Raw genomic sequence first — 57,671 nt, 5'->3', positions numbered from 1 at the left:
AACAGTTGTGAAAAAACTTTGATTCGGTATATAGAGGAAAAAAAGATGACGACAGACAAACCAATGTCGATTAACAAACTTAACAGACAATTGCAACAAAATCCTATAGCTATTGTGGGCATGGCTTCGCTATTTGCGAAAGCCAGAAATTTGCGGGAATATTGGCAAAATATCATTAACAAAATCGATTGTATTACTGATGTTCCTTCTTCCCACTGGAGCGTAGAAGATTATTACGACCCCAACCCCAGAACCCCAGAAGATAAAACTTATTGTAAGCGCGGTGGTTTTATTCCAGAGGTTGATTTTAACCCAATGGAATTTGGGATTCCGCCCAGCATTTTAGAAGTAACTGATGTTTCGCAATTACTCAGTTTGGTAGTTGCAAAAGAAGCAATGGAAGATTCTGGCTATGGTGAATCTCGTGAGTTTAGCCGCGAAACAACTGGGGTAGTTCTTGGTGTGGCGATGGCTAAACAATTGGGAATGCCACTGGCTGCACGCTTAGAATATCCTATCTGGGAAAAGGTTCTTAAAAGCAGTGGTTTGTCTGACGAAGATACCAAAAAGATTGTTGACAAAATCAAAGCGGCTTATGTTAAGTGGGATGAAAACGCTTTCCCTGGAATGCTGGCTAACGTCGTGGCTGGACGCATCGCCAACCGCTTGAACTTCGGCGGAATTAACTGTGTAGTTGACGCAGCTTGTGCTAGTTCCTTTGGTGCTTTGAAATTAGCTATCAGTGAACTAATCGAACATCGCGCCGACATGATGCTGACTGGTGGTGTGGATACAGATAACACCATCATGGCTTATATCTCCTTCAGCAAAACCCCGGCGGTTTCTCCCAGTGAAAGTGTTAAACCCTTCGATGCTAAGTCTGATGGGATGATGCTGGGTGAAGGTATCGGGATGATTGTTCTCAAGCGTCTAGAAGATGCAGAAAGAGACAACGATAAAATCTACGCCGTAATTAAAGGCATCGGTACTTCTAGCGATGGCCGCTACAAGAGTATTTATGCACCTCGTAAAGAAGGGCAAGTAACAGCCTTGCGCCGCGCTTACGAAGATGCTGGGTTCTCTCCTGCTACCGTCGGTCTGATGGAAGCCCACGGTACTGGTACAATGGCAGGCGACCCGACTGAATTCGGTTCTTTAAGAGACTTCTTTAGCCAATACGACAACAAAAAGCAGCATATCGCTTTGGGTAGTGTGAAATCCCAAATCGGACACACCAAAGCGGCTGCGGGTGCGGCAAGTTTAATTAAAACTGCTTTGGCACTGCATCACAAAATTTTACCGCCAACTATTAACATTACCGAGCCGAACCCCAAACTCGACATTAACAACTCGGCATTTTATCTCAATACCGAAACCAGACCTTGGATACGTGCGGAAGGCGACGCGCCAAGACGTGCGGGTGTAAGTTCCTTCGGGTTTGGTGGGACAAACTACCACGTCGTTTTAGAAGAATACGAAGCGGGACAAAATCAGCCTTACCGCATACACAGCACACCCCAAGAAATTCTGCTGTTTGCGGCTAACCCAGCGCAACTACTCAGCAAGTGTGAAGCAGATTTATGGAAGTTGCAATCAGAAGGCGGCGACAGACACTTTTCTCAGTTGGTGCAAGATAGTCAATCTCTTGAAATTCCTCAAACTGCGGCGAGAGTTGGCTTTGTCGCTGAGAACCTACAAGAAGCTTGCAAGTTGCTGCAAATCAGCATTGACTGGTTGAAACTCAAAGGTGCAGCCGCATCTTGGGAACATCCCCAAGGTATTTACTACCGCGCCTCTGGAATGGAATTAGGCGGTAAAGTTGTCGCCCTGTTCTCTGGCCAAGGTTCCCAATACCTAGAAATGGGTCGGGAATTGGTGATGAACTTCCCCCAAATGCAACGGTTACATGGTTACATGGATAGCTTGTTGCTCAAAGATAACTTGCAGCCTCTCTCAGAAATTGTCTTCCCTCGCCCAACCTTTGAAGAAGCAGAGAAAAACGCTCAAGTTGCAGCACTACAACGTACAGAATACGCTCAACCTGCAATTGGTGTATTCAGTGCTGGGTTGTATTCCATCCTGCAAAAAGCTGGTTTCAAATCTGATTTTGTCGCCGGACATAGCTTTGGGGAACTAACAGCATTGTGGGCTGCGGGTGTATTGAGTGAGCAAGATTACTTGTTCTTGGTGAAATCTCGTGGTCAAGCGATGGCTGCACCAGAAGACCCAGACCATGACGCTGGTACAATGTTGGCTGTCAAAGAAGACATCAACAAAATCGAGCCAATACTGAAGCACTATCCGCAAGTATCCATTGCTAACTTTAATTCTCCGACTCAGGTAGTGTTGGCAGGGCCAACTGCAGAAATCGCTAAAGTGCGTCAGACTTTGCAAGAACAGGGATATGCGGCTGTACCGTTGCCTGTTTCCGCCGCCTTCCACACTTCACTGATTGCTTTTGCTCAGAAGTCCTTTGCGATCGCTACTAAATCAGTCAAATTTAATACTGCTACAATTCCAGTTTTCAGCAATGTTACTGGCAAGCCTTATCCCCAAGACCCCGCAGGAATGCAGCGCATCCTGGAAACTCACCTCGCAAGTTCGGTGTTGTTTAAACAGGAAATTGAAAATATCTACGCGGCTGGTGGTTCTTGCTTTGTGGAATTCGGGCCGAAGAGAATTCTGACTAACTTAGTTAAGGATATTTTAGGCGATCGCCCTCATCTTACCATCGCTTTGAATCCTAGCACTCAGAAGAATAGCGATCGTTCTCTGCGGGAAGCAGCAGTACAAATGCGCGTCATTGGGATGCAGTTGAAGAATCTTGACCCTTATCAAGTTCAACCTGTACTACCTGCTGAGAAGAAGAAAACTTTGAGTGTGCGTCTCAACGGGATTAACTACGTTTCGGAAAAAACTAGAAATGGTTTTAAAGAAGCGTTGGAGAGTGGACATAAGGTTTCTTTACAAAGTGCTGAGTTGAAAGTGCTGAGTGCTGAGTTGAAAGACCAGTTACAAGAGATTCCGCCCACAAGTGAAGAAAAGACTGAGAATTCTTCACCAGAATCAACACTCAGCACTCACACTTCGACTTCGCTCAGTGTACAGCACTCAGCACTCAATACTCACACTTCGACTTCGCTCAGTGTACAGCACTCAGCACTCAGCACTCAGCACTCAGCACTCAATATGAAACTAGCCCAGGAAACTGATATGCCAACACCTGAAAACTTGGTAAATTACCAGCGAATGCTAGAAAGCTTAGAGTACCTGCTGACCCAATTCCAGAAGAATCAATCTGATAATTTACAAACTCACGGTCAGTACCTCAACCATCAGATGGAATATACCAAAGCGTTCTTCCAACTGATGCAGCAGCAAAACGCTTTGTTCGCTAACGCCAAGTCTTCCCAAGAGGTAGCGCAACTGAAGCTAGTGGTGATGGAAGGTGTAGAACGCAGTATGATGCAGTTTCACAACCAACAAGGTGAAACCCTCCGCATCCATGAACAATATCTTCTGGAACAGGTAGAATACGCTAAAAACTTCTTCAATCTCATTCAGCAACAATATTCACAGTTGATTGCTGGTGGTGTTGCAGTTGAACCAACCTCTGTCAGCGATGCACCTGTACCTGTAACCACCAAAATTGTTGCACCCACTCCAATAGTTGAGCCTGTAGCGAAAAATGGCAATGGTAACGGTAATGGTCACAAACCTGTTGAAACACCAGTCGCACCAGTACCCCAGCCTGTAGCAGTTGCGCCTGCACCCGTAATTGAAACACCAGCACCCCAGCCTGTAGCAGTTGCACCTGCGCCTCAGCCTGTTGCTTTCACTCCCGCACCAGTTGTTCCAATTCCTGCACCTCAGCCTGTAGCTGTAGTTAGCGCACCTGTTGTAGCTGCGCCTGCGGTTGATGTCTCTGACTTAGACAAAAATTTGCTGGCTATTATCAGCGATAAAACTGGCTACCCAGTCGAAATGCTCGAATTAGAGATGGACATGGAAGCCGACTTGGGTATTGACTCCATCAAACGAGTTGAAATCTTGGGTGGCTTACAAGAAATGTATCCTAACTTACCCAAGCCCAACTTAGAAGAACTAGCAGAAAAACGTAGCATCGGCGACATCATTACATATCTGCAATCTAATGCTTCTGGAAGTGCTAATGTCGGAGTTGCAGTGTTACCCGCACCAGTCGCACCAGAAATGCCAGTTGTGCCTGTAATACCTGCACCTGAACCAGTAGTAATTGCTGAGACTCCACTTGTAGAAACTGTAGAAGATACCACCGATTACGCAGATATCGCCCAAACACTTCTAGCCATCACCAGCGATAAAACTGGCTACCCAGTCGAGATGCTGGAACTGGAAATGGACATGGAAGCGGACTTAGGTATCGACTCCATCAAACGGGTAGAAATTCTGGGAGCAATGCAAGAAACGTACCCCAACCTACCCAAACCCAACGTCGAAGACTTAGGTGATTTGCGAACCATCGGTCAAATAGTTGAGTATCTGCAACGCCTAGTTGCGGGTGAAAAAAAAAAGCCTGATTCTAACTGGAACTTCCAGCCAGTCCAAGTAATCGAAAACGTTGCGCGTCGTCCCGCGCAACTAAAAATCCTCCCCCTACCCGACAGCTTAGAGTTCAGTTTACCAGAGGGACACATCTGCTTAATCACAGATGATGGCTCCCTCACCACCTCCCACCTAGTCCAAACACTGTGCGATCGCGGTTGGAAAGTAGTAGTATTAAGCTTCCCCCAAGCCATCATCGCTCAACAAGCACCCTTACCTGCTGGTGTAGAACGTATCACCCTCGCAGATATGAGTGAAGAATTACTCCAACATAAATTATCCGCGATCGCAACTAATATTGGCACAATTGGCAGCTTCATTCACATCCATCCCCAGGCTGTAGAACAGGACAAAGCGATAGTTAAGCACATCTTCTTTGTAGCTAAACACCTGAAGAAAGCTCTTACCGAAACCGCCAATTATACTCGCAGTTCCTTCCTAACAGTCGTGCGCTTAGATGGAGCATTTGGGTTAGAGCATAATACCAATTATGGAGCGATCGCAGGTGGTTTATTCGGACTTACCAAAACCCTGAGATGGGAATGGCCAAAAGTATTCGCTCGCTCGATTGATTTGAGTCCGGCGATAGATGCACAAAAGTCGGCTGAACATATTATTGCCGAACTGTGTGACTCGAATCTTTATATCAATGAAGTGGGTTACGGTTCTCAAGGGCGAGTTACGTTGAAGGCTTCTATTAAGTAAAGTTTCGCGCAAAGGCGCAAAGGCGCAAAGAAAGAAGGGCGCAAAAGGTTTAGGGGAGTGTAAATGCTCCCCAATTCATCAACAAATCATCTGCGTCCATCTGCGTTCATCTGCGGTTTAAATTCTAAATCTTCAATAAACAAATATGACAACAGCAACTCAGGTTCGTTCCTCATCAGTATTTCTCGTCAGTGGTGGTGCGAAAGGAATCACCTCCCTCTGCGTTAAAAAACTTGCACAACAACAACCTTGCACATTTATCCTTCTCGGTCGTTCCGAAATTTTAGAAAACGAACCAGAATTCGCCAAAGATTGTTTTGAAGATGCTGCATTAAAAAAACGCATCATGGAAAATCTGCTCGCGCAAGGTGAGAAGCCTACACCCATGAGTGTGCAGAAAATATATAACAAAATTGCTTCTAGCCGCGAAATTAAACAGACAATAGCAGAAATTCAAGCAGCAGGCGCAAAAGTTGAATATCTGAGTGCTGATGTGACAAATGTTGCCGAACTACAACAAAAACTAGCAGCCACAGTTGCACGCACTGGCGCAATTACTGGCATTATTCACGGTGCTGGTAACTTAGCCGATAAATTAATTGAAAAGAAAACCGACCAAGACTTTGAAAAAGTTTATACCGCCAAAGTTCAAGGGCTAGAAAATTTACTGAATTGCGTTAACCCCAATCAACTAGAACAATTAGTATTGTTCTCCTCCGTAACTGGATTTTACGGGAATATTGGGCAATCGGATTATGCGATCGCTAACGAAATTCTCAACAAATCAGCCCATCTATTCAAACAAAAGCATCCCAATTGTCACGTAGTTGCAATCAACTGGGGCGGTTGGGATAGCGGGATGGTAACACCAGAACTCAAAAAAGCCTTCGCCGAACGGGGAATTGATATTATACCCATTGATATCGGCGCACAAATGTTGGTCAACGAACTGCATCCCGCCCACCATGACTCTACTCAAGTAGTTATCGGTAGCCCCACAATTCGCCCACCCGCACCCTTAGATGCAGAACTTAAAAGCTACCGCATTCGTCGCCGCATTGTATTAGAAGCAAATCCCTTCTTATATGATCATGTCATCGCTGGTTCCCCCGTATTACCAGCAACCTGCGCCATGTCTTGGATGATTAATGCTTGTGAAGAATTGCATCCAGGTTATCGCTATTTAAGTTGTAAAGAATTTAAAGTTCTCAAAGGAATTACCTTTGCTAATTCCAACGTCAGCGAACACATTCTCGAAGTTCAAGAACTTGCCAAAAGCGAATCGGAATTTGTCGAATTACAAACCACAATCTTAAGTAAAACACCCGAAGGCAAAACCCATTATCACTTCCGCGCCCAAATCAAAATCGTGCGGAAAATGCCAGAAGCCCCAGTTTACGAATCAGTAAACCTCACCGAAGATAACATCATCACCACCACTGGCACAGACTTTTATCAAAAAGATAGCTCCTCATTATTCCACGGCCCAGCATTCCAAAAAATCACCAGAGTAATCAACATTACCCCAGAAAAAATCACCGCCGAATGCTATTGGGCATCAATTTCTGCTCAAAAACAAGGGCAATTTCCTATCAATTGGCACAACCCTTATTGTAATGATTTAAGCACACAACCCTTATGGGTTTGGCTAAACCATTTCCATCAAGAAATTTGCTTACCAGGACAACTAACTCACTCCGAACAATTCCGCGCCTTACCTTGCGATGAAATCTTCTACGTTTCTTGCGAGGTTAAAGCAAAAACAGCCACAGGTGTAACCTCCGACTATTATATACACGACCGTGAAGGTAAAATTTACTCCCGTATCCTCGGAGCCAAAGCAGTAATTTGGCCTATGAGAATGATGAATAAATAATTAACATATAAACGCAGAGGCTCGCGGAGGTAAACGCAAAGTTACGCGGAGAATTATCTGCGTTTAAAATAGCAATAGTAAACTCATAACTCTCCTCTTCTCTGATATCTCTGCGCCTCTGTGGTTCGTTAAAAAATACTCTGAGAAAACAGACATCCCCACTCTCCGCGCCTTTGCGCCTTTGCGCGAAACAAATCCTTTCCACTCCGGGGAACACCGTAAATCTGAAAACCCAACCCAACGAGGACAACAACAGTGGAAAAAATAGCCATTATTGGTATATCCTGCCTATTTCCCGACGCAAACAATCCCGAACAATTTTGGCAGAATATTACCGACAAAAAAAACTCAACCTCAGAAGTTACACTCGCCGAAATTGGTGTTGATCCCACAATATTTTACGACTCTGCTAAAGGCAAACCGGAAAAAATTTACTTCCTCAAAGGTGGATTTATTCGCAACTTTCAATTCGACCCAAGCGAATATAATTTACCACCAACCTTAGTAAATAGCTTAGATAATACCTTTAAATGGTCACTCTACGCAGCTAAACAAGCAGTCCAACATAGCGGCTATTTAGGTAATCAACAAGCCCTCGCCAAATGCGGCGTAATTTTAGGAACCCTCTCCCTACCGACAAAACTTTCCAATCAATTATTATCCCCCATTTATCGCCGCACAATTGATGGTGCGATCGCTCAACTTATCCAAGACCAAGATTTCCATTTAGCCGCCATACCCCCAACCATCAAGCCATCGCCCTACAACGCGATGATATCCGGTTTACCCGCCGCCCTCATCGCTCAATCTCTCTCATTATCAGGCACTCACTTTTGTATAGATGCAGCTTGTTCCTCAGCCTTCTACTCCATCAAACTAGCATCGCACTACTTACAAACACGCAAAACCGACTTAATGCTGGCTGGTGCTATTAGTTGTTCCGATCCTCTATTCTTACGAATGCTCTTTTCCGGTATTCAAGGATATCCAGAAAACGGTATTAGCCGTCCTCTAGATAAAGCATCACGCGGCTTAATTACCTCCGAAGGCATCGGTATGGTAGTTCTCAAACGCTACAGTGATGCTGTCAGAGATGGCGATAATATTCTTGCTACTGTTTGCGGTAACGGACTTTCTAACGATGGTAGAGGCAAACACCTACTCAGTCCCAACGCCAAAGGACAAACATTAGCTTACGAACGAGCTTATCAAGAAGCCCAACTCAGCCCGAAAGACATTGATTATCTAGAGTGTCACGCTACAGGCACACTCTTAGGCGACACCACCGAATGTAATTCTGTAGAAAGCTTTTTTGGGGAACATCAAGCATCACCATTAGTAGGTTCTGCTAAATCAAATGTTGGTCATTTGTTAGTAGGTGCGGGAATGGTGGGTTTAACCAAAGCAATTTACAGCATGAATCATGGTGTGATTCCACCCACAATTAATGTGGATGAACCCATCGGTGCAGCAAATACAGTTATTTCTCCTAAAAACATTGTTAAAACAACAACATCTTGGCCTAACAATAATTCAACCAAACGTGTAGCTTTAAGTGCCTTTGGGTTTGGTGGAACTAACTCACACATTATTTTGGAAAAAACCGCAAAGGACACAAAGGACACAAAGTAAAGAGATTTTTGCATAAGTCTACAAAGTTATTTCTCTTCTCTTTGCGCCTTTGCGCCTTTGCGCGAGACAAAAAAATATCTGTTTAGGTACTCAATAATGACCCAAGATAATAAAAACAAAATTGCCATTATTGGCATGGATGCCTTCTTCGGCGAATGCAATAACTTAGATGCTTTTGAACGTAGTATTTATGACGGTAAACAACACTTCATACCTCTACCTGAAAAAAGATGGTATGGCATTAACGAACAAAAAGACTTACTCCAAGACTACGGTTTAGCTGAAGGTAAACCCCCTGTCGGAGCATATATCAAAGACTTTGAAATTGACACATTAGCTTATAAAATTCCTCCTAACGAAGTCGAAAAACTCAACCCCCAACAACTATTACTGTTGAAGGTTGCAGAACGCGCCATCAAAGATGCAAACCTACCTGAAGGTGGTAATGTCGCAGTAATTATTGCGGCTGAAACAGAGTTATCTGTCCACCAGTTACAGCAAAGATGGGATTTGTCTTGGCAAGTCAAAGATGGTTTGAACGCGGCGGAAATTACCTTACCACCAGAAAAGATTGCTCAATTAGAAACCATCGTTAAAGATAGCGTTCACCAACAAGTAGAAATTGGTGAGTATTTAAGCTACATCGCCAACATCATGGCGAGTCGCATTTCTTCGCTGTGGAACTTTACCGGGCCTGCTTTCACCCTCACGGCTGTAGAGACTTCGGCTTTTAAAGCTTTGGAAGTCGCCCAAATGCTATTGATGACTGGTGAAGCAGACGCAGCCATTGTTGGTGCTGTTGATTTGGCTGGTGGTGTAGAGAATGTATTGTTACGCAATCAAACAGCCAAGATTAACACGGGTGTCAATACGTTGAGTTATGACCAAAAAGCCAACGGTTGGAATGTGGGTGAAGGTGCGGGTGTAGTCGTTCTCAAACGCTACGATGTGGCACAGAAAAATGGCGATCGCATTTATGCCACCATTGATGCTATCAGTATCGGACAATCTCTCGTCAATTCAGCTAACGAAGCCTTTCATAGTGCGGGTGTACAACCTTCTCAGGTGAAATATGTAGAGGTTTGCGCCAGTGGTATTCCCCAAGAAGACGAAACCGAAATCACAGGTTTATTGCAAGCATATCCATCAGTAGGTCATGGTTTGCACAGTGCTATTGGTAGCGTCAAAGCAAATATCGGACACACTCAAGTAGCTTCGGGAATTGCCAGCTTAATCAAAACAGCGTTGTGTCTTTACTATCGCTATATTCCTGCTACTCCTAACTGGTCTGGTGTGAAAACACCACAACAATGGGAAGGAAGTCCTTTTTATGTAGCTACAGAGTCTCGTCCTTGGTTCTTGGGTAAAGACTCTGACCGTCGGATAGCTGCAATTAACGGTCTGGGTTGTGATGGTACTTTTGCTCATGTGATTATCTCGGAAGACCCCACACAAGAAGAACGCCCTAGCAGATATCTGGAGCAAATGCCATATCATCTGTTCCCGATAACAGCTAACGACAGGGAGAGTATTTTTGCGGCTCTAGATAGTTTGCAAAAGAGCATTGAAGCTAGTTCTTCTTTATCAGACTGTGCGAGTCAAGCCTTTGCTGCATACAAAGCTAACCCCCAAGCGCAATACGCCATAGCCATTAACGGACGGAATAAAAAAGAACTCCTCAAAGAAATTGAGTCGGCGCGTAAAGGTGTCAAAACGGCGTTTGAAAAAGGCACAGACTGGCAAACACCTATAGGTAGTTATTTCACTCCCAAGCCTCTAGGAAAGCATGGCGAAATTGCTTATGTGTATCCGGCGGCGGTGAACTCTTATGTCGGTATGGGTCGAAATCTCTTCCGCTTGTTTCCCAGAATCTTCAACGACTACATGGTGAAGAGTCTAAACAAGCGGGTAGCGGATGTAGAACTACGAGTTTTTCCCAGAAGTTTGAGTAAGTTATCCCTCAGACAGCTAGAGACGCTAGAAAAGCAATTGCTAGATGATTCCCTAGCGATGTTTGAAGCGGAAATGTTCTTTACCAGACTGCTCACCACAGTTATTTGTGATGACTTTCAACTCAAGCCGAAGTATGTATTTGGTTACAGCTTGGGTGAAACCAGCATGATGGTAGCCCAAGGAGTTTGGAATGATTTCTTCCAAGGTAGTAACTCTTTCAATTCCTCGGCGTTGTTTGGCAATAGGTTATCTGGCCCGAAAAATGCGGTGCGCGAATTTTGGGGCTTACCAAACACAGATAATTCAGACAAGAATTTTTGGGGTAACTTCGTTTTGATGGCGAGTCCTGAACAAGTGCAGGAAGCTATCAAAAACGAGCCGCAAGTCTATTTGACACAAATTAATACACCGGAAGAAGTCTTAATTGCTGGTGAACCAGCCGCCTGTAAGCGAGTCATTGCAGCCTTAGGTTGTAATTCTTTCGTGGCTCCCTTCGATCACGTTATCCACTGTGAAACGATGCGATCGGAGTACGGGGAGTTAGTTAAATTAAATACTTTGCCATCCCAGAATCTAGCAGGTGTCACCTTTTATTCTGCGGCTGAATATCAGCCTATTGTACTGGAGAGTGGTGCGATCGCTCGGAGCATCGCCACCGGACTTTGCCAACAATTAGACTTTCCTCGCCTAGTTAACCGCCTTCACGACGACGGCGCGAGAATCTTCATCGAAGCTGGTGCGGGTGGTGTCTGTTCACGCTGGATTGATAAAATTCTCGAAGACAAAGACCATATCACCGTATCCCTCAATCGTCGGGGTATGGATGACCACACTACCATTGTCAAAGCACTAGCAAAACTTCTCAGCCATCGCGTAGCTGTCGATTTATCTCCACTCTACAATCTCACACCTGCGCCTAAACAGAATAAAGCTACACTACGCACTGTTACCGTCGGTGGTGAATCAATAACTGCCAGTATTTTGACTGAAGAAAACCGCAAACTTTTCCAAGATTTACCAGGGAAAGCAAAAGGTATTCAAGCTGAAAATCTGCATTCAAATATACCATTGCCTGATGAAATTGATATCATCAAATCGCTGCAAGATACTCATAAAATCTTAGGCGGTGAAATTCTGACGCAAAATGCAGAAGTTTCCATGAAAAATATCATTGAACACGGTTTTACAGCAGCAGAAAAAGTAGAATCTTCTGAGTTAATCGCCACACCGACACAAGCATATGCTACCAATCAAGATTTAGATACCCTAATCAGAATGCTGGAGTTAAATACCTCTCACTGTCAAAAGCTGAATGCTAATAATGCTCGGATAACTCAAGCACATACAGCTTTTTTACAAGCACGGCAAGATTTTAGTCAGCAGATGCGTGAAATTATTCAATTGCAATTAGTTTGCGCGGAAGATTTGCTCAAAGAATAAGCTTGAATGCACGTTACCTCATGGTTTAAGGATAAAGATTTAACACTTTATTCTTAGACCTTTCCTAAATTTAAATGTTCGCGCAAAGGCGCAAAGGCGCAAAGAATAAGAAGCAATAACAACCACATATTTAACACTCAATTATCTCCGTGTCTCTGCGTCTCTGCGTGAAATAACAAAAACAGATTAACAATCCGAGGGATAACTACTGTGACGACCTTCGATATGCCACTCAGCACCCAAGATAATGGCTTAAGATTCTCCGCCTATACCTACAATCATAATCTTGTTTGGAAAGGCAATTTAGAAACAATATCCTTTGAACAGCAAGCCATTAAAAATAAATTACTTCTATTAGATAAACCTTGCTATCTTATCAAAATTGCAGGTAAAATCGGCATTACAAATGAAGGATATTTATATCCTGTTGAAAATAATACAACTTCCCAATTAGAATTAATCGCTTCCCTTGCACCAATTTCTCTACAACAGTTAGGCGACCCTAGTTTTCTCGCTTGTTATGGAGTGAAATATGCCTATATGACTGGTGCAATGGCTGGTGGTATTGCTTCTGAAGAAATGGTGATTGCTTTAGGAAAAGAGAAAATTTTAGGTTCTTTTGGTGCAGGTGGTTTACCTCCCGAAAGAATAGAAGCAGCAATTCAACAAATTCAACAAGCTTTACCCAATGGCCCTTACGGTTTTAATTTAATTCATAGCCCTAATGATATGGCGATTGAACGTCGGGCTGTGGATTTATATTTAAAATATGGGGTGAAGGTGGTAGAGGCTTCGGCATTTTTAGATTTAACACCCAATATTGTTTATTATCGGCTGGCTGGGTTAAGTTTAAATGATGCCAATCAAATCATCATTAAAAATAAGGTCATCGCTAAAATTTCTCGCCGCGAAGTTGCGAGTAAATTTATGCAGCCAGCCCCAACTAAAATTGTCAAAGAATTAGTTGAACAAGGATTAATTACTGGGTTACAAGCAAAATTAGCAGAACAAGTGCCGATAGCTGATGATATTACTGTAGAAGCTGATTCTGGTGGTCATACTGATAACCGTCCGTTGATTTGTTTGCTTCCTTCATTGATTGCTTTAAGGGATGAAATTCAAACTAAATATCATTATTCCCAACCAATTAGAGTTGGTGCAGCCGGGGGAATTGCGACCCCAGAATCAACCTTAGCAGCTTTTATGATGGGTGCTGCTTATGTAGTTACTGGTTCCATCAATCAAGCTTGTGTTGAATCTGGTGCTTGTGAGCATACTAAAAAACTATTAGCACAAGCAGAAATGGCTGATGTAACTATGGCTCCCGCAGGCGATATGTTTGAAATGGGTGTGAAAGTACAAGTGCTAAAACGGGGTACGATGTTCCCGATGCGAGCGCAAAAATTGTACGAATTGTACCGCACTTATAACTCAATTGAAGAAATCCCTGCGGCAGAAAAAGAGAAGTTAGAAAAACAAGTTTTTCGGAAAACTATTGCTGAGGCTTGGGAAGGAACGGCTGCTTATTTATCACAGAAAAATCCTGAAAAATTGGGTAAAGCTGTGAATAATCCTAAGTTGAAGATGGCTTTGATTTTCCGTTGGTATTTAGGCTTATCTTCTCGTTGGTCTACTGCTGGTGAAAAAGGTCGAGAAGTTGATTATCAAATTTGGTGCGGCCCGGCGATGGGTGGTTTTAATGACTGGGTGCGCGGTTCTTATTTAGCTGAACCTCAAAATCGCTCAGTTGTGGATGTTGCTGACCAGATTATGCAGGGTGCAGCATTTTTATATCGCATCCAAAATTTAAAAATTCAAGGTTTGCAAATACCTGATTACTACACTCAGTATCGTCCCGAAGTTTGTCAATAATTGGAAGAGGTAACAATGTCTTATAGTGCAGCAAATATTCAAGCGTGGATGGTGTCTAACCTCGCTGAGTTAGTAGGTGTAGAAACTGACGAAATTGATATCCACGAAAATCTAGAAAACTATGGTTTAGACTCAGCACAAGCGATGACTCTGGTAAGTAAATTAGAAGAATTGCTGGGTTTTCAACCATCTCCTTTATTGTTGTGGCATTATCCTAATATTGCAGCTTTATCAGAGCGTTTAGCTGAGGAATTAGTAGAACAGTCTGATGGGCAAGATACAGGAATTGTAAAACAAACGAGTGGGAATGCGATCGCTGATATCCCTACTCTCGATTTACAAGCTGAAGTAGTTCTTGACCCCACAATTCATCCTGGCGGTGCTGTTTATACACCTATCGACAAACCCAAGAAAATCTTCTTGACAGGTTCAACAGGCTTTTTAGGCGCGTTCATCATCCGGGAACTGTTAGAACAAACCGACGCAGAATTGTATTGCTTGGTACGCGCCAGCAGCCTCCAAGACGGTAAAAACAAGCTGCAAAAGAACTTAGAACAGTATGGAATTGGTCAGGATGAGTTAGATCCTCGCATTATTCCCGTCATTGGTGATTTGTCGCAACCAATGTTAGGCCTTGGCGCAGAACTATTCCAAGCGTTAGCAACCAACATTGACACCATCTATCACAGTGCTGCTTTGTTGAACTATGTTTATCCCTACTCAGCACTGAAAACTGCTAACGTTTTAGGTACACAAGAAATATTGCGCTTGGCTTGTCAAATTAAGGTCAAGCCGGTACATTACGTTTCTAGCGTGGCTGTATTTGAATCACCTTATTACGCGGGTAAGGTGGTGAAAGAAGATGATGACTTTAGTCATTGGGAAGGTATTTTCCTCGGTTACTCCCAAACTAAATGGGTAGCTGAGAAGTTGGTGAAAATTGCGAGCGATCGCGGTTTACCTGTTACAATCCACAGACCACCATTAATCGCCGGAGATAGTCAAACAGGTATCGGTAACACCCACGACTTTATCAATTTGATGGTTAAGGGTTGTCTACAAATGGGTAGCTTCCCCGACGTAGAATATATGTTGGATATGTCTCCTGTAGACTATGTAAGTAAAGCGATCGTCTATCTGTCAATGCAACCAGAATCGATAGGGAAAGCTTTCCACTTACAACATCCCAACCCAGTTTCTTTAAAATTCTTAGTTGAGTGGGTGAGTTCTTTTGGTTATCCAGTGCAGATTCTCCCCTACGATGAATGGCAAGCAGAGTTAATTAAAAATGCTGCCTCACCTGATAATCCTTTATATACTCTGCGCCCATTCTTGTTAGAACGCTGGTCAGAAGAACAAGTCACAATTCCCGATTTGTATCTGCAAGCCAGAAGACCCACAATTAGCTGTGAAGCAACCGTCAAAGCGTTAGCAGGTAGTGGAATTTCCTGTCCGCCAATCGATTCTAAGTTGTTTATGACCTACACAGCTTATTTAATTGAAAGTGGTTTCTTGAGTATTGCATTGTAAATTTATGCGGTTCTAGATTTTCATATCCCCGATTTCTTTAATAAGTCGGGGATCTCGTTTTTCGTCTCTAAAATTATTGTTTATTTAACCTCAGTTCGGGTTAAGAAGTTTTTATCGAACCACAGAGGCACAGAGATCACAGAGTTATAAGAGTTTAAGAGATATTTTGCGTAGGTTTTAAGAGTTTGGGCCAACGATAGAATCTTGGTTTGGGCTTATCCCGAACTCGGGTTATTTAATATTTTTATCCTGGTAGATAGAAAGTTTCTCCTAATATTACATCGTAATAAGTGCTGCGTGCTTCTGGGTTATACTTCAGACGAATAGATTTTTCTTTTTCATAATCTTTCTCTATATATTGTCCATGTTCGCCTTTCCTCAATTGATAAGCACCTGTTTGATAACACTCAGCAATTGTTTTAAACATATTAGCCAAATTAGTATATTTATACTTAGGTCTCATATCATCCCAATCTTTATAATCATATAAAAATACTGAAGAAGATTGTTTGTGTTCTTGACTGCATCTGATAAAGTAACATCCTTCTTCAATATTAAATATAGGAAACCAAAACTTATTCCACCAAGTGTCAGAATTATCTCTACCTGATGTGATTGCTTGCTTTTTCGCCGCTTCTATAGTTTTACAATAGCTTTCAACAGCTTCTTCTAAAGATAGAAAATACAATCCGCCAAATACTTTATAGCCAGCAAAATAATCTCCATTACTCCAAGAGTAAAGTTCATACATTTCTTGAGGTAGATGAAATGGTAAGCCGTTAGTGATTTCTGCTATTTGGGTTTTGGTTATACCTGGATTTAAAATAATATCACCTTGTTCAAAATCACTATTAAATAAACTAGTAATTTCTGCTAAAGCATCAGTTAAATCTGACATTCAATTTATACTTTAATTAAATCATCGTTTTATTTCTTGAGGAAAATCAGGAACTAACAAAGATTTTGCTAACTCTCCTTTGGCATTATAAAATTTCATTTTACCCTGCTCATTACATAACCAGACTTCAATAGCTTGGGCTTCTAAATATAATTGTCTTTTAAATTCCATCTCCTCTGAAGTATTACTACTGGATCTAACTTCTACACAAATCTCAGGTGCAATTGAAGCAGCTATTTCGTCTTCAATTTGAGTAAATCGCTCATCTGAGCACCAGACAACATCAGCAACTTTTACCCCATCTGATGTATTAATCGCACATTCTGGCATTACTTCACCTGTATTTAAAAGCGATTCTAATAAACGTTGAATTCTCCCTTGATAAAAAGAATGTTTAATTTTAACGGGACTCATGACAATTTGACCCCATTTATTCAATTCAATTTTGAAGGGTAAATCTTGTAGCTGTTTAAGCTCACAAACTTCTTCCCATTTCATAGTTAATATTTTTATATAGGATTGATTTAATTGTAACTAAAAGCTATTGCACCAATTATCATCAAAATTGCCAACATTTTAAATTCCAGCCAGAACCAGCCACCGCCACAGCTGCACGATAATTCTCCGCAGGTGTAAACTCTACTAAACTCCAGTCTTCAGATGTGAGTAGTTTAGCACTTTGTGTTAATGTGAGGGCTATTTCTGCTTGCTCTAACTGCGATATTCCGTCACCTGTGGCTTTTAAATAAGCTTCCTTGCAAGTCCAATAACGGAAAAATACTTCTTGTTGTTGATGAGAAGAAAGCGATCGCACTACATCATATTCTCGCGGTAAAAAGAACCTTTGAGCAAGAGCCTCCAAATCAGATACGGAACGCACATACTCTAAATCAATCCCAATTTTGCGCCCATAGTTCACCGCACACAAAGCCAAACTTTGCGAATGTGACAAATTAAACAACAAACCACTCTCAGCTAAACTATCAGCTAACAACGGTTTACCACGAGATTCATACTCAAATCGGACTTGTTGCGGCGCAATACCCAAGTACCAGCCTAGTATACTTCTTAAACTACCGCGACCAGCTATAAAACGTTGGCGATGTTCCTGAAAATGAAATCGGTTAGCACGAGCGAGTTCATCACTAGAGAGAGTGGCGGCTAAATTTTCTAGCTGTAACTTTGGTATATCAAGGTTAATTCGCCAGACATGAACCTCATCAGCTAATAAAGTTAAATCTGTGGGTGCAGATAACCATAAATGATTAAGACCTGTCATTTGAGTTGTTATACCACCGACAATGCACGACTACTCTTCATCTTCAGCAATTTCCTCCTTAAGTCCCAACCAAAAAAGTAATACTTCTTCTACTTCTATTAGCTGTTCTGTGGTTAATTCTCCTAATTTTCGCAATAGCTTTGCATAAGGAATTGTAATGATGTTTTGTACATCAAATACCCCGGCTCTAAGAAAGTTGACTTTAATATCTACCTCAAATCTTGAACCACGCAGACCAGTGGTGTGAGGAATTATAGTTAGTAACGCACGATCTTGATTTAGAGGAGGAATACTAATGACTAGACATGGTCTGACTTTTGCTACTTAGCCTAAATCAACTAGCCAAACTTCACCACGTTCAGGACTACTCATACATGGTTTCTTGTTCGTCTAATTCTAGAAAAAGTCCTTCAGCATTCAGAACCAAATCTTCGTCCGATAATGGCGGAAAGTCTAAATCAACTGTCCGCTTTAAAATTTCTAATACTAACTCCAAGCGTTCTGAATCTGTCAAACGGTCAAAAGTATTGAGAAGTTCTTGTACTAAAGCTGTCATAGTCTTGTTTCTAGACCTAATTAAAGCATAACATGAGCCTTATGAGTGAATTTTAGTCATTACTCAACAAGAGAATAGAAACTGTACTGAGTTTTTTTCCCAAATCAAATACGAGTCCTATATTTGAGTTAACAAGTGATTCAGTACAGCCATAATGTTGTTTAATTCAACTTGCGATTATGACTTAAATTGCTCATCTACTGGAATTTTATAACCATTAGCCAAGCGATTAGTCATATTTGCCGTACCAATAATAGCCATCAGTTCGCCAAACATTGCATCATTCATACCCTTACTACGAGCAGCTGCAGAGTGAGAAGATATGCAGTAATCACAGTTATTGGTCACACTGACAGCGATATAAATCAACTCACGTACCAAAGGATCAAGTTCGCCAGGTCCAGCCATCACCTCTTTAATAGTTTGCCAAGTTCTTTGTAGAGTAGGAGGATGGTTAGCTAAAGCTTTCCAAAAATTGTTAATGTAGTCAGTCTGGCGTGTAGCGCGGATATCATCATAAACTGCGCGGACTTCATCGGTTGCTTCTTCGTATTCGATCAGCTTGGTCATCTTAATCTAAATATTGAACTAACAAAAATATATATAGCAGTCTGTACAGAAATTACAAACAAAGATTGTTTGTTGAGACTGGGTTTAGTTTTGGATACATCCTTCAACCCCTTTACCCAGACTTGGCATTTTGGCAGAACCGAGCGATCGCAATTATGTATTCTATGTAAGTGGGATATTTTTAGGTGAAAAGTACTAATACATTTAATCCCTCGGTAGTGAGCCGAGGGATTTTTTATAATCTAGATTTCCTGTATTTAGCTTAATTCTTGGTCTGGATAGCGCGTTGCTTCCAGCTGAGTATACACATCACAAGAGTTAGCAACAATACAGCTTTAATCACCGATGGCTCATCTACTGGTTTTACTGGTGGTGGCGGTGGATTATCGCAAGGTGGTACACTTATCACCCCACCCCCCCCTGGACATTGTGGTGTGGGTGTAGGTGTTATCGGTGTAGGCCCAGGATTATTTGGTACATCAGATGACGCTCTGCTAGAGGAATTATCTCCACCACCAGCGAATAGCAGTGCTATTAGGGGAACTAGTGGCAATAGCCAAGAGGGATTAAAACCGCTTGCTCCTGCTAACTCACCTACATCTAAAGCAACAGTAGTATCTGGCACAGCAATAAGCTCTGCTCCACTACCAAGAGCAATATCGGGAGTTACGATATCACCTGCAGCAGTTGGTATACCCTCTAAATTGTTGAATTCTGTTGGTAGACCAATCGGTACACGTCCATAGTCACCAGAGGTTGTAGCATTTGGTGAATAGGGAAAAGATACGATTCTTAATATGCTGTCTTGTAAAACTGCTTCGTTGCCTGTATTTAGAGCATTTAAACCCCTAGAGAGGTTGTTCAAGTAGAACTGGGTCATCTCTGGCGGCAAATCTAAAGACCTAATCTGTTGTTCTAGGTTAGGTACTTTTGAGGTTTCAACTAACAGTTCTCGTCCAAAAGCATACTTAAAATCCAGTAATCCTTGACGAGGACTTAGAGCGTTATCACCTCTAGAAATTGGCGACCAAGTAAATCTTTTAGTTACTGCGCCTAAACCCAACACAGGCTGATTACTTACACTCTGCCCCAGAACATATTGATAGCCATCCATCACCTGGGGAGATTGGTTTTTCCAAAATGAGGCAAAAGGAACTTCTAAAATTCTAGGGTTGTTACCGTAGTAAGCAGAGAAAGCATCAAAATTAGATTTTCCCCCGGCGGCTCGAATTGCTAGGTCGTAGTAGCTAGGGCCACCATTCATTGCCAGTATTTGTTGCAGGACGCTTCCTGTTTTATTGCAACCAGTACCACTGCCCACGCTACATCCGGGAATCACCAGCATATCGCTAAGATTACGCTGCCCCAGTTGATACTGAAGATACTCCCGCTCTAGGCCTCGCTGTACTTTGCGTTGTCCTACATTTAGTTGTGCGTTAGCAGACTGACAAACAGATACTACTACTGCCAAAGACGTTAACAAAACAGCAATGCTTTTGACAGTTGATTTTAGCAAGATACATCTCCCGATAAATCTAAAAAACACTACTCACACGCAATTACACAACGGGTATCATTTTTGGCTCGGTCTTAACTTCTCCCTAACGGAAGTACGTATTAAACTCTTAGGCTTGGAATCAGTGCTATTAGCTAGTTGAAGATTCAAGGTAATTGCCGTGCCTTTGAGTTCTCCTGCACTGAGTTCGTGGTATAGAACTAAAGCACGGTTAGGTTGGTCAAAGAGAAATCCGCGTCGAGAAGCTTTAATTTTTCCCTCTTTCACCAGAGAAATAAAGGATTCTAAATATTTACGGATACTTTCACGATTTTCTGAAGTGCCATCTGTATGATGCTCTACGAGCTTCATAAAAAAGTCTACAGTGCGAGTATCTTGGCCTGCGATTAAATTACCGTTGTCTAAAAAAGAACTACCTACTAGCTTGCCGTTCTGCTCTTGAACTTTAAACAGAGTGTAATAACGTCCTTCTTTGTTGGGATCGTTGACGTAACATACCCAAGAACCATCTTTGTTTTGGGTGAATCCTTCTTGCGCTAGATACGAAAATAAAGAGTTACTCGTTTTTGATTGAGTTGAGGGTAGCAAACTCTCAACAGGATCTAAAGAGCAAATTTTTTGTGGGGTGCTTTCTGGAGGTGCTGTAGGTGTTTGTTGCGCAAGTGTCAGATTAGACAACGCAGCCACAGTCAGCACTTGTATAAATAATGTCTTAGACAAATATGTAATTATTTTCATCTTTTGACCTTTTGTCTTAGTTTTTTGTCAAAAATAGGGACTTTATTAATAACTATGGGTTTAGATCCTACATCATAAGGCCAAGTAACTTTTTTTTCCTTTAATTTTCATCGGTTTTTACTAGGTTTGCCTGTAGCAATTGATAAGATTTTATGAAGCCAACCACAGTCATCATATGTTCTTTGTTAGCTAAGGAGTTTATAGAAGTTAATACTTTCAGCAATCTAGTCCACATCAGTTTTTATTTGTGTTTTGTTGTATCATTCTTTGCTGTTTAATACTTGGCTGATTAACTGCTACAGGTGAATTTAATTACACAACAATCAAGCTATAAGGAGTATATTTGATGTTTTATGCTCTCTTATATTTTTGCCATTAATAAGTGTTGATTCATGATGCTTATCTGTTGAACTGTTAACAAACTAATAGTTTTATAGTTATTATCTTAAATTCTGGTTCCCCCAGGAAAGTTATAGTATGAATGAGTTTTTAGCCTAGAAACACTGGGGTTTTGTTGATTTATCTCCATATAATGGCAGAGAGTTGTCTGTGGAAAAATTGATATTCATGACGCATTTTTAGGAATTAGTGTATTAAAGTTGTCAAAACTTATACCCTATTTTGATAAGAAATTCTACCATTCGGCAGACGACATGAAAAATTTGTATAGACAACTTTAAAAATCGAACACTCCCACTTGAATTCTTGACGCTTTCTGCACCAGCATATTGGGTAATGAATATGCACAGTAAGTATATACATATATAAATGTGAAGAATTATAAATCTTTATAGATATTTACGGTTGTGTTGTTACAGCTTGACTACGCAGGCTTGTTTGTAGTTAGTCTCAGACTTACGTACAAAGATTGTCTATTGAGACTGGGTGTAGGGGTGTAGGGGTTTAGGGTGAACATACACCCCCACACCCTTCCTTGTAAGTGCTATTGGTACTAGACAAATAAGCGTTGCATAAATGCGGGATGCTCCCAGCATTTTTAGCAAGGTTAACTATCGATGTTTCGCGCAAAGGCGCAAAGGCGCGAAACAAAAAACATCCCTCTAATCAGCAACGCCGACAAATAAAAAGAGGGATGAAGAAAAATTTCCTCATCCCTGAGCTTGGTTAAATATTTCTAATTTTAGATTGAGTAATATAAAGGAAAAGATTTGGCATCTTTTGGTTTGACGTAAACTCTTTGGTCTGGTTCTAGCTCTAACTCGTTGAAGCGATCGCGTGTTAGATGTGCTGTCACTACTTGACCATCATCCAAAGTTAATTCTACTTGAATTTCCCAACCTAAATGAATTAAGCGGCTAACTTTGGCTGGTGTTGTTGTGCCGTTAGCTTGTTTTTCAATGATCACATCTTGGGGACGCAAAAAGACTTCTGGGTGTGGCGAATCAAACTCCGTGCTATGAAAAATTCTCGAGGTGCTAGGTAAGACATTTACCGGGCCAATAAAACTCATCACAAATGCTGAAGCTGGGTTGTCGTAAATGTTAGCAGGTGTACCTACCTGTTCTACTCGCCCTTTATTCATCACCACGACTTCATCCGATACTTCCATCGCTTCTTCTTGGTCGTGGGTGACAAAAACAGTGGTAACATGAACCTCATCATGGAGGCGGCGTAACCATGCCCGTAAGTCTTTACGAACTTTGGCATCTAGCGCACCAAAGGGTTCATCTAGTAGTAGTACGTCCGGTTCTACAGCCAAGGCTCTCGCTAGTGCTACCCGTTGTCTTTGACCACCTGATAATTGTGAAGGATAGCGATCGCCTAATCCACTCAATTGTACTAGTTCTAGTAACTGTTCTACCCGACCCTTAATCTTCTTGGGTGGAGCTTTGCGAATTTCTAAGCCAAAAGCAATATTCTGCCGCACAGTCATATGCTTAAACAAAGCATAGTGCTGAAACACAAACCCAATATTGCGTTCTTGCACACTTTGATGAGTAGCATCTTTACCTGTAAGCAATATTTTGCCACTATCGGGCATTTCTAACCCAGCAATTAACCTGAGTAAAGTAGATTTACCAGATCCAGACGGCCCAAGTAATGCCACTAATGACCCACTCTTAACTGTTAAATCAACTTGATCAACTGCTTTAAAACTTCCGAAATGCTTGGATACATTCTCGACTACTATACCCACCGCCGCTATACCTCTGCTACTTAAATACGGCACTTTGCTAGGCTTACCGTGTTATATTTATACCATACAGAAATTTTTAACTCAAACTATTTCTGCTTTCAATTTCAGCTTTTTTCAACACTTTGTGTGAGTTTTCATCTGTAATTATTTCCGTTACGCTCCCCCACAACTTCCACAATCAAGAAAGCTACAATCAGCACCACCACAATCAAGAAAATTGCCATCGATTGCCTGACAATGTGAGATATCACAATCAGATAATGTGTTGCCAATATCAGCACAATTGCAACTTAAATCTGCACAATCTGTACAACCATTTAGGTCTGAACTACGGCAACTTGAGTTTGGCCACAAACCATTGTCTTTTTCTTTTTTTTGGTGCTGTATATCTGCTGTATCTTCGGAATCTGTAGATTCCGAATTATGAGATTGACTGTGCAGAATTAAGTTAGCTTGTTTGCACGCTTGAAATCTGGCGCGTGACTTAATCAACGCTACCCTTAAACCTTCTTGTGCAACCACCTTTTTGACATACGCAGAACATGAAGCACCCCCATACAAAATTCTGTGAGCGCAAACAAAACCTTTGTGTGGTGAAATATGTCTTTGATAGCTAGTAATAGCCATGATACTGGCTCGTCTGGAAAGAGAGTCTAATAAAGAAATCTGCATGATTGGGGGATAGTGAGTAGGAAACAGTATGCCCAATTCTCCACAGCTAATCACCATTCCTAAATCCCAGACAATCGTTACCATAGACTATCTACTCACCAGTTTTGTATCGGAATATTAAGGAATATTGCATTTCTGTCAAAACTGAGAGGTAGAGCGCAAAATCAGCCAAAAGACCGTGGTACGATGCTTTCGGTAAATGTCAAGATTGGGAGAAGACCTTTGACACTACGGGTTGCTGTTGTGGGGTCAGGCCCCGCTGGTTCATCTGCCGCCGAAACACTGGCTGCATCCGGGATTGAAACCTACCTGTTTGAGCGTAAGCTGGACAATGCCAAGCCCTGTGGGGGTGCTATTCCCCTGTGTATGGTGGGTGAATTTGACCTACCACCAGAAATTATCGATCGCCGGGTGCGGAAGATGAAAATGATTTCGCCTTCCAATCGTGAGGTTGATATCAATCTGGAAAAAGAAGAAGAATATATAGGAATGTGCCGCCGCGAAGTTTTAGATAGCTTTTTGCGAAATCGCGCGGCTAAGTTAGGTGCAAATTTAATTAACGCTACCGTTCATAAAGTCGATATACCCACAAACAACACCGACCCTTATACAATTCATTACGTTGATCATGCAGATGGCAGCGTACAGGGTGTGGCTAAAACCCTGAAAGTAGATTTAATTATTGGGGCGGATGGGGCAAATTCCCGCATTGCCAAAGAAATGGACGCAGGGGATTATAATTATGCGATCGCTTTTCAAGAGCGCATTCGCTTACCCCAAGAAAAAATGGTGTACTACAACGACCTCGCCGAAATGTATGTCGGTGATGACGTTTCCACCGATTTCTACGCTTGGGTATTCCCCAAATACGACCACGTAGCCGTCGGTACTGGCACAATGCACGTCAATAAAGCCAGTATCAAACAGTTACAAGCAGGTATTCGCGCCCGGGCTGCCAGAAAACTCGAAGGCGGTAAAATTATCAAAGTCGAAGCGCACCCAATTCCCGAACATCCCCGTCCCCGCCGCGTTGTTGGTCGCATTGCCCTAGTCGGAGATGCTGCTGGCTACGTTACCAAATCTTCTGGGGAAGGAATTTACTTTGCTGCTAAATCTGGCCGGATGTGTGCTGAAACCATCGTCGAAACCTCGAACAACGGTAGCCGCATACCCACAGAAAACGACCTGAAGCAGTACATCAAGCGTTGGGATAAAAAATACGGACTCACCTACAAAGTGCTAGACATTTTGCAGAGCGTGTTCTATCGTTCTGACGCTACCCGTGAAGCATTCGTCGAAATGTGTGCTGACATGGATGTGCAAAGGCTAACATTCGATAGCTATTTGTACAAAACCGTTGTGCCTGCCAACCCCATTACCCAGCTGAAAATTACTGCTAAAACCATTGGTAGTTTGATTCGCGGTAATGCTCTTGCTCCCTAAAAGCAGCAATCATCTCATCAATACCGCAGAGGAGAAGGGACGTAGATAATTCTCATGGTGTTAGTACCTAGTGAATTAATTATGTCTCTACTCCTCTGTAGTTTTGTATCTAAACACTCAATACTTCACCAATTGAATACAAAGGTTGTCTAGTGAAGCATGGGTGTAATTTTACCAAGTATGGCGTTAGTAAGAATCGTAGCGACAGGAACGCCGATACTTTTCATAGATTTGAACTTCGTCTACCAAGCATTGCCCTCCGCAAAATCGTGTCTACTGGAGGGTAGCTTTTTGTAGAGTCAGGTAGGCGAGAGTAGAGTTTCCCTTGGTACAATCACTAAACTGCATTCCCCTCAGAAGGACACATCCATTGAGTTAACTGAGAACAAGGAATGAAGCGAGTAACTCAACTGCTTATGCAGAAGCCTCTTCAACTGATGGAGGGACACTAGGTAATTCTAGACAATATCCTGCACCGTATACCGTCTTGATGTAGCGAGGATGGCGGGGGTCGGGTTCGAGTTTCGTTCTTAAATGGCGAATATGGACTCGAATCGTCTCAATATCATCATCAGGATCGTAACCCCAAACTTCCCTAAGAATTTCGCTAGGAGAAACCGTTTGTCCGTGACGTTGCAGCAAACAGTGTAGTAACTCAAATTCTAAATGAGTTAGTTTGACTGTCTCACTAAACCATATCGCCTCAAACCTTTCGGGAACCAAAGTTAACGGCCCATAGTTGAGAATCTCGCTGTGCTTGGCGGCTTGGGGAATACGGTCTGTGCGCCGTAATAAAGCACGTACCCGCGCCAGCATCTCTTCTACTTCAAAAGGTTTGGTGAGATAGTCATCTGCACCTGCATTGAAGCCTTCTACTTTATCTTGAGTTTGGCTTAAAGCAGTCAACATCAACACGGGAATTTCCGCTGTCCGTTCATCCCGACGTAAGCGTTGACAAACTGTAAAACCATCTACTCGCGGCAACATCAGGTCTAGCATAATCAGGTCTGGTTGTAGCTGGAGAGCTAACGCCTGACCTTTGATGCCATCTTCAGCTTGACTGACATCGTAGCCAGCCATTTCTAGGTTGACGGCAACTAGCTCTGAAATTGCTGGGTCATCGTCTATTACAAGAATCCTCGGCATTCTTAAAAAATTATTGCTACTTATTAAGGAAAAATAAGAATCTTTGGTCGATACAAAGATTTCTGTCTTGATTATAAAAAAGATTTTAAATCTAACATAAATATTAAAACTAATTAATCAAAAATCAGAACTAAGGTACACGAAATTTTAAAAATCATGTGTTACTCACCCTACAATCCGGTTAAGTTTTTGCAAAATGGTCTGGCGATGACAGTTTACACCGCTTTTTGGGGTAAACGTTATTGGCAAAGCACAACTCAACATCCAGAGCCGCCCTATCATAAAACAATATTCCTAGGTGGGCAAGGTGTACCGATTTTTTGTTGGGTGGCAATACCAAACAATGCTCGCGGTACGATTATTGCGACCTACGGAATTACAGGCGAGTTAGAGCAAGAGTGGTCTTTGCGATTATTAGGACGTAAAGCCTATGCTCAAGGTTATGCCGTCTTGTTATTTGACTGGCGCGCCCACGGTAAAACAGCAGAGTTATCGCCTACTTTAACCTCTGATGGGTTGTATGAGGGTGAGGATTTTGTGCGTCTAGCCGCCGCAGCTGCGGCGATGGGGTGTCCCAGTAAGTTTTGGTTTATGGGGTTTTCTTTGGGTGGACAATTAGCTTTGTGGGGGCTAAAAGCAGCAGCAGAGTTAACTCAAGGGTCTGAAGATTTAGGCATTACATATAGCGATATTGGTGGTAGTGCCGTAATTTGCCCAAGTTTGGATTCATTGCGATCGCTCACCTACCTCACGAAAGACCGTTTTGGTAGATTATTAGAAGCCAGTATTGTGCGCGAATTAAAAAAACTGGCTTGGCGAATTCATGATACTCATCCTGGAACAATTGACCCCGCTACCATCGAAAGAACAAATACCATCTGGGACTTTGACCACGAACTGGTAATTGACAGGCTAGGCTTTCCCTCAGTAGAAGCGTACTACAAAGCTAGCAGTGCCTTACAAATATTACCAATACTTGATAAACCAACCCTAATTATCTATGCCGCCGACGATCCTTTATTTCATCCAGATATCATTGCCGATTTACAAGCCGCAAGTGCTGAAAATTCAGCCATAGACTTGTTACTCACCCCTCACGGTGGTCACGTAGGCTATCTCAGCAGTAAAGAGTGTCAGCACCAAGCACAAGACCCTGATCCTTGGTGGGCGTGGAATCGGATTTTACAATGGCTGGAAATTCAGAGGTTAGAGGCTGGGGGCTAGGGGCTAGGGAAATATAGAAAAGGTAGTTGTTGCGACTGAGTGTTGAAGATTTGACTCACTTACACCCCACACCCCACACCCTACACCCTACACCCTCTTCTCTCTTAACCTAATGATTAGTTTTAACTAAGCAGCCGTTAAACTAAAAATCATCTCGGCTTAATCTCCGTCAAATAAGTTTTCACCTGATTGCCGCTCTATCAGGAAAAAAGAGATTAAGCAGAATGGCTTATTCAAGACGTAGGTTTCTTACCTTAGCTGGCACTAGCGCAGCTGGTGTTACCATGCTTTCTCCTTTGGAAGCTTTATATGCCAAGGTCGCACGCGGAGACATTGCACGCGGAGTAGGTTATGGCCCTTTACAACCAAAACTGCCAGAAAATGCCGATGAACTTGTCGGTGTAGTTTTGGATGGGATTAATTTAAGCACAACTCCTTTACTCTCACTCCCTCCTGGTTTTAACTACACCGCCATATCTTATACAGGCCAATTCATGAACGATGGAAATAAAGTTCCCGGCGCTCATGATGGTATGGCTGCTTTTCCTGGCCTGAGAAACACCACCATTTTGGTACGAAATCACGAGTTAAATCCAACTTTGAATGGGGCAATAGCGGCTCCTGAATATGTATATGACCAAATTGGTGGCGGTACAACCACAATTGTGGTTGGCTCTGACCGTCGGGTGAGAAAGCATTTTGTCTCTTTGGCTGGGACTATTCGTAACTGTTCTGGTGGCCCAACTCCTTGGGGTTCTTGGGTTAGCTGCGAGGAAAATTTAACTCTGCCTGGGACTAATGGAGCTACCAAAAAGCATGGTTATAACTTTGAAGTGCCTGCAACAGCCGATATTGAGGTTGCTAAACCCATTCCTCTAGTAGCAATGGGGCGTTTTAACCATGAAGCGGTGGCGGTTGATCCTGAAACTGGATGGGTTTACCAAACTGAAGATGATGGTAATAGCTGCTTCTATCGCTTCCGTCCCTATAAATATGGCGATCTCCGTCGTGGCGGAATTTTGGAGGCGCTCGCTATTGAAGGAATGTTTGCGGTTAATACAGGCAAGGATTTTCTGAAATATAAAAATCAACCATTGCCTGTGAGATGGGTAGCAATTGATAATGTCGATCCGGCGACTAATGCTTTTGATACTTCTGTCAGGGGTCAAGCGCAAGCAAAAGGCGCAGCGATTTTCTCGCGTGGTGAAGGTGCAGCCTATGGAAATCGGTTGATTTATTTTGCTTGTACCAATGGCGGTAATGTGGGGCAAGGACAAGTGTTTGCCTATAAGCCTGATAATCGTAACCCAAATAAAGGCACTTTGACGTTGATTGTCGAATCTCCTGATGAAAATGTCTTGAATTTCCCTGATAACGTTACTGTTTCACCCTTTGGCGACCTCTTCCTCTGCGAAGACGGTAGCGGTACAGAATATGTTCAAGGTGTGAACGAAGAGGGTGAAATTTATCAGTTTGCCGCAAATGCAATTAATGGCAGTGAATTTGCGGGTGTTTGTTTCTCACCTTATGGTAATACCATGTTTGTGAATATCCAGACTCCAGGAATTACCTGTGCCATTTGGGGGCCTTGGAAACGTCGGCGTGGCGAAAGTTGGGAATCTGGGAAAAAATAGTAGTTACTTAGCTAATGTGATGAATCGATAAAGATATTGAGCAAATTCAATCTCAGGTCAATCAATTAATTTTTTAGTAGAAAAATAGAGTCTTTCTTAGGCTCTATTTTTTATTTTAAATAATTTTTAAGTTTGATTCTGTTTTTCTGATATTCAGTCTTAATAAAGACTAAGACATGGTATGAGATTTTGGCGGACTAATTCGATTTTTGCCCAAGAATCAGTATACTTGGCATTCCTTGATACCTATTTTCATAAGTAAGTTCAAAAATCAAATCAAATTGCTATTGTTGATAACAACCCAATAAATCCACTAAATAAGCTGTTCCATATTTAACCTGCATCAAATGGGCGGACAAGATGTCCAACCCACAAGAGTTTGATGTAATTGCAATCTGCAAAATAGATGTTTTTTAACTGAGCTTGATTTAAGGGAATTTATCTGTGGACATCGGCAGTGAATTATTTTTATCTGAACTTGGTTGGTTGTTAATTTATTAACCTAACTGCGTATCCTGTAATGCAAATTCAGCCAGAATCTATTAAGATTTCTTTCATGCGTCGAAAGCTTGTAATTTTATCATTAGGCCTACTCATCTTAGTTGTGGCTCATGAGATGGCACTCATCTACCGCATTCAACCGGGAGTTTCTTTGTGGTTTCCACCATCGGGTGTGGCGATCGCTTTGAGTTTCTGGTTTGGGATTGATGGTATCATCCTCACGGGCATTGCATCTTTTGTGATGGCTCCTTTTTGGGGTTTGCAAGGTAGCGAACAATTGATTGGCTTTTTAGATATGATTGAGCCATCAATTGCTTGGCTACTTTATCGTCGTCTTTGGAAGGGTTCTCTGACTTTTAATAGTCTCAGAGATGCAGCTATTTTTAGTATCAGCGCACCTTTATTAGCAAGTGGTAGCTTGGCTGTGTTGGGTAGTTTGTCGTGGGTAGCTATCGGTAAAATGCCTGTTACCAACCTAATTAACAGTATTCCCCATTGGTGGTTGGGTAATGCCATTGGAATTATGGGAATTGCGACAACTTCTCTTTTAGTCTTCACGCCTTATCTGCAATCTTGGGGTTGGTTATCGGATTTTCAAGCAGCAGATAATGAATTTTTTTCTATTAGTTTTCGCCCTTCATTGCGGATATTATTTGAATTTATTACGATTTTATTTTTGTGTATCAGTATTGCTTCTTTGACGGTTTCACAAGTTGCAGCTAGTAGTCAAACAGAATTTAGATTTCAACAGTTATCTTTTTTAAGCTTTATTCCTGTTTTGTGGGCGGCTACTCGCTGTGGAGTCACTTCAGGAATGCTTGTCTCTACTTTCTCGATATTAGTGACGCTGTTTTTTTATTTAGTTGTTTATCCCAATGCAATATCACTACCTAGGTTTCCTGTACACGCTGAAGTTTTACACGTTCACAAATTGAGTCTGTTAGTACAGTCAATTGTGACTTTATTGGTCGGCGTAGCAATTACAGAAAGAGCAAAGGTGCAAGTAGCATTAGCGGTAGAAAAAGTAAGATTAGGAGAGTATCAAGCCCGGGCAGAATTATCAGAAAAACTCATACAATTAAATGATTCTTTGGTAGAAACTAATGTTCGGTTAGAAGAATCAAATCAGGAGAAAGATAAATTACTCAAAGCGGAACAAGCTTTGCGTAATCGCCTCAGCAATATTTTAGAAAGCATGACAGATGCTTTTATTGCTGTGAATCAAAATTGGCAAATTACCTATGCCAATCAGCAAGCAGCAAAAATTCAAGAAGTACAACCGATACATTTAGTTTCACATAACTACTGGCAGCAATGGCCAGCTATGAAAGGTACGGAAGTTGAGCAAGAATATCAAAAAGCGATCGCTCATCAAATACCTGTGCATTTTGAAGCCTTCTATGCCCATAAAAATATTTGGTTAGAAATTCATGCTTACCCTTTTGAAGAAGGTTTAGCTATCTTTTTTAGGAATATTACTGAGCGCAAGCAAGCAGAAGTAGAGCGAGAAAATCTACTAATTAGAGAGCAGTCAGCGCGGAGTGAAGCGGAAAAAGCGAATAAAATCAAAGATGAATTTCTTGCTGTCTTATCTCATGAATTAAGAACTCCTCTCAATCCTATTTTGGGATGGTCTACCTTACTGAGAAGACGCACTTATGAAGATGCTAAACTCAATCATGGATTAGAAACAATTGAGCGGAATGCAAAATTACAAATTCAATTAATTGAAGATTTATTAGATGTTTCTCGGATTCAACAAGGAAAAATTACTCTAAATATTCAACCTGTAAATTTAGTTGACATTATAGAAGCTGCTTTGGATACTGTGCATTTAGCCGTTGCCACAAAAAGTATCCAAATTCAAAAAGTATTAGAAATTAATACCGCGTGGATTGCTGGTGATGCGGCTCGTCTACAACAAATAGTCTGTAATTTGCTGTCTAATGCCGTTAAGTTTACGCCGACTGGCGGTCAAGTGGAAATTAAACTAGAGCAAGTAAATACTTTTGCCCAACTTCAAATTAATGATAATGGTAAGGGCATTAGTTCAGATTTTCTGCCTCATGTCTTTGATTACTTTCGCCAAGCCGATGGTACTATCACGCGACAATTTGGTGGCTTGGGTTTAGGGCTAGCAATTGTCCGTCATTTAACTTTAATGCACGGTGGCACAGTGCAAGCTGAGAGTGGGGGAGAAGGAATGGGTGCATCATTCATAGTTAAATTGCCCCTGATGCCTGATTTTATGCCGACAAATCAAAAAAGTGAGGCAATTAAGGACACCTTAGATTTGGCAGGGTTGAATATTCTGGTGGTAGATGATGATACAGACACAGGTGAATTTCTCACAGTGATGTTAGAGCAGTTTGGTGCTAAGGTAACTGCGATCGCATCTGGTGGTGAAGCTTTAGAATTTTTGGCGACATCTAAGGCTGATCTGCTATTAAGTGATATCGGAATGCCCGGAATTGATGGTTATATGCTCATCCGCTTAATTAGAGCTATGCCAGCCGAACAAGGGGGTACAATTCCTGCGATCGCATTAACAGCCTATGCCGGGGAAATTAACCAACAACAAGCTCTAGCGGCTGGATATCAAATACACCTAGTTAAACCCATAGAATTAGAACAGTTACTAGCGGCGATCGGTCAAATTTTAACTCCCTTAGCCGCCTCACCATAGTCAGTTATCTCAGACTTCAATTGACCAATGACTAAAAAGCCCAAATTTCCTTACCTAGTTGGTTCTAAGTGGACAGCAAGACAAAAAGTAGATGGTTGGCGACACTTTCAAGTCGTCAACCGCAAAAATCAAGGTAAGTGGGTTTATGCCGAAATGGTCGCTTCCTGTGACCCTAATGTGCGTTTCTGGATTAATGCCAAACTCTTACAAGACCGCTCTCAATGGTTGGCGGGATGGCAATCTTTACAAGAAATCGAAGCTATTTAATGAATTGAGCATAATTACTCAGATGTAAGAAATTTTCGGCAAAAGCTTTAATTTTATAATTTTTCACAAATAAACTTTTCCGCCCAAGAATTACACACAAAGGTTATTTGTTAAGAAGGGGTGTAAGGGTGTGAGGATGTATGGGTTGTGAACACCTACACCCCTACAAACTCCCCCAAACCCTTGATTTTTCATATCCGCAATTAGTCCTAATTAATTCAGAACTTAGGTAATTAGACCACCCAACCACTGCAAAAGCAGGAAAATTTTGGAACTGCTTGCAGAAATCGGAGTTTTAGACCTCAGCGTGTCAGTTTTCAAATTACCCCATGCTTCAAGGTGAAAACTTACGCACAAGCCAATCTAAAACTCACCAAATAGTTATGGGCTAGGTCTTAAAAGCTATAAAAAAGTAGAACTTTAATTTTTGTCTATTGAAACTATTTTTATTAAAAAAGTTAAATAAAGTTATTAAAATAGGTTTTTATGAATAAATAAACGATTTAATTTGATTTTTAGACTAAAAATAAATTAAATATAGCTTTATAAGCTTAATAACTTCATTTTTCATATTTTCAGCCCCTTTCTTTTCTCTGTAATTTCGTCAATAATGACACTCAACTACCTCACACATTGCCATCGGCGGCTAGGTGAAGGCCAATGTTTGAGCCGAAGGTTTGAGAAAAAACTATAAGAGGCAAATAACAGTGAAACTAGCAGTCTACGGAAAAGGCGGTATTGGCAAGTCAACAACTAGCTGTAACATCTCTGTCGCTTTAGCTAAACGGGGCAAAAAAGTACTGCAAATAGGTTGTGACCCAAAGCATGACAGTACTTTTACCTTGACTGGATTTTTGATTCCCACAATTATCGACACTCTTCAGTCCAAAGACTATCACTACGAAGATGTTTGGCCAGAAGATGTAATTTATAAAGGTTATGGTGGAGTAGATTGCGTAGAAGCTGGTGGCCCACCTGCTGGTGCAGGGTGTGGTGGCTACGTAGTTGGTGAGACCGTAAAATTACTGAAAGAACTCAATGCCTTTGATGAGTACGATGTAATTTTATTTGATGTCTTGGGTGACGTAGTTTGTGGTGGCTTTGCAGCTCCTTTAAACTATGCAGATTATTGCATGATCGTTACTGACAACGGTTTTGATGCGTTATTTGCTGCTAACCGGATTGCCGCTTCCGTCAGAGAAAAATCCAGAACTCATCCTCTACGTTTAGCCGGGTTAATTGGCAACCGCACATCTAAGCGGGACTTGATCGAGAAATACGTAGAAGCAGTCCCCATGCCAGTTCTAGAGGTTTTGCCGTTAATTGAAGATATCCGCGTATCACGCGTTAAAGGTAAAACATTGTTTGAGATGGCCGAGTCAGATCCTTCCCTGAACTACGTTTGCGACTATTATCTCAACATTGCCGACCAAATTTTGGCACGCCCAGAGGGAGTAGTACCAAATGATGCTCCGGATCGGGAATTGTTTTCTTTGTTATCCGATTTTTATCTAAATCCGCGTAAACCACAGGTTCCTAATCACGAAGAGGAATTAGACTTGATGATTGTATAAATCACCAAGTTCTCAGGATGAGGAACAATATGGCTTTCTTTAATAGCTTTACAGATTCAATAAGACAAAAGTGGTTGCAGTTCTTCCAGGCCAACCGGGAATGGATTACTCTGCACATGGAAGTGGAATCGGTATACACCCCTGATGGCGGGAAGCGACCACCTTCTTACCTCATCCTGGGCGTTGTGAACGCGCTGGAACCGAAATTAGCGCAGTTGATGTTGCCCTTTTCTAAATTGAATGCTGATGCTGACACATTAATTGATGTGTTGGAATTGCATTTTGATCCAGATATCGCTTTAGGAAACCGCTTGAGCCATCCTCCAGCAGAACCAGAAACCAGCCAATACGAGTCAACAGTAGTTGTAGAAGAAAATATTGTTGTTGATGACAATAATATTGATGATGAAACTCTAGCGATTTCGCACACTGATGGTTTTGGCTTAGATTCGCTGGAATCGAAAGAAGATGACAATGGATTAAGTGAAATTTCCTTCCCGAGCGAACCAGACAACAAGCAAGAGTTTGAACCCGCGATCGCGGCAACCGAAGATGATTTTGGCGATGTTTCCTTTGATGGAGACACCGCATCAGCAAGCCAGCTAGATGACGAAATATTAAATGATCTTAAAACACCAGACGAAAACGCTTTTAGCGATGTACTGTCTGATGTTTGGGGTGATGAAACAGCCTTGCAAAAAGGTGAAGAAAATAATGATTTCTTAGGGGAAGAATTACCCACAGGTGTTTTTGATGAATCAGAAATTGCCCGTCTCTTCCCCAATGCTTAATAGTTGCGGTTGAAAAAGTTTGAAGTCTCAAGGGTGAAGAATGAAATGGGCAATTTAATCTTCATCCTTCATCTTTGTACTCATCCCTTTTTCATCTGCGGCAAATAACTACTGCCTTTAAATAACAAGGGGAGAAAATTAATCATGACTGTTGCTCAACAACCAGAAGCTTTAAACTTTGAGTGCGAAACTGGGAATTACCATACATTCTGCCCCATTAGTTGCGTGGCGTGGTTGTACCAAAAAATTGAAGATAGCTTCTTTTTGGTGATTGGCACAAAAACCTGTGGCTATTTTCTCCAAAATGCAATGGGGGTGATGATTTTTGCTGAACCCCGTTATGCAATGGCAGAGTTAGAAGAGGGTGATATTTCCGCACAATTGAATGACTACAACGAGTTGAAGCGATTGTGTGAGCAAATTAAACGCGATCGCAATCCGAGTGTGATTGTTTGGATTGGTACTTGTACCACCGAAATCATCAAAATGGACTTGGAAGGTTTAGCACCCAAGTTAGAATCGGAAATTGGTATTCCCATTGTTGTAGCGCGTGCTAACGGTTTAGATTACGCTTTTACCCAAGGGGAAGACACAGTTTTAGCGGCAATGGCAAATCGTTGTCCAAGTCAAGCTCCGGTGACAGAAAATGAAAAGAGCGATCGTAATGCCATTCAAAAGCTCCTCAACTTTGGTAAGAAAAAAGAAGAAGTAGTCCAAGAAGAATCAGCATACGTTGATCACCCACCCCTGGTTCTTTTTGGCTCCCTCCCCGACCCTGTTGTTACCCAATTAACCCTAGAATTAAAAAAACAAGGCATCAAAGTTTCTGGGTGGCTACCAGCCAAACGCTTCACGGAATTACCAGTGCTAGAAGAAGGATATTACGTTGCTGGTGTTAACCCCTTCCTCAGCCGCACTGCTACCACCTTAATGCGCCGTCGCAAATGCAAACTGATTGGCGCACCCTTCCCCATCGGCCCTGATGGAACTCGCGCTTGGATAGAGAAAATTTGTTCAGTATTTGGCATCACACCCACAGGTTTAGAAGAACGAGAAGCTCAAATTTGGGCAGGCCTAGAAGATTATGTCAAACTAATTCGTGGCAAGTCTGTATTCTTCATGGGCGATAACTTGCTAGAAGTTTCCTTAGCACGCTTTTTGGTGCGTTGTGGAATGACCGTGCATGAAGTTGGCATTCCTTACATGGATAAACGCTACCAAGCCGCAGAATTAGCCATGCTAGAAACAGCCTGCCATGAAATGGGTGTACCTTTACCCAAAATTGTCGAAAAACCAGATAATTACAACCAAGTCCAGCGCATTTATGAATTAAAACCAGACTTGGTAATTACGGGTATGGCTCATGCTAACCCATTAGAAGCACGGGGTATTAATACCAAATGGTCAGTCGAATTTACCTTTGCTCAAATTCACGGTTTTAGCAATGCCCGTGACATTTTAGAATTAGTCACTCGCCCATTGCGTCGCAATAACAATTTGAAAGATTTGGGTTGGGATAAGTTAGTGAGAGAAGAAGCAAAGATTTAAAATTTGGGTTGCGAATTAGTCTATAAAAAGAGAATTTTTAGGGCGGACTTTAAGTCCGCCTTTTTTATTTTGTTTCGCGCAAAGGCGCAAAGGCGCAAAGAAGAGTGCAAAATATAAAATTTCTTTTAAACAGTCTTGTCAGCAACACCAAGTATTTAGAGAAGTCTATTGTTTACTACTATAAAAACAACTGGGTCTAGGTTTCACTCAACGCAACATCCAACTAACAAATAAGCTGCTGGTTATTACATCAACGCAAAAACTAGACCCAGTATGAAATTTTAGACAACTAAATTTTTAATCTTAGCGTCTGTTACCACCACGATAAGGCACTGCTGCAAGATAATCGATATCAAAGGATGAGAGTCTTTGAGCGTAGTTACCGCTAGGATTAATTGCTGCTGCCAAATCGGCAAATTTGCGTGGGTCGCCCTCTGCAAGCTGTCTTTCTTGGAACTTGCGGGTGTAGAATTTTTCCAAGGTAAAACGCCAGTCGGTTTGAACTGTACCTGCTTTTTCTTGGAAATCTGCGCCGTAGCGAGGTGTAACCAAGTTGTGAGGACGGTCTACCAAACGCTTGCGTTGGTAAGGTACGGTGTTATCACCAAAAGCTTGAGAGTATTCTTCGCTGTCTAACAAAGCATCAACAAAACCGCTAAAACCTTTGGTTCCAATCACAATTGACCAAGCGATTTCTTCTTCTTTGTTGTAAGAAGAACGACCTAATAAACGTTTGAGGGTGATGTCAACTAAACGGTAGTTGTTGTTGACTGAAACAACCAAACGATAGAAAGCCTCAGACTTAGCTAAACCCCGGATAAAGTCACGCACAGAAATTGCGCCTGTTTTCAGCTGAGATTCTAAAGTGATTTGGCGGTTGAACTTGAGAATTTCATGTTCGCTGAAAACTTGGCGGTAAGCTGCCCAAATGATGTTTTGGATATCAGTATAAGAACTGACATCTTCTATGCGATAGATATATGGTGTATTTTCGTTTTGGTCAGCGATACCAAAGCTTTTAACACGATGGTTTTGACTGCTGGGTTTGTATTCAAGTAAGGGCAGTGCCATGCTGCTTTTTCCTCTTATTAAAAGATTACACAGAGATTTAGCTGTTAATTAATGAGGAGGTTTGATTGCTCAAATCCTCACTCATGCTTTATCTATTGTCCCGCATTAGGTTAGAACCCAGTATGAATTCCTAACCAATTTAGTACTAGCAAGAAAGTTATCCCTGCGGATATTACTAGTAATACGCCTAACAGTGCAGCTCCATCAACATTTTGACCAGGTATATATGATAAGGAGCGATAAACACCACCTCTGACAATACCTGCCCGGTCTCGATAGTCAGCACCATAGCGGGGAGTAAAGCTGATTGGTCGGTCTACGGTCATGCGTTTGCGCTGATAGGGTACAGTGTAGTCACCAAAGGCTTGAGTGTATTCTTCACTGTCAATCAAGGCATCCACAAATCCATGCCAACCGCGAGTGGCGATTTGAATAGACCAGGCTATTTCTTCTTCACGATTGTAAGGAGAGCGACCTAACAACCGTTTCAAGCACATTTCTACCAACCTGTAGTTATTATTTGGTGTGACTACTAGCTGATAAAATCGCTCTGACTTGGCCAAACCACGGATAAAATCTTTAACTGTGATTGACCGATTTTTAAGTTGGGTTTCTAAGGAGATTTGGCGGTTAAATTTGAGAATTTCTTGCTCGTTGAAGACTTGGCGATAAGCTGCCCAAATGAGTCTTTCAATTTCGCTAGTAGAGTTAGCTGTTTCTAGACGGTAGATATAAGGTGTATCTTCGTTGATATCTGCTGTACCGAAGCTACTAACTCTTTGATTTTGGGTTGTAGGTTTGTATTCGAGTAAAGGTAATGCCATACTAAATACCGCCTTCAGAATAAGGTTGGCATCTTATACTTAGTCCGTCTTTACCGTTTTGGATTTGAAACCCATAATTGTTCCAATTGGGATAAGTTACTTTTTATAAGTATTTAGTAACTTGACGGAAAAAAATTTAGAAGGTTGTTAGTTAGCTTGTGCAAACAATCATCCTTCTTATACCTTTATCAAACCACTGAAAAAAAGCCCTTACCGCACAGGGAAATTAGCACTGGAATTGATGGATACAGGAATACCTTGGGGTACTGTTTCTCTGGTGGTGTCGGGAATTTTGATGTTGGCTAGGTTAACTGGGGTATAAGTAATTTGTCTAATGTTGAGGGAGTTAGCCAAAGCCAAGAAGTTTTTGATGTCGCCTTCTATATAACGAGCATCTTCTAGTTTGTCGCGCCAGTAGTTACCGTAGCGAGGGGTGACTAGGTTGAAGGGTCTATCTTTATAACGGCGGCGTTGGTAAGGTACGATGTTTTCGCCAAAGTTGGTGAGATATTCTTCAGAATCAATTAAAGCGTCAACAAAACCATCCCAACCAGCTGTTGCTATTTTAATTGACCAAGCAATCTCTTCGTCTTTATTATAAGGCGCACGACCTAAAAAGCGTTTCAGGGCAATTTCTACTAAACGATAGTTAGAATTTGTCTCGATGACTAAAGTCCGAAAGGCTTCAGATTTAGCGAGGCCGCGAATAAAGTCACGTACAGTGATAGCGCGATTTTTGACTTGAGATTCTAAGTTGCCTTGGCGGAAGAATTTCAAGATTTCATGTTCGCTAAAGACTTGGCGATAAGCTGCCCAAATTAATTCTTGAAGATCGCCACTATCAGCACAGTCTTCTATACGGTAGGGTCTGGGGGTGTTTTCGTTGGGGATTTCGTAGCCAGGGACACGTTGGTTTTGAGAACTGGGTTTGTATTCGAGTAAAGGTATTGCCATAGTTTTAGGATTTGGTCATTGGTCATCAAAAAAGTGTGAAGTCTGAAGTTTGAAGTTTGTTCGCCTTTGGCGTTCCCGCAAGGTAGTCGGAAATTTAATATTGCTCGTTCTACCTTTTGACTTTTAACTTTTGACTTTTACCTTTTGCCTTTTAGGTTGTCTTTGTGCCAGGAAGATAACGGTAAGGTAGGGCAACAGCGGTAGGTTTGACTGTTGGTTGAGGAGTCCCACTTTCGCGGCTGTTGTCGGGAATTTGAATGTCTTTGATTTGGGAAAGAACTGAGGCGGTTACGCGTTGATAATTACGTTCGGGAGTAATTATGCTGCCAGCCATTGCTAAGAAGTTGCTGGGAATGACGCGACGAATTTCTTCTTTGCTGGCATAACCTGTGGTACGAGCGCTGTAGAAGGAACGACCACCCAGGAAGTTGAGGGTTTGACGATCGCGCCAGTAAGCGTTGTAGCGTGGGTTAACTAAGTTAAAGGGTCTGTCTTTGAAGCGACGGCGTTGGTAAGGGACGATATCATCGCCAAAGTTAGTGAGGTACTCTTCACTATCTAATAAGGCATCAATAAAACCGTGTAACCCTTTTGTGCCAATGACAATTGACCAGGCAATTTCCTCTTCTTTATTATAAGCTGCCCGCCCTAAGAAGCGTTTCAAAATAATGTCAACTAAACGGTAGTTTGAGTTGATGTCGGCTACTTGTGTCCGGAAAACTTCAGATTTGCCCAATCCCCGGATAAAGTCGCGGACATTAATTGCCCGATTCCGCAGTTGTGACTCTAAGAAGTTTTGGCGATTACTTTTGATAATTAAATGCTCGCTAAAAATCTGCCGATAAGCTGCCCAGATAATTGCATCAATATCTGTATCGTCAATAGCCGCAGATAAGCGATAAATAGTTGGGGTATCTTCGTTGGGTACTTCGTAACCTTCTACCCGTTGGTTTTGGGAACTTGGTGAATATTCAAGAAGTGGTATTGACATATTTACTTTTACCTTGTTTTATGGTATTCAAACAAGCTTGTTAAAGATAAGCTAGTTGCACACGCGCGCGGACTGCTTTTTCGGTATCGGCTGTAAGCATTTGCTCGAGTCTGGCAAAAATAGGCTGTTGTAAATCGCTATTTTTGGCCAAGGCTTGCAAACCCACAACGGCTGCATACCGAATTGACCATTCAGAGTCTTGAGAAATAAATATCAGGGTTTCTAAGGCTCTTTTGGGTGCGGTATGGCTTTCGGGAAAATCTAGCTTATGCCAGTGCAAGTTTCCTAAACCTTTGGCAGCAGCGCGACGGACACTGGGGGCAAAGTCTGTGGCAGCTGCACTGACTAATAAATCTAAAGCACGAGGGTCTGCGATCGCAGCTATTGTGCGAATCGAATAAGCCCGCGCGCCATAGTTGTAGTCATCAATTTGAGATATTAGCTGCGGTACTGCCGCTTCTCCCATTTCTGTGAGGGCGGTGGCGGCTAAGGCTGCGGCGGCTGGGTTGTTATATCCAAACACCGCAATCAAAGTAGGAATCGCAGCAATATCTTTTGTGGCTGCCAAGTTCTCCACTGCTGTCACCATTTTTGCTGGTGTATCTGCTGCGGCGACGGCACGAATTAGTTCTTCAGTCATTGGTCGTTAGTCATTGATCAATAGTCACTTGTCATCAGCTTTTGACTAAAGACAAAGGACAAATGACAAGTGACTATAAAAGTGAATCCATCAAGTTCATTACCCGAATTGCATCATCAGATACAGCCAGTTTTTCTAACTCATCTGTTAATTGATGTTCTAGCAATCCTTTGAGGGCAATCAGTTTGAAGCTATTTTCGACCTTAGCTTGAGCGATCGCTTCTGCTGCTGCCAAATACCCAATTGCACCCAAATCCCCTAAGACAACACGGCGCAATTTCAGATCCCCTGTTGCCAACATTTCCACTAACCTTTCTCCATAGATGGGGTTTTGTGTGAGTTGGTACATGGCTCTGGCGGCGGCGCATTGTACTCGTGGTACTGGATGCTCTAGGAAAGGCTCTATGAGTGGAATTGCCTCAGTGGAGTTGATGGCTCCCAAGGCTTCTAGGACTGCTTCGTAGGGCTGGGTTAGATGGGGGAGTCCCGGTACTTGCACGGCCTCGGCTACACCCCCATCTAACATTTTGATCAGTGCTGGTGCGGCAGTGCGATCGCGCAGCATTTCTAAAGACTGGGCAGCAGCTTCGCGCACATAGAAATCAGAACATTCTAGGGATTCAATTAAGTTTGGTACTGCTTTAACATCCCCTAACTTACCTAATGCCCTAGCTGCATTTCGGCGCAGAGGATAACCTCCGAGTTCTGTTCTATCTGCTTCATCTTTTAATGCGGCAATTAAAGCATCTACAGCATCTGCTCTGTTAACCCGGAACTTGCCCAGCCACCAAGCTGCATAATAGCGGAGACTTAAATCTGGTGATTGCAGGTTAGCGATTGCTAGCTCTGGTGTCAGATGTGGCTCGTTCTGGGAGGGAAAGTTTTCCCCACTGGGTTCTATCATTGCCAGGGGTTAGTTCTCTTCCGCAGTTAAAGGCTCAATCTTGACGATTTTGCCGCCTAGACGGGTAATTCTTTGGTATTCTTCATTCATCCGGCTGTATGGCACTGTAATAAATACGCTACCGCTATTGCGAATATTGTATTTATTTTTGTCAGTTTCGGAGTTTTGCCGCAAGCCTACAACTTCGTAACGGAATACTCGGCTAGCAGATGAAGAAACAGTACTAGTACCAAGTGTGGTTTGACCGAACATTACCTCTATATCTCCTGTTTGGTTTTTTATCCATACTGTTGGCTTTGTTGCCAGCAAACTTTTTTAGGCTGATGTCACGCTGACGATTTTCCCGCCTTGACGATGAATTTGCTGGATTTTGTCAGAAAGCCGCTCGTAAGGTACGATAAAAGCTGTGCTGCTTCTTCTCACGCTGGGATAGCCGGGAGCGCGAAGTCCTGTAACTTCGATGCGATAGACACGATCAGCTTGACCAACGGCATTGCCTAAATTCCGTTTGGGAGCTACATCTTGTGTCGCCCGGAAACCCCAGTTGCTGTTAGTACCAGACGGGCCAACAATTGAAGAGGCTTTGTTGCTAGCCAATTCTTGTGCTAGACGCGATTTTTTCCCTTCTACTTGGGCGCGATCGCTATTGGCATAGCCTCGGTATAACCGGAAAATGCGGTTAAAACCTACTGTTTTCTGCCCAGGCTGGGTTTCAAAACCACGATAGTAAGGTACGATGTTATCGCCAAAGTTGTTTTGATACTCTACAGAATCAATGTAAGAGTCAATTTCTGCGTCGTAGCCTTTTTCTTGATACAAGTCGAGATGATAAACAACTTCTGACTCGTCATAAGGAGCGCGACCCAATAAATGCTTATAATTGAGTTCGATCAAACGAGTTTGAAAGCTGCTATAGAAAAACTTGGTTTTGTAGAGTTCTGATTTGGCAACGCTACGCACAAACTCCCGCACTGTCAGGTTTCCATCCCGCAGGAGTGATTCTGCGCTTACAAGGCGTTCCGATGCCATGATGTAATCATTACCCAATACTTGCCGATATACAGCACGAATTACTGCTTCGACTTCTTCTTTGTTGGCGTTGGAGCGCAGTTCAAATCGACGTTTTTCGCTGTAAGGCTCTGTTCCTAGCCTAGATGCTGCTGCTGTAATTGCCATCTTCTATCCCCTTATTGATATTCGGCTGCTAGTACCGACTGCTTGCTCAAATAAGCTTTTTCCCTATCCCTACATAAAACTATGCCCGGAGCTTGATCCAACTGCTAGGTGATTCCATCCAGCACTTGCATCCCTCTCCGGGCAGAAAACTATCTAGCTAAGAGCGTTGATAGCGTAGTCGATGTAGGTGTTAGCTTCGTTAGCAGCTTGACCAGACAAACCATGATTAGCTTTGACGTACTTCAGAGCTTCTACGTACCAGCTAGGAGACAACTCAAAGGAGCTGTTGATTTCTGCCAAACCAGCAATCAGGTATTCATCCAAGGGGCCAGTACCACCTGCTACCAAGCTGTAGGTGATGATGCGCAGGTAGTGACCAACGTCACGAGCGCACTTGGATTTACCACGGCTGTCAGCAGCATAGTTGGGGCCGGGGGTTTGGGTGGTGTAAGGGAATTTTTGGTAAACAGCTTGGGTAGCACCGTCGATCAAGCGTTGAGCGTTAGAGGTCAACGCACGAGCAGCTTCTAAACTAGCAGCAGCGCGCTCATAACGACCACGAGCAGCTTGTAATTCTGTGTTGCCTAAGAAACGACCTTGGGTATCAGCAGCTGCAATAGCTTCGGTAATTGGTGTTTTAACCATCTTTTCAAATCTCCTTGGTATTTTTAGTCTTTTTACCTAGTTGCCTAAATACTTGCGTATTCAGACTTGGGACTGCTATTAAGCAACAGCAGCAGCAGCGCGATCAAAGTAGCCAGCTACTTCGGAGATCAATGCACTGCAATCACCTTTGGTGATACCGTTAGGATCGTTAGCAATTGCGATCGCAGCTTCTTTGATTTTTTGGATGCCTACAGCTACAGAAGAACCAGGAGTACCCAAAGCTTGGTAGGTTTCACGTAGACCGTTCAATGCACGATCATCTAAAACACTGGAGTCGCCTGCTAAGATTGCATAGGTCACATAACGCAAGATGATTTCTAAGTCGCGGAGACAAGCAGCTGCACGACGGTTGGTGTAAGCGTTACCACCAGGAGCAACCAATTGGGGTTGTTCTTCAAATAACGCACGAGCCGCGTTGGTAACGATTGTAGAAGAGTTGCTGGTGATGCGGTTGACGATATCCAAGCGTTTGTTGCCATCTTTAACAACGTTAGCTAGTGCATCTAGTTGTTCGTTGCTCAAGAATTCGCCTCTAGCATCTGCTTGAGAAGTTACCTTGGTGAATACATCTAATGTCATGGACTCTAATCTCCTAATTCCTTAGTTGAGAGATGTCTCGATTAAAACTGGTAATGTTTTATCAATTTGGGATGGAATCTAACAGACCAAGTACCGATTTGTAGTTTTGCTGCTCTCAGATTCACCTGTGACTTCATGAGGAAAATTATGAGAACCAGGGTGAGATTTATGAGAAACCAGCGAACTTTACGAATTGATTGCCTTGTTTATGTTCTGTCTGTTATTTACCCCTCCAGCTTATGTTTATACAACGCTATAGATCCTTTATTTGTTACAAATTATGAATAAATAAGTTGCAGAAATAAGAAGCCGCTCAAATCCTTTACATACAAGGGCTTTACCTGAGAAAAACTCTTTTTTTTTGTTACATAACTTCATATTTAAAAAAAATATCAGCAAATCTGGATGATTTTAGATTTTCTTAATATTTTTCAAATCCTTACAGAGCAAGGCATTGCCGTTTTTCATCCGATTTTATGTCCTGATGGTTATTGTGAAGAAACATAAAATAAATATTTCGCAACATTTGTGTGAGTGCTTGGTTTAGGGTCAACCGTCCAGAGTTAGTGGAGCCAAAGCCAAATTTACGCGCGATCGCACTACGATGTCGGTTTCCTGTGCGATCGCATTTTCTAAAGCGGTCTTCGCTTCAGGTGTAGCTATTTTTTGCAAAGACACCGCCGCCGCATAACGTAGTCCCCAATCTTCTGGGGTGAGTAAAGCCCAAATCAACTTTTCTTGAATTCTGCGAATAACTTCAGCATCATCACAACTATTGGCAATTTTCCCTAATCCGCGTGCAGCGATGCGGCGCACATTTCCTTGGCAATGGTTGGCTACTGTTGTACCGACAACTTCCGCTAATAAATCCAACGCTGCAGATGAACCAATTTGAGCCAAAGCATGAATAATATGCGCTTGTAATCCTTGATCGCCAGAAGATTCATAAGCGGCAATTAAGGGTTTTACTGTGCAATTTCCCAACTTGACTAAAGCTTCTACCGCCGCATTTCTCACCCTGGGATGATGATGACTTAAAGCTGTAATTACAGCATTGATAACGTCGATTTTGGGATTATTGCCAACAGTCATGGCGTTAATCGCGGTGATTGCTTCTTCTGGTGTTGCAGCCTGATTAATTTGCGAAATTAATTGCTCATTCATGGTTTTGCTCACTAAAGAAAAATTGCACGGCAAAAATAACTGGTGATAGAAGTAAAAAAGTAAAAGGCAAAAGTAAAAAGAGCATGAGAATTTCCCATAAATAAATCATCCATCTTTTGGGTTTGGCATACTGCCAGCCTAAATTATAGGGCGGGAGAGGACACCCACTACACAAGAAAGTTTAGGATTTTTTATATATGGATTTTTTTTTACTTTTTACTGACTATCGCCAATCTCGAAAATAAATTTTGAATTTTAAAGCTGAATTAGTAAATCATCAATTGCTTGAAAAAGTAACAAAGATGTTGATTGTTCATAATTATTACTTTCTAGAAGTGTTTCTAAAATACGCTTGAGATTGAGCAATTTCAAACTATTAGGAACTTGGGCTGTTAAGATTGCTTGGATTGCTTGTTGATGACCAACTGCTCCTAAGTCAAAAACTGCGGCCCAACGTAAATACATATTTTCGTGGTTGAGGTTTTTAACGATACGTTCGATGTATTGGGGTTGTTGAGTTAAAAGATACATATATCGCGCCGCCGCACATTGCACCCTTTCTGATGGATGTTTGAGAAACGGTTCAATTTGCGCTTGTGCTGACCAAACTTGGAGTGTGGCTAAAGCTTCAATTAAAGCTTCATAGGGCTGTTCTTGACCATTTTGTAAAAGATTGAGCAAAGGAATCACAGCTTGTTTGTTACCAATGGCGGCTAATGCTGCGATCGCAGCTTCTTTTAAACGCAAATCCTCGTTACACTCTAACGTTTTTATTAACACTGGTACAGCTTGAGGATTTTTCAATTGTCCTAAAGCACGCGCAGCTTGACGACGTAGCGGATAACCACCACCAGGAATGCGATAACGTTCATCAAACAAAGCATCGCACAATGCCATACAGCCAGCTTGCACTTGATGTTTACCTAACCACCAAGCAGCATAATAGCGAATTTGATTATCCTCACTAGATAATGCTGAAATCGCGCTTTCTGGTGAAAGAATGGGTTCGACAGAGTTAGTAATAGTCATTTATCAAAAGGGTGTAAGGAACTAAGAGTGTAGGGGTGTAGGGATTTTTTATACCCTATACCCCTACACCCTCACACCCTGTCTCAATTAAAATTACTCAGCACTTATTACACTTGCGAAATGTTGATGATTTTACCGCCACGCTTGTGAATTTCTTGATAAGTAGCTGAGAGGCGCTCGTAAGGTACGGTGTAAGTTTGACGGCTGCGGCGCACTGATGCTTTAGAACCAATTGTGCCAGCGATCGCTTCAATAACAAACATCCGGCTGTCTCCTCGTTTAGCTGCACTAATTAAAGTTGGTGCGGCTGAAACAAAAGCTGTACCTGCGGAAGTTGGGGGCAAAATTCCATTAGGCAAATTCAATGATACTTTCGTCCGCAGGCGAGAATTTTTCCGCCCCATCTGAGCATTATCACTGTTACCAGAACCGCGATAAAGCTCACATATGCGGTTAAAACCTACGGTTTTCATACCCGGAATTGATTGGAATCCGCGATGATAAGGTACGACAGAATTGCCAAAAGCATTTTCATATTCCGTGCTGTAAATGTAAGATTCAATATCTGCATCGTAACCACGAGCAGCATATAAATCTACATGATAAGCAATCTCTGATTGATCGTAAGGGGCGCGTCCCAATAAGTGCTTATAATTTAATTCAATCAAACGCACTTGGGAGTTGCTATAAAAAAAGCATTCTTTGTAAAAATCAGATTTAGCTAAAGTTTCAACAAATTGCCGCACGCTAATTTTGCCATTCCGCAATAAAGCTTCGGCACTAATAAACTTTTGGCTAGCATAGACTCCTTGACGACCAAAAATTTGTTGATAAGCAGCCCGAAATACCTTTTGTAATTCGTCTTCACTCCAATTTTGGCGTAGCTCTACTTTAGTGCCAATTTCATCTCTAATGGCTAGCCGTTCTGCGACTGAATTACTCATTTTGACAATCGCTCCTTCTTTAATTTTTGTTAGCAATAAATTTGGGTCTTTAGCAGTAGATAATTGCTGCTATCAAAGTAGAAAAATTTCCTACTTTTTGGGCAACTATCTATTTCCAAAGACCCATAAAGTTTGTATTAGCTTAGGGCGTTAATTGCATAGTTTAGATAGATGTTAGCTTCGCCAGCAGCATCACCTGTTAAACCATGATTGTCACGCACGAATTCGAGAGCAGCTACATACCAGCTAGGAGATAAACCCAAGGCACTATTGAGTTCGCTTAAACCAGTAACTACATATTCATCTAAAGGCCCTGTTCCACCAACAACACAGCAATAGCTGATGGTACGAAGATAGTGGTCAATATCGCGTACACATTTAGATTTGCCTTCAGGTGTAGACGCATATTGAGGGCCACTCATTTGAGTGGTGTAGGGGAATTTTTGATAAACATGATTAGCAGCTGCTTCTGCCCATTTTTTACCATTATTGGTAAATGCTTTAGCAGCGTCTAAACCTGCACGAGCGCGGTTGAAACGACCGAATACTGCTTGCATTTCGGTATTGCTGAGATAAGAACCGCGCAAATCAGCAGCTGCGATCGCTTCAGTTAAAGGTGTTTTCATAATTCTCCTAATCTCCTCGATTTTCTAACTAATTACTAACAACCAGTTTGAGAAAAGTTTGCAGCAAAAATTTATTAAGCAACAGCACTAGCAGCGCGTTCAAAATAGCTGGATAATTCAGCGATTAGTTGGCTACAATCACCTTTGGTAATACCATTGGGATTATTAGCAATTCCAATCGCAGCGTCCTTCATTTTTTGAATACCTGAAGCTACAGCATCGCCAGGAGTACCCAGAGCATTGTAGGTTTCACGTAGACCATTTAAGCAGCGATCGTCCATGACACTAGCATCACCAGCTAATACAGAATAGGTGACATAACGCAGAATAAATCCTAAGTCACGAATACAAGCTGCTTGATTACGATGGTGGAAACAAGCACCACCAGGATTAAAAATTTGTGGACGTTCAGCAACTAAATCACGATAAGCATTAGCCACTATGGAGGAAGCATTACTGGTTAGTCTGTTAACGATATCTAACCGCTTATTGCTATCACCCACCATTGCTGTTAAAGCATTGATTTCATCACCACTGAGATATGAACCTTTTTTATCGGCTTGTTCAACTACTTTAGAAAAAGCGTCGAGCATTTTTTATTCCTCCTCAAGGCCATTCATTACAGAAATTTATCCAGTTTATAGCAATTAATCTATCAAGCAAAATTTATCGCATGGCACATTTGCCATTCCAAATACTAATTTGAAATAACACAAATTTGCCGCAATCAACTATTTGAAAAAACAGCTAATTTTGCTGGTTTTTGTAATTGCTTTTAAAACCTTGTTCGTATTTTATATATGGGTGGAGTTCGTTTATTCCTAAGTTTTGTAAAATAGTGTTACTCCATACAGCTTTTTAAATAAACTGTTGCTCTACAAAGCTTTGGCTAATACTCAGGAAATATTTGCTTTACAATTGAACATCTTTAGCAACCTTACTTCATATATTTATTCAGCTTTTTAAGGTTTAGTAACAAATAAAACTTATATATCATGTACTTCTAACAGTAAGACTGATGGAGGTGGTATAACACAGCAGTAATCAAGCTACTGTTCAAAATTGACCAAAAGATTGAAATTAAACCTTTTTTGAGTTTTGAAATTTGGTTTTTGATTGCTGTGTAGCGTTAGTGCTTGTTAATAATTTTTTCAGCGAAATACTGTCACTTATGTCACAACGTTTGATTTTATTTAAATAGATAAAAATAGTTTTAATTTTAAAAGCTGAATCTATTCTTAATTTGCTTATAACTTTCTCTTTACAAGCTTTTCAGGCAGTATTTTTACTAGTTAAGGTCATATTGGGTAAATGATTGATATGTAAGCTTTTGTAAAGCTCAGTCAACCAAACTCTCAAAATTCTTTATATTCCCAGATATTAAAGTAGAGACGCAAAATTTTGCGTCTCTACAATAGGGTGAAATGACGAAAAATCGTTTATTGAGGGCTGATACCTCCTCATCAGCAGCTATATTCTGCGCGGGAAGGGGGCTAGGTTTTCCTGACTGCCCTACTCAAACTACTCGGCGGCGCAGAACTTCTAACAAAGTTGTCAAAGTAGGCGGTGGTGGTGCTGTTACTTCTATCCACTCTTGGGAAACAGGGTGCTGCAACTTGAGCCGCCAAGCGTGTAGTGCTTGACCAGGAAGATTTACTCCTACCGAACGACCAGAACCATAAATAGGATCGCCAACAATAGGATGATTAATTTTGGCACTATGAACGCGAATTTGATGAGTGCGTCCAGTTTCTAATTGAAAGTGAATTAATGTGTAATTTCCTAAGCGTTCTAATATCCGCCAATGCGTAACAGCTACGCGCCCACCTTGTTCTACAGGGATGACAGCCATTTTTTTGCGGTCTTGAGGATGGCGAGCGATAGGAAAATCTATCGTCCCACTTTCAGTTTTTGGCGCACCGTAAACTACACCAAGATATTCTCGGCGAGCAGTTTTGGCTTGGAGTTGTGCTTGCAGGTGTTGATAAGCAATATCAGTTTTGGCGATCGCGATCGCTCCTGTTGTATCCTTATCCAATCGATGGACAATTCCCGGACGCTGGACTCCCCCAATACCAGGAAGATTTGGACAGTGTGCCAATAAAGCATTTACCAATGTGCCATCATAATGTCCTGGTGCAGGATGGACAACTAAGCCAGCAGGTTTATTGAGGATGAGTAATTGGTCATCTTCGTAAAGAATATCAAGGGGAATATCTTCGGCTTGTAGCTCTAGGGGCTGTGCTTCTGGTATTTGTAGAGTAATGCGATCGCCTGTTTTAACATTCACCTTCTTAGATGTGCAGACTTGAGCGTTAACTTGCACATGACCCTGTTCGATTAACTGTTGAATGCGAGAACGAGAAATATCTGATAACTCTTGTGCAAGATAACGGTCTAAACGTGCGCTATTTTCTAAAACTTCTAAATTAATATCAGTCTGCATCGAGGATAGGGAGTAGGGAGTAGGGAATTTCAAGTATTTCAACTAAAAACTAAATAAATAATTAAATTTCACACTTCACACTTCACACTTCACACTTCACACTTCATCAGGGTTAATTCCCTGCTCACGGAGTAAACTGCGGAGTGCGGCTAGTTGAGTTTCGGCTTGTTCAGCGCGTTGACGTTCTTGTTCAGCACGTTGGCGTTCTTGTTCAGCGCGTTGACGTTCTTGTTCAGCTGCTATTTGTGCTTGTTCGCGTTGTTGTGCTAGTTCTAAATAGGTGAGAAACTTCTGGCCATCGGGACGATAAATTTGAAGTTCACCATCAGATAATTCAAAACGAATACCCAAACGCGGACTTACCCAGTTGATCATTTGCGGAATTTCGGCTAATTCATTTTCAGAACGCAACCAACCGCTTAATTCTGTAGTATCTGGATCATATATATAGTATTCTTCCACCCCATAGCGATCGTAGAATTTGTATTTTGCAATCATTTCTTTGGTAGTGTTGCTGGGGGAAAGAATTTCAAACACTACTTGTGGAGGAATGTTACCTTCTTGCCATTGTAAATACGAACCGCGATCGCCTTTTGGTCTACCAAACACCACCATCACATCAGGCGCTCTGCGAGTGAGGTTATCACCCTCAACAGGATACCAAAACAGATCACCCGCGACAAATACATTTGGCTCATTTTGAAATAAAGTATCGAGTCCCCCTTGAATCGTGACAATCAAGCGATACTGTTTGGTATTTTCTGCCATCGGCTGTCCATCAGTTTCCGGGTAGATGATTTCTTTTTTAGTAGAAGAAGGTAGCTGAGTCACCATGAGCGTAAGTCCAAATTACACAATTGGCATAGTTAATTTTAGCTTAATAATTCAATAGCTAGAATTTCTTACCTTGTACTACTAGAATTAGGGTTTTAGTCAAAATATTTACTTGCAAAGATAGGTCTATCTTGTGATTTTTGTTTATCTTTTTTACAGATTTTCAGATCATGGCTAATTACTGTACTTCTGGCTATTGTCCGGATATTTGGCTTAATTCCCGTCAATTCAAATCTTTAATAGATAATTATCTTCATGACTTTACAATCTGTTTCTCATAAAGCTAATATATTTTTCTCTGATTGTATGAATTTTGTGTAATATCGATTTTAAATGTATCGCAACTGGCATTTATTAGTTAGCTAAATTTCGATACTATGTTTAGGTCAATTACATTGTTTAATTTCTGCCATAAGCATTGATTTATGAATTGAGATATCTTTCAGGGTAAATATTTATCGTCATAGATAATCAAAACTGATTTTTATTGAGTGCGTATGCAGCAATTAGATTCGATTCCTTTAAATGCTTGGCTACATCAGGTTCTCAGTCTATCAGTCCAATTATTAACTAACGCCGACTGTGTAGCAATTAGCTTGATTAACAAGTGGAAGCTGATTCTTTGTCTAGCCATTTTAGAACTGTATACTGTGAACAAAATACATATTATGTTGTTTTATATACTTGATATTCAATGAGTCTAATTTCAGTAAGTATATACTTAAACTAAGACTCTAAAGCCCGAAAATCTCAAATCTTCAGTCATACCATAAGTACATAAATGATAAATTTGCTACTGATGGGTTAAAGCCAATACTTCTAAATGCAGATTTTGAGTTATTGTTAAATTGACCAAATTATTGCAAGCTACATCAGCAAAATCAGCTTTTGGATATTATCTAATTTCGACCAACTAAGCTATTTTGCAACTGAGTCATAGCTTAGTTTGGTAATTCCCAGTTAGATGTAGTTAGGTGATTAATAGCTTATCAGAGATTGGCTAATTTAGAGTTGGGGGTGAAGAATCTCTGTACGAACTAAAATGTGACAGCTATATTTAGCTCAACAGTATCTCTAAAATAATGTGCAGTGAATTCCTACAAGGTAATTCACCTATTTGACGTGTCAATTAGTTATATTTACAGTTATTACTATGAAAACTCTTCCTATTAGTAGATATAGATTTTTCCAAAAAATCCAGCCATTGTCTTTGCTGAAAAAAATCACCAGTAAATCTGTGACTGGTTGTTTACAGGTGTTTAGCACATCTGGTGCTTGGTCAATATATATAGATGAGGGTAAGTTAATTTATGCGTGCTACTCAGAAAAAATGTTTGAGCCGCTGTACAGAAACTTGCATCGCTTGAGTGAGCAAATTTCGACTTTACCCAACGGTATTGACGACCAATTAAAAGCGATATTTGAAACTGGTGCTGGGAGTCAAGCTATTCCCAACCCAGACTATTTAGCAATTTGTTGGTTAGTTAATCAAAAATATATTAGTGCTATAGAAGCGGCGGTATTGATAGAACAATTAGCATTAGAAGTTTTAGAGTCATTTTTGAACTTAGAAGAGGGGAGTTACGAATTTATCCCCGAAAGCTTTTTGGATGATATGCCTAAATTCTGCCATCTTAACCTGCGCTTACTAGTTGAAAGGTGTCAAAAGCGAGGTAGAGAAGGATTTTATCAAGAGACATCACACCATACAGAAAATAAAAATACTCAAGCTCCCATCAATTATCCAGGGTTGCGTTCATCTTTCGCACAGCATCTTGAAGAGAAGAGATGGACACAACCATTGCCATTTTCACAACCCAAACCACATCCTCAACCCAAGCCTGAACCGCAATTACCCAAATTTAACCGTTTTCCATCACAGCCTGCAAATCCCAGCCATCACAACTATCAACCAAATGCTGCTTCGACTACAGAAAAAAAAGTCTACACAATATTTTGCATTGATAATAGCACTGCTATATTAAATCTGATTAAGAATGCTTTAGATGAGCAAATATTTTCTGTAGCTGGAGTTACAGATTCTTTCAAAGCTTTAATAGAAGTTCTGCGTATTAAACCAGACATTATTCTATTGAATGTAGATATGGCTGATTTAGATGGGTATGAATTATGTACATTATTGCGTAAACACGCATATTTTAAAAATACACCCATCATTATGGTAACGGAAAAAGCCAGCCTGATTAATAGAGCAAAAGCTAAACTAGCTAGAGCTTCTGGCTATTTAACTCAACCGTTTACTCAAGGTGATTTAATGAAAATTATTTTTCAACATATTGTGTAATTGAGTAGTAAGCTAGTCGTCATTTAAATTGCACCATATTCATGGTAATAAAAGCTGCAAACCCTCTCCCTTGCTCCCTGCCCCCTGCTCCCCTGCAGTCTCAATGTGAAAATTAAACGATTAACAGCTTATGGGCAGATATTGGAGGTGTAGTTAGAATAAATCAAATAAATTATTCTTGTGGAGATTCAGAATTGAGTATTACTTTGGTGGGGACAATTCTGATTTTAGAAGACGCTCTTAGCGAACTAGAGAATTTTCTGGGAGAGCAAGGTTACAAAATTATTAAAGCTAAAACTGCAAAAGAAGCTTTAGAAATGGCTTTAGAAGAAAAGCCAGATGCGATTATTACTAATGTATTTATGCCAGGGATGAATGGTTTTGAATTGTGTCGCTTCCTCAAAAATCATCCCAGCCAAGCGAAAGTGCCGATTTTAATTTGCAGTGCCAAAAATCAAACCAGTCATCTTGTGTGGGGAAAAAAGCAAGGTGCAGATGCTTATTTAACGCAGCCTTACACCACAGAAGAATTGCTCAAGGCAATTCATGTAGTTGAGATGAGATAATCGATCGCCCCAAACATCATTAATAATATAGTAGTGCGTTAGACTGAAGCCATAACGCACTTACTGAGTATATCCTAAGTCCTACTTCCTCTTGAATAAATCCTAGATTGGCAGTAGGTTTGAGAATTTTTAATACTTAAGTGCTAAATTCAGATTAATTGATTCGTCAAATTTCCCAGTGTAATTACCCGCAGCCGCAAAAGCCTCAGCTACGTATAACACTTTTGCTTCTAAAATATCGTGCAATGACTCACCTTCATAATCAGCAGTATGCGCCATTTTTAACATATTGTAGTTAATCGTATCATGGGGTAATTTTAGTTGGTCAAAATCTGGAGTCAAATCATATTCGCTATTTTCTAATATATGGTGGTCGCCAGAATGATAATGAACATCAAACCACTCTCTGGTGATTCCTCTTCCATTGGGGGCAAAAAGTATTTGAGACTCTGGAGAATCAATCACGCATTCTGAAATACCTACAGCAATAAATTCAACAGCTAACATCCCAATTAAGGCGTTTCGCATATCCGTTTCTTTATTAATCAAAGTATCCATCGCTATAATTGGCTCTGACTGCTCAAGTTGAGATAAGAGTGTAGCACCTTCAGGAGAAAGTTTACCTGTGGTGGAATCAACCATCAGTCCTACAGCAGTCATCAATTTTTTCCAATAATCTAAATGACTACCTTCTTCAAAACCATAATCTTTCGCAATACCCGAAATACCATGTTGTAAAGAAGCCAGAATTTTTTCTCTTTCTTTACCTGTGTAGTTAAAAACTAACAGCAAATTACGGCTGGAATTTTGCTCAGAAAAACGATTCAAAAACTTTTTGACATTTCTAATAACAGTGCGAGGAAAAGTTTTAACTATTCCCCAATAAATTGCTGAATATGATACTAAAGATAAATAATCGCCTGCACACATACCTTGGACGACCTGAGAATTACCCATGATTTGTTTGACTCTTTGAGAGAGTTGAACTATCTCATCAGGCATTTCGGTTAGCAATCCCAACTCATCAACAAGAACTTTACCTTGTTGCAATTCTTCTAATTTAATCAAGGGTGTAGTCATGATGGGTTTATCTCTACAAGTAAGTGTCTTGATTGCAGCCAATGTGAAAAATTCCAAGCAACCTGAGAAGATGTTTCCAAAGTTTTTACTGTTGATTATTAATCAGTATTTGCTGTACTTCATAGCCACACCAATCACTACCCTACTCTCTCAGTTTTAATGTAGAGTAAGGCAAATTTATGCAGGGTATGGCTACAATTTGCTATGACAAAATGAGCGGTCAGACAGACCACGACAGCTATTTGCCAACTGCAAACTGTCTCCTCTTTATCTATGAGGAGTTAGGATTGCTATAATACTTGTTGCTAATAATTTATCAGGCTTTGAAAACATCATGAAAAGATGATGTCTGGGAAGTTTTAAGTATTTATTTAATCCCCTCAAAAAAACTTTAAAGTCTCAATTTTTTATGGGGATGGAAAATTATTTGTGATTCTGATCTATAACTACTCAAAAATTTCAGACATCCTCTAAAAAGGTTACTTACTTTTCTACTGATAAGTACTATAACGTAGTTTTTTTTGGCTATAAATAAATTATTAATTATGAGTAGGAAATATATTTCTCAAAAATAATAAAAAATAATTTTAAATAATCTGATATAATAACAAGCCTTAGATTTGCCGATCAGCATAGTATGAAGCCGTTCAACACGGCTCCACACCTAGGGTGTTGATTTGACGCTTAGTCAGAAGATTGACCATCGCGCCGACCTAGTTCATAAATTCCCGAACCAATACAGGCGAGTATTCCCATACTGATAGCCCAACTACGACCTAAACTGATTTCTATGCCCCAGTTACAGAGAGTACCGATACCCAAAAACGGGACAATGCTAAATAATGAGGCATAAAAAGCGTTTTGAGATTCTCTGGCTTTGCGAGTTTTTTCAAATTCTGTCTGACTAGTATAAAGCGATCGCTCGGCGAAGTTGAACCAACGGTTTAACTGTTCAATCACCCATTCACTGACAGGAAAAAAACCTAAGTACAATGCTAAAGACCACAGACTAGCGCCAGCGATCGCAACGGTATTTAACTCAAAACGGAAAGGCAATATATCAGTCAGCATAGCTTGATTGCGTCCTGCAAATGGTCATCTTGGCCTTTTTTCAATCGCCAATTAACCTATTCAGCAATTTTAAGCATAAATGCTGACAGTATTTCAACTCTCTGGTTGATTAGTTTATTTGCACTGACATCCAGCTGTAGAAGGAGAATAATTAACTAAACTGCGAAGGGGTAGGATGCTTAGTTCTTCGTTGCTATTTTTACATAGCTCAAAAATAGTTAATTAGACTGGAGTCTACTCTGCCTCTGAGTGAGCCTTTCTATCCGCCGTTGGAGAACTTCTACACGCCCTGAATCTCCCAGAAAAAAGACGCAGCGAGCGCCGTCTGCGGGGATTTTGAGACTGATGAGGTAGTCGGTGACAATGTTGTTGACACACGCATTGCCGGCGGTGAGGGCTACACCGTGCTGTTCGCCCTCGACGGTCAGCAGGCTCGCGTTGAGCGTCTTGGCGAGGCTGATGCCGCCCTCGTGCGGGGTGGCCGGATCGCGAGTGACCGATACGACCAAGGTTTTAGGGAGTCCTTTGATGTTCTGGGCGTAGGGGTAGCCGAGGGTGGGTTTCACGCGCCAATGCTCACAGAGGTCACGGGCGTTGACGGGCCGTCCGGTGTCTAGAAAGGGCGCAACCTTGAAAATGTCACGCGTCATCGCGCTCTCCTGCTCGGGCGTGTGGCGTTCCTCGTCGAGGCAGTTAATGGCCACCAGGGACTCGTTGCCATTGCCGTAGCTACCGTCGGCATTGCGCTGGCTGAGGATGTCGCGCAAGAACAGCAGGGTTTTACCGCTTCCGGCCTTGAGTTCGGTGATGGCTTGGATCGCCGCAGGCCAGAGCGTCTCGCCGTAAAGCCCACTGGTCACGCCGTCAATTACGGCGGTGTAAGTGACCTTGCGTCCGTCTGCGGTGATAATCGGTTGATCAATCAGTGGCCGCACGATCTCCTGGAAGGCGGCGCTAGCTTGCTTGGGATCGGTGCCGAGCGGACAAGTTGGGGTTTTAGCGCAGAAG

At 41.6% G+C, this 57,671-nt stretch carries 47 protein-coding genes and 1 pseudogene (2 of these 48 cut by a window edge); 17 read left to right on the top strand and 31 right to left on the bottom strand.

What is annotated here, in order from left to right; genetic code table 11:
• The 6 genes from H6G69_RS17320 to H6G69_RS17295 all read left to right on the top strand — a co-directional run.
• Positions 1-5,289, top strand: partial view of a type I polyketide synthase gene (locus tag H6G69_RS17320; protein WP_190689663.1) — the 3' portion only. Its footprint begins 51 nt before the window's first position; only the last 5,289 of its 5,340 coding nucleotides appear in the window; its start codon lies off the left edge, out of view; the stop codon is at positions 5,287-5,289.
• 145 nt (positions 5,290-5,434) lie between these two features.
• Complete coding sequence (locus tag H6G69_RS17315; protein WP_190689659.1) at positions 5,435-7,165, top strand: SDR family NAD(P)-dependent oxidoreductase; 1,731 nt, start codon at positions 5,435-5,437, stop codon at positions 7,163-7,165.
• Positions 7,166-7,420: 255 nt separating this feature from the next.
• Positions 7,421-8,797, top strand: a complete 1,377-nt coding sequence (locus tag H6G69_RS17310; protein WP_190689655.1) for a polyketide synthase — start codon at positions 7,421-7,423, stop codon at positions 8,795-8,797.
• Positions 8,798-8,893: 96 nt separating this feature from the next.
• Positions 8,894-12,190, top strand: coding sequence for a type I polyketide synthase (locus H6G69_RS17305; RefSeq protein ID WP_190689653.1), 3,297 nt, complete (start codon positions 8,894-8,896; stop codon positions 12,188-12,190).
• A 225-nt stretch (positions 12,191-12,415) separates the two neighbouring features.
• Positions 12,416-14,062 carry a PfaD family polyunsaturated fatty acid/polyketide biosynthesis protein gene (locus H6G69_RS17300; protein ID WP_199336080.1) on the top strand — a complete coding sequence of 549 codons (1,647 nt, stop codon included), beginning with the start codon at positions 12,416-12,418 and terminating at the stop codon, positions 14,060-14,062.
• A 15-nt stretch (positions 14,063-14,077) separates the two neighbouring features.
• Positions 14,078-15,592, top strand: a complete 1,515-nt coding sequence (locus tag H6G69_RS17295; protein ID WP_190689646.1) for a thioester reductase domain-containing protein — start codon at positions 14,078-14,080, stop codon at positions 15,590-15,592.
• Positions 15,593-15,836: 244 nt separating this feature from the next.
• Here the strand turns inward: H6G69_RS17295 and H6G69_RS17290 are convergent, their stop codons facing one another.
• The 10 genes and pseudogenes from H6G69_RS17290 to yidD form a co-directional block, all read right to left on the bottom strand.
• Positions 15,837-16,490 carry an SMI1/KNR4 family protein gene (locus tag H6G69_RS17290; RefSeq protein ID WP_190689634.1) on the bottom strand — a complete coding sequence of 218 codons (654 nt, stop codon included), beginning with the start codon at positions 16,488-16,490 and terminating at the stop codon, positions 15,837-15,839.
• A 21-nt stretch (positions 16,491-16,511) separates the two neighbouring features.
• On the bottom strand, positions 16,512-16,988 hold the full coding sequence (locus H6G69_RS17285) for a Uma2 family endonuclease (protein WP_190689632.1): 477 nt from the start codon (positions 16,986-16,988) through the stop codon (positions 16,512-16,514).
• A gap of 61 nt (positions 16,989-17,049) precedes the next feature.
• Positions 17,050-17,769 (bottom strand): 4'-phosphopantetheinyl transferase HetI, encoded by a 720-nt coding sequence (gene hetI, locus H6G69_RS17280; RefSeq protein WP_190689628.1) that lies wholly within the window; start codon positions 17,767-17,769, stop codon positions 17,050-17,052.
• A gap of 30 nt (positions 17,770-17,799) precedes the next feature.
• A pseudogene (locus tag H6G69_RS34395) lies at positions 17,800-18,078 on the bottom strand (type II toxin-antitoxin system PemK/MazF family toxin); the annotation flags it as partial.
• A 55-nt stretch (positions 18,079-18,133) separates the two neighbouring features.
• A complete protein-coding gene (locus tag H6G69_RS17270) occupies positions 18,134-18,325 on the bottom strand; it encodes a hypothetical protein (protein WP_190689614.1) in 192 nt (63 codons plus the stop codon).
• 177 nt (positions 18,326-18,502) lie between these two features.
• A complete protein-coding gene (locus H6G69_RS17265; RefSeq protein ID WP_190689611.1) occupies positions 18,503-18,895 on the bottom strand; it encodes a carboxymuconolactone decarboxylase family protein in 393 nt (130 codons plus the stop codon).
• A 262-nt stretch (positions 18,896-19,157) separates the two neighbouring features.
• Entirely contained in the window at positions 19,158-20,411 is a 1,254-nt protein-coding gene (locus tag H6G69_RS17260) for a hypothetical protein (protein WP_190689608.1), read from the bottom strand.
• A gap of 57 nt (positions 20,412-20,468) precedes the next feature.
• Positions 20,469-21,149: a hypothetical protein gene (locus tag H6G69_RS17255; RefSeq protein WP_190689604.1), complete on the bottom strand. Its 681-nt coding sequence runs from the start codon at positions 21,147-21,149 to the stop codon at positions 20,469-20,471.
• Between the two features lie 1,141 nt (positions 21,150-22,290).
• Positions 22,291-23,307: a TOBE-like domain-containing protein gene (locus H6G69_RS17250; RefSeq protein ID WP_190689721.1), complete on the bottom strand. Its 1,017-nt coding sequence runs from the start codon at positions 23,305-23,307 to the stop codon at positions 22,291-22,293.
• Between the two features lie 153 nt (positions 23,308-23,460).
• On the bottom strand, positions 23,461-23,979 hold the full coding sequence (yidD, locus tag H6G69_RS17245; protein ID WP_190689718.1) for a membrane protein insertion efficiency factor YidD: 519 nt from the start codon (positions 23,977-23,979) through the stop codon (positions 23,461-23,463).
• Between the two features lie 222 nt (positions 23,980-24,201).
• Between yidD and chlP the strand changes: the two genes are divergently transcribed.
• Entirely contained in the window at positions 24,202-25,422 is a 1,221-nt protein-coding gene (gene chlP / locus H6G69_RS17240) for a geranylgeranyl reductase (RefSeq protein WP_397326939.1), read from the top strand.
• A 414-nt stretch (positions 25,423-25,836) separates the two neighbouring features.
• Here the strand turns inward: chlP and H6G69_RS17235 are convergent, their stop codons facing one another.
• Complete coding sequence (locus H6G69_RS17235; RefSeq protein ID WP_190689598.1) at positions 25,837-26,568, bottom strand: response regulator transcription factor; 732 nt, start codon at positions 26,566-26,568, stop codon at positions 25,837-25,839.
• A gap of 153 nt (positions 26,569-26,721) precedes the next feature.
• Here H6G69_RS17235 and H6G69_RS17230 point away from each other — a divergent pair, with 153 nt between their 5' ends.
• From H6G69_RS17230 to H6G69_RS17200, 7 genes are all read left to right on the top strand, one after another.
• Complete coding sequence (locus H6G69_RS17230; RefSeq protein ID WP_190689715.1) at positions 26,722-27,792, top strand: YheT family hydrolase; 1,071 nt, start codon at positions 26,722-26,724, stop codon at positions 27,790-27,792.
• A 224-nt stretch (positions 27,793-28,016) separates the two neighbouring features.
• Positions 28,017-29,426: a PhoX family phosphatase gene (locus H6G69_RS17225; protein ID WP_190689596.1), complete on the top strand. Its 1,410-nt coding sequence runs from the start codon at positions 28,017-28,019 to the stop codon at positions 29,424-29,426.
• A gap of 556 nt (positions 29,427-29,982) precedes the next feature.
• Positions 29,983-32,613, top strand: a complete 2,631-nt coding sequence (locus H6G69_RS17220) for an MASE1 domain-containing protein (protein WP_242072092.1) — start codon at positions 29,983-29,985, stop codon at positions 32,611-32,613.
• A 27-nt stretch (positions 32,614-32,640) separates the two neighbouring features.
• Positions 32,641-32,880: a TIGR02450 family Trp-rich protein gene (locus H6G69_RS17215; protein ID WP_190689591.1), complete on the top strand. Its 240-nt coding sequence runs from the start codon at positions 32,641-32,643 to the stop codon at positions 32,878-32,880.
• A 707-nt stretch (positions 32,881-33,587) separates the two neighbouring features.
• The gene (bchL, locus tag H6G69_RS17210) at positions 33,588-34,454 is read left to right on the top strand and encodes a ferredoxin:protochlorophyllide reductase (ATP-dependent) iron-sulfur ATP-binding protein (RefSeq protein WP_313951269.1); all 867 of its coding nucleotides are present in this window, start codon (positions 33,588-33,590) and stop codon (positions 34,452-34,454) included.
• A gap of 29 nt (positions 34,455-34,483) precedes the next feature.
• Entirely contained in the window at positions 34,484-35,245 is a 762-nt protein-coding gene (locus H6G69_RS17205; protein ID WP_190689588.1) for a DUF5331 domain-containing protein, read from the top strand.
• 144 nt (positions 35,246-35,389) lie between these two features.
• Positions 35,390-36,793 carry a ferredoxin:protochlorophyllide reductase (ATP-dependent) subunit N gene (locus H6G69_RS17200; RefSeq protein ID WP_190689585.1) on the top strand — a complete coding sequence of 468 codons (1,404 nt, stop codon included), beginning with the start codon at positions 35,390-35,392 and terminating at the stop codon, positions 36,791-36,793.
• A gap of 303 nt (positions 36,794-37,096) precedes the next feature.
• Here H6G69_RS17200 and H6G69_RS17195 read toward each other — a convergent pair whose 3' ends face one another.
• The 17 genes from H6G69_RS17195 to H6G69_RS17115 form a co-directional block, all read right to left on the bottom strand.
• Positions 37,097-37,864: a phycobilisome rod-core linker polypeptide gene (locus H6G69_RS17195; RefSeq protein ID WP_190689583.1), complete on the bottom strand. Its 768-nt coding sequence runs from the start codon at positions 37,862-37,864 to the stop codon at positions 37,097-37,099.
• Positions 37,865-37,974: 110 nt separating this feature from the next.
• Complete coding sequence (locus tag H6G69_RS17190; protein ID WP_190689580.1) at positions 37,975-38,688, bottom strand: phycobilisome rod-core linker polypeptide; 714 nt, start codon at positions 38,686-38,688, stop codon at positions 37,975-37,977.
• Positions 38,689-38,898: 210 nt separating this feature from the next.
• Complete coding sequence (locus H6G69_RS17185) at positions 38,899-39,642, bottom strand: phycobilisome rod-core linker polypeptide (protein WP_190689577.1); 744 nt, start codon at positions 39,640-39,642, stop codon at positions 38,899-38,901.
• A gap of 151 nt (positions 39,643-39,793) precedes the next feature.
• Complete coding sequence (locus tag H6G69_RS17180; protein WP_190689574.1) at positions 39,794-40,633, bottom strand: phycobilisome rod-core linker polypeptide; 840 nt, start codon at positions 40,631-40,633, stop codon at positions 39,794-39,796.
• A gap of 40 nt (positions 40,634-40,673) precedes the next feature.
• On the bottom strand, positions 40,674-41,273 hold the full coding sequence (locus H6G69_RS17175) for a HEAT repeat domain-containing protein (protein ID WP_190689571.1): 600 nt from the start codon (positions 41,271-41,273) through the stop codon (positions 40,674-40,676).
• Positions 41,274-41,346: 73 nt separating this feature from the next.
• On the bottom strand, positions 41,347-42,177 hold the full coding sequence (locus H6G69_RS17170) for a HEAT repeat domain-containing protein (protein WP_190689568.1): 831 nt from the start codon (positions 42,175-42,177) through the stop codon (positions 41,347-41,349).
• 9 nt (positions 42,178-42,186) lie between these two features.
• Complete coding sequence (locus tag H6G69_RS17165) at positions 42,187-42,429, bottom strand: phycobilisome linker polypeptide (RefSeq protein ID WP_190689710.1); 243 nt, start codon at positions 42,427-42,429, stop codon at positions 42,187-42,189.
• Positions 42,430-42,492: 63 nt separating this feature from the next.
• The gene (locus tag H6G69_RS17160; RefSeq protein WP_190689567.1) at positions 42,493-43,353 is read right to left on the bottom strand and encodes a phycobilisome linker polypeptide; all 861 of its coding nucleotides are present in this window, start codon (positions 43,351-43,353) and stop codon (positions 42,493-42,495) included.
• Between the two features lie 153 nt (positions 43,354-43,506).
• Complete coding sequence (gene cpcA / locus H6G69_RS17155) at positions 43,507-43,998, bottom strand: phycocyanin subunit alpha (RefSeq protein WP_190689564.1); 492 nt, start codon at positions 43,996-43,998, stop codon at positions 43,507-43,509.
• Between the two features lie 78 nt (positions 43,999-44,076).
• Positions 44,077-44,598 carry a phycocyanin subunit beta gene (locus H6G69_RS17150; protein WP_190689561.1) on the bottom strand — a complete coding sequence of 174 codons (522 nt, stop codon included), beginning with the start codon at positions 44,596-44,598 and terminating at the stop codon, positions 44,077-44,079.
• A gap of 549 nt (positions 44,599-45,147) precedes the next feature.
• Positions 45,148-45,762: a HEAT repeat domain-containing protein gene (locus tag H6G69_RS17145; RefSeq protein WP_190689558.1), complete on the bottom strand. Its 615-nt coding sequence runs from the start codon at positions 45,760-45,762 to the stop codon at positions 45,148-45,150.
• A gap of 255 nt (positions 45,763-46,017) precedes the next feature.
• Positions 46,018-46,791: a HEAT repeat domain-containing protein gene (locus tag H6G69_RS17140; protein WP_190689555.1), complete on the bottom strand. Its 774-nt coding sequence runs from the start codon at positions 46,789-46,791 to the stop codon at positions 46,018-46,020.
• A 107-nt stretch (positions 46,792-46,898) separates the two neighbouring features.
• On the bottom strand, positions 46,899-47,735 hold the full coding sequence (locus H6G69_RS17135; protein ID WP_190689552.1) for a phycobilisome linker polypeptide: 837 nt from the start codon (positions 47,733-47,735) through the stop codon (positions 46,899-46,901).
• Between the two features lie 137 nt (positions 47,736-47,872).
• Positions 47,873-48,361, bottom strand: a complete 489-nt coding sequence (locus tag H6G69_RS17130; protein ID WP_190689549.1) for a phycocyanin alpha subunit — start codon at positions 48,359-48,361, stop codon at positions 47,873-47,875.
• A 74-nt stretch (positions 48,362-48,435) separates the two neighbouring features.
• Positions 48,436-48,954 (bottom strand): phycocyanin/phycoerythrocyanin subunit beta, encoded by a 519-nt coding sequence (locus H6G69_RS17125; protein WP_190689546.1) that lies wholly within the window; start codon positions 48,952-48,954, stop codon positions 48,436-48,438.
• Between the two features lie 923 nt (positions 48,955-49,877).
• Positions 49,878-50,807 (bottom strand): RluA family pseudouridine synthase, encoded by a 930-nt coding sequence (locus tag H6G69_RS17120; protein ID WP_190689543.1) that lies wholly within the window; start codon positions 50,805-50,807, stop codon positions 49,878-49,880.
• 96 nt (positions 50,808-50,903) lie between these two features.
• The gene (locus H6G69_RS17115) at positions 50,904-51,641 is read right to left on the bottom strand and encodes a Uma2 family endonuclease (RefSeq protein ID WP_190689540.1); all 738 of its coding nucleotides are present in this window, start codon (positions 51,639-51,641) and stop codon (positions 50,904-50,906) included.
• Positions 51,642-52,138: 497 nt separating this feature from the next.
• On the opposite strand from H6G69_RS17115, the gene H6G69_RS17110 reads away from it, so the two are divergent.
• The 3 genes from H6G69_RS17110 to H6G69_RS17100 all read left to right on the top strand — a co-directional run bounded on the left by H6G69_RS17110 (position 52,139) and on the right by H6G69_RS17100 (position 54,512).
• Positions 52,139-52,339 (top strand): hypothetical protein, encoded by a 201-nt coding sequence (locus tag H6G69_RS17110; RefSeq protein WP_190689538.1) that lies wholly within the window; start codon positions 52,139-52,141, stop codon positions 52,337-52,339.
• A 455-nt stretch (positions 52,340-52,794) separates the two neighbouring features.
• Positions 52,795-53,946, top strand: a complete 1,152-nt coding sequence (locus H6G69_RS17105; protein ID WP_190689535.1) for a response regulator — start codon at positions 52,795-52,797, stop codon at positions 53,944-53,946.
• Positions 53,947-54,140: 194 nt separating this feature from the next.
• Positions 54,141-54,512: a PleD family two-component system response regulator gene (locus H6G69_RS17100; RefSeq protein ID WP_190689532.1), complete on the top strand. Its 372-nt coding sequence runs from the start codon at positions 54,141-54,143 to the stop codon at positions 54,510-54,512.
• Between the two features lie 129 nt (positions 54,513-54,641).
• On the opposite strand, the gene H6G69_RS17095 is transcribed toward H6G69_RS17100, so the two are convergent.
• From H6G69_RS17095 to H6G69_RS17085, 3 genes are all read right to left on the bottom strand, one after another.
• Complete coding sequence (locus tag H6G69_RS17095) at positions 54,642-55,592, bottom strand: hypothetical protein (protein WP_190689529.1); 951 nt, start codon at positions 55,590-55,592, stop codon at positions 54,642-54,644.
• Positions 55,593-56,276: 684 nt separating this feature from the next.
• Positions 56,277-56,663, bottom strand: coding sequence for a hypothetical protein (locus H6G69_RS17090; RefSeq protein WP_190689526.1), 387 nt, complete (start codon positions 56,661-56,663; stop codon positions 56,277-56,279).
• Positions 56,664-56,881: 218 nt separating this feature from the next.
• On the bottom strand, positions 56,882-57,671 hold the 3' end of the coding sequence (locus tag H6G69_RS17085; protein ID WP_242072091.1) for an alpha/beta hydrolase. 869 nt of this gene lie beyond the right edge of the window; the window shows 790 of its 1,659 coding nt (coding positions 870-1,659); its start codon lies beyond the right edge, outside the window; its stop codon occupies positions 56,882-56,884.

Origin of the sequence: Nostoc sp. FACHB-110, assembly GCF_014697425.1 — a bacterium.
Lineage (GTDB): Bacteria > Cyanobacteriota > Cyanobacteriia > Cyanobacteriales > Nostocaceae > Nostoc_B.
This window is presented reverse-complemented; position numbering and strand designations above follow the sequence as displayed.

Bases quoted from the DNA above. Each gene is read 5' to 3' on its own strand.
- H6G69_RS17195 (WP_190689583.1), bottom strand. From the start codon at position 37,864: ATGGCACTGCCCTTACTTGAATACAAACCCAGCAGTCAAAACCATCGT.
- H6G69_RS17105 (WP_190689535.1), top strand. From the start codon at position 52,795: ATGAAAACTCTTCCTATTAGTAGATATAGATTTTTCCAAAAAATCCAG.
- H6G69_RS17095 (WP_190689529.1), bottom strand. From the start codon at position 55,592: ATGACTACACCCTTGATTAAATTAGAAGAATTGCAACAAGGTAAAGTT.
- H6G69_RS17215 (WP_190689591.1), top strand. From the start codon at position 32,641: ATGACTAAAAAGCCCAAATTTCCTTACCTAGTTGGTTCTAAGTGGACA.
- H6G69_RS17285 (WP_190689632.1), bottom strand. From the start codon at position 16,988: ATGAAATGGGAAGAAGTTTGTGAGCTTAAACAGCTACAAGATTTACCC.
- H6G69_RS17115 (WP_190689540.1), bottom strand. From the start codon at position 51,641: ATGGTGACTCAGCTACCTTCTTCTACTAAAAAAGAAATCATCTACCCG.
- H6G69_RS17140 (WP_190689555.1), bottom strand. From the start codon at position 46,791: ATGACTATTACTAACTCTGTCGAACCCATTCTTTCACCAGAAAGCGCG.
- H6G69_RS17205 (WP_190689588.1), top strand. From the start codon at position 34,484: ATGGCTTTCTTTAATAGCTTTACAGATTCAATAAGACAAAAGTGGTTG.
- H6G69_RS17185 (WP_190689577.1), bottom strand. From the start codon at position 39,642: ATGGCAATACCTTTACTCGAATACAAACCCAGTTCTCAAAACCAACGT.
- yidD (WP_190689718.1), bottom strand. From the start codon at position 23,979: ATGCAGATTTCTTTATTAGACTCTCTTTCCAGACGAGCCAGTATCATG.
- H6G69_RS17200 (WP_190689585.1), top strand. From the start codon at position 35,390: ATGACTGTTGCTCAACAACCAGAAGCTTTAAACTTTGAGTGCGAAACT.
- H6G69_RS17235 (WP_190689598.1), bottom strand. From the start codon at position 26,568: ATGCCGAGGATTCTTGTAATAGACGATGACCCAGCAATTTCAGAGCTA.
- H6G69_RS17110 (WP_190689538.1), top strand. From the start codon at position 52,139: ATGCAGCAATTAGATTCGATTCCTTTAAATGCTTGGCTACATCAGGTT.
- H6G69_RS17225 (WP_190689596.1), top strand. From the start codon at position 28,017: ATGGCTTATTCAAGACGTAGGTTTCTTACCTTAGCTGGCACTAGCGCA.
- hetI (WP_190689628.1), bottom strand. From the start codon at position 17,769: ATGACAGGTCTTAATCATTTATGGTTATCTGCACCCACAGATTTAACT.
- H6G69_RS17150 (WP_190689561.1), bottom strand. From the start codon at position 44,598: ATGACATTAGATGTATTCACCAAGGTAACTTCTCAAGCAGATGCTAGA.
- cpcA (WP_190689564.1), bottom strand. From the start codon at position 43,998: ATGGTTAAAACACCAATTACCGAAGCTATTGCAGCTGCTGATACCCAA.
- H6G69_RS17265 (WP_190689611.1), bottom strand. From the start codon at position 18,895: ATGACCAAGCTGATCGAATACGAAGAAGCAACCGATGAAGTCCGCGCA.
- H6G69_RS17175 (WP_190689571.1), bottom strand. From the start codon at position 41,273: ATGACTGAAGAACTAATTCGTGCCGTCGCCGCAGCAGATACACCAGCA.
- H6G69_RS17145 (WP_190689558.1), bottom strand. From the start codon at position 45,762: ATGAATGAGCAATTAATTTCGCAAATTAATCAGGCTGCAACACCAGAA.
- H6G69_RS17160 (WP_190689567.1), bottom strand. From the start codon at position 43,353: ATGGCAATTACAGCAGCAGCATCTAGGCTAGGAACAGAGCCTTACAGC.
- H6G69_RS17170 (WP_190689568.1), bottom strand. From the start codon at position 42,177: ATGATAGAACCCAGTGGGGAAAACTTTCCCTCCCAGAACGAGCCACAT.
- H6G69_RS17120 (WP_190689543.1), bottom strand. From the start codon at position 50,807: ATGCAGACTGATATTAATTTAGAAGTTTTAGAAAATAGCGCACGTTTA.
- H6G69_RS17270 (WP_190689614.1), bottom strand. From the start codon at position 18,325: ATGACAGCTTTAGTACAAGAACTTCTCAATACTTTTGACCGTTTGACA.
- H6G69_RS17315 (WP_190689659.1), top strand. From the start codon at position 5,435: ATGACAACAGCAACTCAGGTTCGTTCCTCATCAGTATTTCTCGTCAGT.
- H6G69_RS17190 (WP_190689580.1), bottom strand. From the start codon at position 38,688: ATGGCATTACCTTTACTCGAATACAAACCTACAACCCAAAATCAAAGA.
- H6G69_RS17165 (WP_190689710.1), bottom strand. From the start codon at position 42,429: ATGTTCGGTCAAACCACACTTGGTACTAGTACTGTTTCTTCATCTGCT.
- H6G69_RS17135 (WP_190689552.1), bottom strand. From the start codon at position 47,735: ATGAGTAATTCAGTCGCAGAACGGCTAGCCATTAGAGATGAAATTGGC.
- H6G69_RS17300 (WP_199336080.1), top strand. From the start codon at position 12,416: ATGCCACTCAGCACCCAAGATAATGGCTTAAGATTCTCCGCCTATACC.
- H6G69_RS17090 (WP_190689526.1), bottom strand. From the start codon at position 56,663: ATGCTGACTGATATATTGCCTTTCCGTTTTGAGTTAAATACCGTTGCG.
- H6G69_RS17130 (WP_190689549.1), bottom strand. From the start codon at position 48,361: ATGAAAACACCTTTAACTGAAGCGATCGCAGCTGCTGATTTGCGCGGT.
- H6G69_RS17125 (WP_190689546.1), bottom strand. From the start codon at position 48,954: ATGCTCGACGCTTTTTCTAAAGTAGTTGAACAAGCCGATAAAAAAGGT.
- H6G69_RS17290 (WP_190689634.1), bottom strand. From the start codon at position 16,490: ATGTCAGATTTAACTGATGCTTTAGCAGAAATTACTAGTTTATTTAAT.
- H6G69_RS17180 (WP_190689574.1), bottom strand. From the start codon at position 40,633: ATGTCAATACCACTTCTTGAATATTCACCAAGTTCCCAAAACCAACGG.
- H6G69_RS17295 (WP_190689646.1), top strand. From the start codon at position 14,078: ATGTCTTATAGTGCAGCAAATATTCAAGCGTGGATGGTGTCTAACCTC.
- H6G69_RS17220 (WP_242072092.1), top strand. From the start codon at position 29,983: ATGCGTCGAAAGCTTGTAATTTTATCATTAGGCCTACTCATCTTAGTT.
- H6G69_RS17255 (WP_190689604.1), bottom strand. From the start codon at position 21,149: ATGAAAATAATTACATATTTGTCTAAGACATTATTTATACAAGTGCTG.
- H6G69_RS17305 (WP_190689653.1), top strand. From the start codon at position 8,894: ATGACCCAAGATAATAAAAACAAAATTGCCATTATTGGCATGGATGCC.